We start from the raw sequence: 45,844 nt of genomic DNA, 5'->3' as shown, positions 1-45,844 counted from the left end.
CCCAAAATACGTCAAGAACGTGCCCGAAATGCGGACACACATCAAAAAACAACAGAAAGACTCAAGCGAACTTCGCTTGTGTTGAATGCGACTACACTGCGAATTCAGATTTTGTGGGCGCTTTGAATATTTTGACGGCTGGGCAAGCCGTGTCAGCCTGTGGAGTGGGAAAGGCTCAAGCGCCCACGTTGAAGCAGGAACCCGCCAAAAGAGCCGTTTAACGACTCTGTTTGGAATCCTCGGCCTTCAGGGCGGGGAGGATGTCAATCTAACAATATTTACTTCCTCGCCGTCCATTCTCCACCAGCTTGCTGAATTTCTTTGAGCGCAAAATCCATCATTGCGGGAAGACGGTCCTGGAGTTGTTCCGTGATCCCATGATGCATGGTCTGAAAGTCAACCGGTTCAATGCCGATAACGACACAATCTGGACGTTTTCCAATGAGTTCGCATGAGATGAGTGTATCGACGAGATCGCTTTGATGCATGGAATCTTTGAAGGCAAGGCTCTTGCGAAGGTCATCTCCGGTCAGTCTGTAAATTGTACCTGGTTCGTCATCGCACAATACCGCATCAAGAACGATGGCAACATCGCATTCAAGCAAATATTCCATCAGCCGCATGCCGAGCGTACCGCCATCAAGTAAGGTGATGTTGTCAGAAAATTCGTACGCTTCCTGTAAAGCATTGACGCAAGCGACACCGACGCCTTCGTCGGTATAAAGGATATTTCCGACACCCAGTACAAGAATTTTTTTTCCCATGATTTCTCTCTTTCGATATGGAGTGTTAACGCTTTATACGTTTATTCACGCAATTTAATAGTAAGAGTGGGACTTCTCAACTGAATTTCAATTGGAGACAAGACGCAAGAGAAGGAGCAACGAAGGTTTTGAGCTACTGTATAGCGTTTATCCTCTGACGATCTAGGGCATAGCTCTCAACCGTTGTCCTTAAGGCGTTCATGTGTTTTTTGATATGTGGTGTTCTGTGGAGCCAATTCAAGCGCTTTTTTTATGTGTATGATCGCTTTATCGAGCTGGTTGCATCGTTCATGGGCAAGTGCAAGCTGGGCATATGTTGTCGTTATGTTGGGATTGCGTTTTATTACTTGCCGATATGCTTCGATTGCTGCAGCCGGGTTGTCGGTATTGAGCAATGTATCACCAAGTTGTCCATAATAATATGGGTTGTCTTGTTTGAATTCGATTGCCTTTTTTATTGCCTTAAGAGCCTCGGCATAGCGTTTTTCGATCGTATGCAGTCTGCTGAGTTGATAGAGTGCGCCATGTGATTCCGGGTTCATCTCCACAGCACGCTCTTGATAAATGTAAGATTCTTTGTAACAACCCATCTTAAATAGTATATTCCCCAAGTGATGCAGGTATTCTGTTTTATTCTCTTGTAGAACAACAGATTTTTGTGCGTGAATTAATGATTCATAGAACATGCCTTGCCGGTCGTATTCGAGGCTCAATTGGTAAAAATAGTTATGGCCTTCCGGATAAAGTTCTGTCGCTTTTTTGAGAAAAAGTATTGCATCATTCGTGTCTTTCTTCTCTTTTAATTTCGTATATTTTTTGAAGCATTGAAACGACATCGTATATTTATCAATGCTGGAATCTGTGGGGATGTCTTCATGACTCATGTCCACAGAGTGTAGAGAAAAGAAGATCTTGGGGTTTTGATTTTTATCTTGGAGGCGTATGTGGTCAATGCAGAGCTCTTTCATTCTTGTGTAAATATAACGAGGGTATACACTGTTATATTTTGTATTTAGAAAGAAGCGAAAGGCATCTGAATCGTATTTTCCTGCTTCGACATAATCAAGAAACTCATAGAAAAAGACGCTCCTGCATGGTTGAGGAGGAGCCCAGAAAAAACGTTCGACATTGCAATTGATAACAACATCAGGTTGTAATTTTTGAATCTCTTCTTCAGAGAAAAGATTGGTATGGAAAAAATATAATTTTGAAAAGTATTCAGCAATTCTATGGAGATGCATGTTGGAGAAAGAATCACCAAAGAGGATGCATGTTTTAAGTTCTGTATTCGTATTGGTGAATATTCTGATGTTTCCTCGATTTTCAAATCCATTCTTCCACGTTTCCGTGACATGAGATGGGATGGCAAGACGTTCGGACGAGGAAATTCTGTGTGGAGAAAATTTATTTCCAAGGTCTCCGATAAATCCATTCTCTTTAATAATATTTGATGTGTCGAGTTGAAGATCGAGTTCTAGTAGAGATGAAAGGGCGTTCCAGCTGTGAGTAAGTCCAAGTTCTGTCCAATGGGAGTCGTTTTTATAGTATAAAAGATGGTTTTCTTTGAATCGAGAGATAATTTTATTAGGGTAGAATACGTGATTTGCTACATTCTGTATTCTCGTTGCAGTTCTGTCTTCTGAGAGAACAATGTTTTCAGGGAGGTACTCATTGTATACGCAATGTTTATTTGGTATTATAAACAGGATGTACTTGGCATTGTACTGTTTGCAATAATCAAATCTTCTGTCTTGTTCTCTTTTCCACTGTTCTTGAAGCGTCTGTGGAAGAGATGTTTTTCCTGTGATTTGTTCGATAACATTATTCGTGTCATTATATAAAAAAAGAAAATCGTCTTTTCCTTCAAGTACCTTTCTTGCTCCCGATGTCATAGCGGATATTTAACCTTAATTTATATGTTTAAATGTAAATTTTGATACGTAGAGCGACGTTGTGGCAAAGAAAAAAAAAATTATCAAGTCGATTCTTTTGGCGCTCGTATCCTAGGGGGGATTTCCCTCCTGTGTAGGAAATGTATATTGTTTATGTTATTGTTGAATTGTATGTTGTAATTTGAAAAAGAATAATTGTATGAATTTGTTGAGCTGTTTTATTCTCTTGATGCAGACTAAATGGTGTTCTAACGGTGTATTATACATATGCTTTGCATAAAATAATTTGGCTATCTATATTGGGGGTATTGATGGTTTTGGAGCGAATTGTTGAGAATTAAACCAGACTCGCCATATATGCGTGATCGATTGTAATCGACTTTATCGAATATTTTGTCAGTTGTAGAGATCTAGCGGACGAGGGCACTGGTGAAAAATCGAGGGTTCGGGAGTTTTGGGGGAAATATCTGAGAGCAAGGTAGGCAACATGGGAATGCCGGTGAAGGAGTTGGATTACTTTCCAGTTACTTTGATGTGATCAGACACGTTGTGATTTCAAATAGCGAGTTGAATGGTCTGGGTAAGATATGAGATGTGTCACATGAGCGGTTGGTCTTCGTAAAATAATGATTCAAAAATGAATATTGCCGGCATATAACGTTCAAGGATGTCGTCCCTGAGCTGCATGTTGAGCGTACCACCATCACCTTAAAGTGATTTTACCTGAACTTGCATATTCTTTCGTAATTTTTTGACGCAGGTGACGGCAGCATCGATAACGCAAATTGTGTTTGTCATAATTTTTCTCGTGTTTTTTGGTAACGTGACGTCCTGAAATTCTCTTCGCAATTTTATACACATTTAACTACATATGCTGTTTGCTTTAACCAGGTTTACGGATGGTGTTTGTTGTTCTGGTAATGTGTTAAGCTATACGGTGTCGTCAACACCGTTGAGTTTATCCTCTTCTATCAAGGAGATTCCATGCGCACACGATTCATTCTTTGGAGCTGTAGCCTCTGGGTGCTCTTGGGATTTTGCGTCGTAGCACAAGCCGCTTCCAACATGGCTTCGGTCTGTTCCTGGGGATATCAGCTTCAAAACGCTGACCCTGCCACGCTGGCAGCATCACCCTATGATCTGATCGTTATGGATTATTCACGCGATGGTACGGATGGCAGCGCTTATACTCCGGCTGAGATTGCACTCATCAAATCCAGTGGAAAGAAAGTGTTGTGTTATTTCAGTATTGGTGAAGCAGAAGATTATCGATTTTATTGGCAATCCACATGGAAGACGAATCCTCCGACATGGCTTGGTCCGGAAAATCCCGACTGGGGCGGCAACTACAAGGTACGCTATTGGGAGGATGATTGGTTTAACACGGTATTGCTTCCATATGTGCAACGTATTGTCGCGGCAGGGTTTGATGGGGTCTATCTCGATATCATCGACGCATACTGGTATTGGTCCGACGACCCGGATGGTCCCGGTGAGCTTGATCTGACGACGGCGGCAAATCGTATGATTACTCTTGTTGGTCAAATATCCCAGACGCTGAAAGCGAGCATTCCGAGCGCATTGATTTTTCCTCAAAATGGAGAGGCTATTATTGATGACGCCGACGAGGCACAGACAGCAATATATTTGACGACTATTGACGGACTCGGGATGGAAGATCTGTTTTATCATTCAACACAGGAAGATCGGACATATCGATTGTCGCTTCTGCCCCAGTACACATCAGCCGGTGTCGGGATTTTCAATATCGAATATATCGATTCGACTGCGTACACCACCTATCGTCAAACCATAGAGGACCAAGCCGTTAAGATTATTCCGTATGCAAGTCATCCGGATCGGTCTCTTGATAGCCTGTCAGGTTTCGTGCCTGATGGATGTCAGGATACAGATGCGCTTTGGGTTATCGGAAATCAATTTTGCATATTGATACAATAGGCATGCCCTGGCTGACAGTGTATTGCGTTTTCGGTGCAAATGGATTGCATTTGCGTTCAAAGACCAAGACTGCCATGTGTTTGCTTTAACGGCCTCGAATATTTCACTTGCTCAACGTTGGAAGTGTGTCTTGTTCTTCTTCGAGCCGGAGGCATTCGTCCACCATTTCGCTCATGCAGGATTGCAGGGTATTTTGGGGCGTAAAGCCAAGCTCCTCGTGTATGCGTGTGCTATCGTAGTCAGCATAGCCAAAGATTTTATCGGTGACGGGAACGCATTGAGCCAGGATGTTGGTGAGGAAGCGAGGGAGCGGGAGTATCTTGGGGGACGTTCCGATGGCATGACAAGCAGCGTTGAGGATGTCGGTGGTGGAGTAGGTTTGTCCATCCGTCACATTGTAGACTCGGCCGGCTGCTCTGGGATTTCGAGCCGCGAGCAGAATGGCCTGGGTGAGATCTTCGACGTGTATAAGTGAGCGCTGGTTGGTAATTCCGGGGAGAATGGCAGGCCGAACCCGGGCTATCTTTGTGATAAGAGCTTTGAGATTTCCTTTGACTCCACAGCCGTAGACGAGGGCAGGGCGAAGTACGGTTGCATGGATACCGGCCTGTGTTGCTGCGGCAAGCAGGTACTCTTCTGCCTGTCGTTTGGCCCGTCCATATTCGGTATCGGGAAATACCGGCCAGTCTTCATTGACTCGAGAACGCCGTGGAGGGCCGACTGCTTTTACCGTACTGAGGAGAATGAAATGGGAAACGCCTGCAGACAACGCTTCGTCGACAAGCGCTTTTGTTCCTTCAAAATTAATCAGTTGATGCAGGCTGTCGGTGTCTTTGCCTCTATCCGTATGCGCGAATCCAGCTGAATGGACAACGGTTCCGACTCCCGTGCAGGCTTCGGCAAGAGAAGCCGGAAAAGTGACATCTCCCCGAATTACCTCGACGTCAGCAGGCCACGTTTCAGGAAGATTCCGTGATAAGCGAACCAACGCTCGAACAGGTATGCCTGCTTCGAGCAATGCCGTCATAATATGGTGCCCAATAAAGCCCGTGGCCCCGGTGACCAACCACGGTTCGGAGTGTGTTGGTGTATACATGGCCTTATTCCCGATGTCGCTCGTATTTAACGTTTCATATTTTCAATGAATCGACCTGATTCGGGAAATCAATAGGGTTTCCACAATGGTCAGGTCACAAGAGCTTGAATCCGTGTTTGACGTAGAAACGGAATGCCGAGGCCGCAAAGTAGCGAATATGTCGCCATCCTTTGCGAGCGGCATAGCCGCCGTGGTGAATGATGCGCATGCTCGGTACATACGCAAGTCGACCACATTCTGTAAAACGAAGGCTTAAATCAAAGTCTTCGAAATAGAGAAAAAAACGTTCGTCAAAACCGTGACAATGCAACAGGTGGACGGTGCGGCAAAACATGCAACATCCACTGACGATGGGCGGATCGAACACAATATCACGCGGATTGATACAGTCGTGCATTTCATACCGGTCTAAACGGGCACGAAAAAACTGTTTGAGCCTGGTCGGGAAGAAACCTCGTGCAATAAGATCAAACACTGTGGGGTAGCGTTTGCAGAGATATTGCTGTTTCCCATCCGGTGCAAAAACAGCCGGTGATATCATACCGACATCAGGGTGGGCGGCCATGAAGTTGAGTGCCTGAACAAGTGCATCAGCTTCAAGCAAGGCATCGGGGTTGAGAATGAGATGAAAGTCGGTCGATGTTTGACCGATAGCCAAATTGTGTCCGGCTCCATAACCGGGGTTATCGGGCCGATGGATGAGCCTCATAGATAAAGGCCGATCAACGTGTGGGGCGGTGGTTATCACCGGGATCGGGCTGTTATCAATGAGGGTCACGTCAAGTCGGGCGCATCCAGCGCGAAGTGCGGCCGTGTGTAACCGGTTGAGCACATTACCGAGAAGACCTACATCGGGTTTGAACACAACAATGGAAGCGCTTATAGTTGGCATAATTCAGACTCGCAACATCAAAAAAACTTGAGAGAACAAGAGCTAGCTATTTTCACAAGACATCTTGGCCTGAAACGCTTCGACTTTCGCTCGCAATGTGTGTTCGCTTTTCGCAATAAGATCCAGATATTGGGTATTTTGAAATCCCCATAACGTCGACTGGACTTCTTCTCGGTGTCCGACGATAAATGGCAATGTCGTGACGACGCGCAAATCCTCCTGTCGTTCAAGATATTTATCTATTGTGTTGTTTTGAGCATCCCGATTGTTGGAGTCCCAATGTGACAACAAGGTCAAAATTTTCTCACTGTAGATATTACACACCATACTTGTCATTTTGTCTATGGTGACAAAAGTCATGCCTTGAAATGTTTCTACCTTGAGAACGCGGGTGTCTTCATGCAGCAGGGCTATGACTCCGGCAAAGACGTCCCATTGTCCTTCTCGTTCACGGAGATAGGTTTCGATGATGTGCATTTTTTCTTCGAAATCACTCGGCAAAAGCACATCATCCTCAATGATCGTGAGTTGTTTGACTCCCTGGTTGAGCGCATAGCGAGAGAGAGTCGAATACGACATTGCACAGCCAATCCATCCAGGACTTAAGCGAACACCATCGAAAATACGACAATTTTGAGGCTGGTTTTCAAGGTAAATCCGGCGACGGGAAATCGTTTCGGGCAAGGAAAGCGCAATTCGAGATCCTGTGCAAGGAAATTCCAATTCATCGTTAGCGAGTTTTTCGACTGGAACGAAATTCATAGCTGCCAGAAAACGGTCAAACATAAAGGCGAAACGTTTCGATCCACACTCTACGGACTTGCGTAATTCAGCGTGCCTTTCGGGGGTGTTTAAAACTGTACGTACGGCTTCGACCATGGCCTGCTCATCCCCTTCAGGGAAGAACGTCACGCCATGAGCCAGTTCTGGATAATCGGATTGGTCTTGCGCAGATTCGGAGACGACCGGTGTGCCCAACGACAAACACTCATGGAGGCGTGGTGTTTCCAGCAGGGCATGTTCATAATAATGAAGATTTACGACAACTTTGGCACGACGAATTTCGTCGATCATTTCTTGCCCAAAGGTATCGTTGCAGAACTTCACCTGAAAATGCTTCTGCAGAATTTGCAGGAGCTTTTGTCTCCGCGGAGAACTCAAGGAGTCTCCATAAAACAAGACGTCGTAACATTTTTCCGGTGTCGGTGCGTCAGATTGAATATAATCTGCGTTGCTTCCAATCGGAAGATAGAAAATATGTGGGTAGGTAATGCCCTTTTGCGCAAGGAATTCAATGTTGATGAGTGCGTAGTCCAGTACGCACAGCGAGTTCTCCAAACTTTTCAGATAGTCCTGGGTAAACCATCGAGAACTGACGGACTGTTCCAATTGAAAGGCGATACGGCGTTCACCCGGCGGAAGTGACTGAAACATCTGTGGACAAATGACAAAATAATAATCGAGATCAAACTGGTCCGGCTCATCAGTAAAGATTTCTGTGGACCATCCGTGCTTTTGCAATCGAGACGCAATGAGATGTGCGATAAACATTGTGTGCGGGGTCGCCATAATGCCCCAACACAATGCTTCTGGTGACGCACAATGTCGGATACTATATCGGGCTCGCTCTGCTTGTATCGTCTTGAGGCGCCGCCAAAATCCCTTGAAATCACCACGAAGAAGATAACGGAACCCGTTCCATACGCGAGGAATCAGGCGGCGTACTTTTCCCCATTGCGTCATCACAACGCGCAGAGGGTGCGTGATACGCCAGGATTTTGAACCTAATAGAGCGGCAATTTGACGATCTCGGGCGTTCAGCTCCCGGCTGAGTTCCCGAATGTGTCTGTCTCTGCTTGCGACGGTTTGCGCCAAGTCGTGTCCGGCTTGTTGCATCGCGCGTTGCATCTCTTCTTCGTGTTCTGCGATGACGCGTTCAAGCTCGGCTATTTGCTGTTCCTGTTTTTCGACAGTACGCGTAAAATGGTTCACGACCTCGTCGCGTTCGCTGATAGTCTGATGTAACCGGGTAAATTCTTCAGATAAAGTGGCACGAAGATCAGTTTCTTCTTGTTGCTGAGCATAATCGCCCCAATCAGCATCATCTACCTGTAATAGCGAGTCTTCTTCAGGTGTTGCCTGTTGGGTCTCATGCTCCAGGTGTTCAGTTGTGGCGCACGTCATGGCTCGCTCTTGCATTAATAGAGATTTGGTTCGTTCTTCTTCGGTCAGAAGACGTTTCGTAAGAACCACATGCATTGCATCCACTGCGCGGGGAGAATTCAGTATTTCGTCTTGGCTTTTCCCTGCTTTTTGAAGTTTGATACCGTATGGACTCAGCTTCATATTTAAGCTTGTCCTTTCAAAACGCGCTTGGGACCACCCTAAATACCAATACCAATCTGTATAGTAAAGCCAACTTCGCTCATTGAACGCATGGATATGCGTAGGGTCTTGCCACGATCCGTACGAGAGGTCATACGGAACCGTTATATGCATTACGCCATCAACATCCAATAAATTGAGGCAATTGTGCATAGCTGTCGTCAAGTCAGGAATATGTTCCAACACGTCATGCGCGATGATTTCTTTAAACGAACTGTGTTGCAGGATGACTTTACCGAATCGTTTTGTATGAAAAATAGAGTTATCCGGAATAGTGACTCCAAAATTCAAGACAATATCTGGTTGCCATCGCTCCTCAATGTCAACATTGAGGTAGTTCTCGAGAAATGTTTTACCGCTTCCAAGGTTTAAAGCGTCTGGACAAATTCCTATCATGCTACTTCTCTCATCCTGTAATTGCACGCGCAATATATGGTTTCATTGGATACTACTCAGCAAAAGCGACGGTACGAGCGACATAAATGCATTGTGATTATTATACTTATGCAACGTTGTGTGGCTTCGAGAAGGGTGTTGCTTCTCTGTCGCGTTGTCGTCAAAAGTCTTGTGATAAGCTCCTGCACGCGTCAGGGGCATCAGGCGTTTTGGAGAGGAAATCAATATTTGGGTAAGGACCAATCCGTATAGATGGACAAGGCAAATCGCAATACGTCCGCAGAGAATAATACGTGCGATATATATTGACGAAAAATTAAAAAAATACAGATTGTTTCTGTTTGTATTCAAGTATCCGATATTGAATGGGATGGCTTGAGTGACGAATAGTGACAAGCGGGCTTTTATCGATTCACGAAAAGTGCGTTGTCGAAGATGTATCACGAGTCCGTACCCGAAGGCGCTGAGGGAGATACGGAGGATTCCGTCTGCATATCAATATGCAACATCGGTATCCCCACCAGTCCTGCCGACGCGCTGGTCGCTTCTGATTTAAAGGCGACGGCATCATGTATCCAGTGGTGTTGAACGTGGTGCTCTTGTGTCCCATTCGCAAGGGCAACATTGATTGCATAGTCGCCAACCGGCAATATGGGCATAGTAAAGGTGAAGTCCGCCTGGAGTGTTTTACCCGCCTGTGTGGATACCGGCGCATCAATAAAACTCAGATAGGTATTTTCGCCAAACAAGGTTTGTCCCAAGCGATCTTTGACGACAAAACCGATAATGGGCGAGTCAAGTTCTTCATAAGCATGCGCTTTAATGCTGATCGTCACGACTTCGCCACCGATTGCCCAGGCAAGGGGATCCCCCTTGTCATTCAATATCTCAACGGAGATAATTTTTGCTCCATTGAGACCAAAAGACGTTGCTTCCGGATCAAATTCAAAAATTTGGAGATCGTTACGGAGATTGCTGCAATTGAGAAATTGTTGGCGTTGATCATAGCGCTTGGTCTGTGCCGGCTGTGAACGAGGAACCGGCGTGGCGTGTTGGGCAGAGCGTGACGTTCCCTGTTGCTCTTCATACATGACCTGAAGGTATGATTCGCATATATCTTTGGGGGCCCCGTACTGGATGGCGTTCCCCTTGTCTAACCAAAGCGCTGAATTACAAAGATTTTTAACGCTAGCGGTGTCGTGACTGACAAAGAGGACCGTCCCAGTCTCCATGAAGTCGCGAAGAAATCGCATACATTTTTGCGTGAAAAAGACATCGCCGACGGCCAATGCTTCGTCGATCACAAGAATATCGGCATCAACATGCGCAATGACGGCAAATGCCAAGCGGACAAACATGCCGCTGGAATATGTTTTTACAGGCTGATCGACGAAGTCGCCGATGTCGGCAAATGCAACGATGTCATCAAAGCGTTCATCGACTTCGTGTGTGTTCAGTCCCAGGAGGGTGGCGTTCATGTAAACATTTTCCCGGCCGGTGAATTCAAGATTGAATCCGGAACCGAGTTCCAACAGCGCGGCGATACGTCCTTGCGTATGCACCTGGCCGTGGGTTGGATTGAGCGTCCCGCAAATCATTTGCAGCAGAGTTGACTTTCCGCTTCCATTGCGGCCGACAACGCCAAGCGTCTCTCCCTTTTTGATCGTAAACGAAACATCGTGCAGTGCCCAAAATTCGCGGTAGTACTGTTTGACCGGCAACCGTAAGGCGTGCTGGATTCGCGGATAGATAAATTGCTTCAGGCGATCACGAGGTTGATCGTATATTTGGTAGCACTTGCTGAGATTTTCAACTGCAATAACGACATCAGAGGACATCGGGAAATCCTTTTCTTGTCTTCTGGAACCAGGCAAAGCCAATGATCGCGACCACGATAGTGCTGAGTGCATAGATCGAGAAGATTTGTAAATCGGGAATTTTCCCCCAATACAAGACATCTCGGACGTGTTGAATAACCGGCGTCAATGGGTTGAGATAAAGAAACTGACGATAATTCTCAGGTAATGCACTGGTTGGGTAGAATATTGGAGAGAGGAACATGAGGACTGTCGTCAATATGCCGACAAATTGCGATACGTCACGTAAATAGACGCCTAAAGAAGCCAGTAACCAACTTGATCCCAGGATGAGCAGGAGGAGTGGAACGAAAACGACTGGGAGCAGAAGGGCGGTCACAGGAGGGAGACCGTAAAACGCTATGTAAGCGGCCATCCATACAAGTAAGCTTACGAACGCATGAAATAAGGCAGAGCCTAGCGCGGCAATGGCCAACACTTCCAACGGAAAAACCACTTTTTTGACATAGTTCACATTTTCCAGAATGAGGCGTGGTGCCCGGTTGATACATTCGGCAAAGAGGTTGAAAACAATGAGAGCGGCAAACAGCACTAAGGCAAATTCCGTTTTTGAGTCACTTTCCGTATTCCAACGAGCCTTGAACACCACGCTGAACACAAACGTATAGACCAACAACATAAAAATAGGATTGAAAAACGACCACAAGATCCCCATGATAGAACCACGATATCGGCCGATAATATCACGTTTAATCAAATTATAAATCAAAGCGCGATGCACCTTCAGAGAACGAAAAAATGCAAGAGGGGAAGCGGAGCATGAATCATGAGGGGGCATGCAGAACTCTCAAGTTTGTACGTTGCCAAAGTCACAGGATTGCATTCATCAATCCAAGCCTGAGGACGGCATGTGTATTGAATTGTTTGCGTATTAGCAATGGGGAGTTTTGAAATGCACAGCCGTACGATGCTGTCTGCCTCAATATTTTAATGTACGGGTCCTGTTCATCTGTGCGTGCGATACAACCAGCGGTACTCAAAGGTGGTTTATTTAAATCTCATACGCCCATAAGGCCTGAGGCCGAAGATTCGCGGGAGAAAATGGAGGCACCCCAATTTCCCCGGATGATCGGAACGATAACTCCGTTGATGAGAGTGGCCTCTTTCCATTGCGGATTTGAGTCGAGATCTCATGTCAGGGGGGATGGCCCTCGGGTTATGCTTGTACTTCCGTTGCCCATTGTCGGCGCAAGGTCCTTCATTGTTTCATTCGCGTGGAGCGAAATTGATGCGAACCTTCTGTACTCCCTTGGTCTCAGAACGTCCAGCGCCTAATTTTCGGTGCTTTTTATGGGATTCCCATCGTGAGGATATATCGCATTTTTTAGGAGCATGATGGTACCACTGATGTGACATCACAATATTTACTTACGCCTGATCGCATGAATGAGAGGAGCATTGTTGTTCTCTCTTGTGGTAGAAACCAATCTTGTTCGCTATATATCTTTGAAGTACTTGTACTTCACCGATGAATGGGAGAGGCGACGAAGCCTCTGAAAGTCAAGGAAAGGGTTGAGAAGGCATCTTGTACAAGGTATAGTTCCGTCTGCTCTTGCTCTCGCGAATAAAGTCTCTTAGGGATGGGGTTGTGGAGAGTCACAGGAAAGCCGGTGCTCATGCAGCCTACATTTTTTCTGATGCCTGCTTGCTTAATCCCCCAACGAGGTTAGTTCGACATCCGGTCAAATTGGCACGTAATTGATGTCAGGGGATAGTTTTTACATCGTAAATATCTCCTCTTGGTAAAGAGTATCAAATATGACCTTTCGTTAGGGTTTCAAGGCTTAGTCACTATGGTCATGTCCTTCTAAAGCAAGGGCTGATGGATCATTAGGAAAAGACTTCGTAACCGTTTTGTCTGATTGCATGGTATCAATGACTTCTTTTAAGGTTTGCGCCTGAATAACAAGTTCATTGATGGCATGTGTAGATTGATTCATTGCATCACTTGTTGTTGACGCAATTTGGTGAACAGTTTCGATACTTCTGTTTATCTCTTCGCTCGTTGCAGATTGTTGTTCTGATGCTGTGGCGATAACGGTTATTTTATCAGCTGTTTGTTCAACGAGAGAAACAATTTGAACTAAAGTTTCACTTGATTTGTTCGCAAGTTGAGTGACCTCTCCTATTGCGACGACAGACTGCTCAACATTGTTGTAGTTGTTTTTGGCTGCAGACTGAATGCCTTGAATTGCTTCTCCTACTTCTTTTGTTGTGGCCATTGTTTTTTCGGCAAGTTTACGCACTTCATCTGCTACAACAGCAAACCCTCTTCCTGCCTCACCAGCTCTGGCAGCTTCGATGGCAGCATTGAGGGCGAGTAGGTTCGTTTGGTCGGCAATGTCGGAAATAACATTTAAAATATTTTCAGTTGCAGATGCTTTCTTGTCAAGACTTCCCATATCTTCAACAGATTGCTGGGCTGATTCGTGTATTTGTCTGATAAAACCTTCTACATTTTCAACAATCTTTGCACCTTCTTCCGCTTTGGTTCTAGCTTGATTTGCTGTTGAAGATGCATCGGAAGCATTTTTAGCTACTTCAATAACAGTCACAGTCATTTCTTCCATGGCTGTAGCTGTTTCATTGGCGCGATCACGTTGTTTTTCTGCACCATCATTGGCATCGTCGACTTGATTGGACAATTCTTCAGCTGCAGAAGAAACCGCATCTACAATAGAAGTGAGTTTATCTGCAGCAAGATGCATTCCATCTTTCAGTGCTTTCTCTGCTTCTCTTCTCATTCTGTTTTTTTCTGTAATGTCTTGGACAACTTCTATGTGGCCAATCTGCTTGCCATCCTTTGATGTGAGATACATAGCGTCGACCTGGAAATCCATATCAAGTCCAGGTTGTGAAAATATAGATGTTTTTTGTCCACGTCTTAAACAGGCAATTCCACACCGATCTGTTCCACAAATGTCGGCTCCCCAGTTACTACATTGCTTTCCAATGATATCTTCACGTTTTGCCCCTGTTACATCCATGGCGGCTTTGTTTATAAAAGTCCAATTCATGTCATTATCTGTTACGGATATTGGCCATGGGATAGAGTCCAGCATTCCCTGATACCAAAATATTGTGCTATCGGTTTTGTCGTAGGCTGTATTGATGTATCGCCCTAATGAGTCAAGGTGGTCTTGGTACTGTGAATTTACTCTGCTCTCGGTGTCTCCAGATGCTATTAATCTCATAATCTCAACAATATGTTCAAGAGGATGAAATATTGTTTTATTTAAGGTTATATAGAGCGCTATGATGAAAATCATGAAGGCTATTATGCATGTTGTTGCCTCAGTCGTAGTTTTAGGTGTTCCTAATTGCCAGAGCATAATAATTGAAAATGCTGTACAAAGACATACGGCTATAAATAGTACTTTTGATTTTACATTGATCTTCATCACTGATTTTCCCCTTTAGTGTTACAAGAAGGAGTCAGATCATTTAGAGGCACTAACAAGACCTCAAATTAATTACAGAACGAGCAGAGTCACAGAGCAAAAAACGAAGACGGATTAGGTTCTTTTAGTTGCTCTTAAACTACAATAAAGCATAAATAATAAATTGAGACAAGTTTTTTATATGTTGGAATGTGAAAAACATTTCATGTCGTTAAGTACAGTGGCATCCAATGTTATTGGATGCTGGTATAGAAAACAAATTGCCGGTGTAAAGTTGAATAAAAGTATGTACTTTGAAGGGATAAGGATGTTTTCTTATAGCAAGGAAAAGAAGACATAAACGTCAATCTCTCCTATCATGACAAGTCCATCGGACGGTTCTTGACCTTGATCGTTCGCCAGCTTAGAACGGCTCTCTTGCAATTCGGTGAAGTTGTATGGCGTTCGCATGGAAGACTTCCCATCCTCTACCAACTTGAGCACTCTGGTCGCGTATGTTTTTTCTTTCCGGGCCGTTCCGTATCGTATCGCGCATGGCTGTCGACGCAATTTTGTTCGTTGCGGCGTTGGGGTTAGCGCAGTCATTACGGTTTGATTTCAGACATTTTGTTTTTCATTTCGATGAAATTCTTCCTCTTGTGCCGATGTTCGTTACGGTGAAGCTCTGCTTATATTGGGCATTCAAGTCGTATCGAGGCATGTGGCGCTATACGGGGCTCCACGATATCTGGAACCTGCTGTGTGCCACGTGTATCGCTTCCATGATGCTCGTGGTGATGACTCTGTATTGGTGGGGATACGGGTATTCGCGAACCGTTTTTTTGCTCGATGCCCTTTTAGGTTTCTTGTTTACGGCAGGGTTGCGTGTGGGAGTGCGGACCTTTTTTGACTTGAAACGGCAATATCAGGAAGAAGGTCGATTGCAGCCGTTTTTCATTAAGCCGAAAAGGAACCGGAAAGAGGTCGTGATTCTCGGAACTGGAACGGCCGGAGAACATTTGGTGCGCGATATTCAGAAAAATCGCAAACACCGTATCCATATTGTTGGTATTCTCGATGATGACACTGTGAAGATGGGGCGGACCATCCACGGTGTTCCTGTTCTTGGTGGAATTGGGCTTTTATCACGCATTCATGAAAACTCACCGCTTGATGAAGTCTATGTTGCCATTCCGATGGCGTCCGGCACACAGATGCGTCGAATCGTCAATATTTGCGACGAAGCCGGTGTCACGCTGAAAACATTGCCAGGAGTGGCGGAGCACGTTGGGAATCGTGTGCACTTAGATAGTTTGCGCGATGTCAACTTTGAAGATTTGCTTGGACGTGAGCCCGTCAACCTGGAAGTGGAGCAGATTCGCGAATCTCTGGCAGGCAAGACTGTTCTTGTCACGGGATGCGGTGGGTCCATTGGTTCGGAGCTTGTACGAAAAGTCATTGCCTATCATCCGGCACGCGTCTTGTTGCTCGATATCAGTGAATTTAATCTCTATTCGATTCAAACCGAATTGCGCCTGACGCACAAGTTTAAAGCCTTTGTTCCTATTCTCGCCAATGTGCAGGATCGGGCGATATTAGATCGAGTCTTTTCGCGCCATCGTCCCGATATTGTTTTTCACGCAGCGGCATATAAGCATGTGCCTATGCTGGAGCAAAATCCGTGGGTGGCTGTCTCCAATAATATCATGGCAACAATGTCGCTGTTGCAAACCGCCACGACGTACGAAATAAAAACGTTTGTTCTTGTCTCCACGGATAAAGCCGTCAGGCCGTCCAGTGTCATGGGAGCCTCGAAGCGGATGACGGAGCTTCTGCTTCAGGCATGGAAACCTTCCGTTGGGTCCTATCTTGGCGTTCGCTTCGGCAATGTTCTTGGTTCAAGTGGTTCGGTGGTGCCGCTTTTTCTGGAGCAAATAGCTTCAGGTGGCCCCGTCACGGTGACGCATCCCGACGTCACACGGTACTTCATGAGCATTTCCGAAGCTGCACAGCTTATTCTTCAGGCCGGTTCCATGCAGGAAGAGGGGGATATTTTTGTGCTCAAAATGGGAAGTCCCGTCCGTATCGCCGACATGGCTGCAGACCTGATTCGTCTTGCAGGTAAAGAACCGGGAAGAGATATTGATATTACCTATGTGGGGCTCCGTGAAGGCGAGAAGCTTTACGAGGAGCTGATTACTCACGGGGAAGATGTGACAAGCACAACGCATGAAAAAATTATGAAGCTGAAAGTCGATAACGACTGGCTTGGTCATGGGAGTCAACAGGCAATGCGAGCCTGGCTTGAAGGGGAAGTTGCAGAACTCGAACGCTTGGCTGCGGCCTACGATGCTGACGGCATCCGCCGCAAGCTGATGTCTATGCTGCCGGGTGAGTATACTCCACTGAATACTCCGTCCTCATGCTCGTTGTAGAAGTGCTCGTGTGATCGGTCAGCGGCCCGTTACCTGTTTGGCAGGAGCCGAAATGGTCAGATCTCCGTCCATTCCTTCCGTCGAATTGGGCCGGAGGGTCATCGTTTTCACATAGACACCGTTGGAACTTTTTTCGACTCGGTACAGAAAGGTCACCAGTGTGTTAAGGGGGACTTTCGACAACCGTATATCCACACTTTCTTCATCAACGCCTTCGGATAAGGCTCCACGGCTTTGGCGCATAGACTCAATATGTTGACGTACTCCCGTTCGATCGGCGGCCTGTTCGAGAAAAGAGAACAAGGTGAAGTTTTCAGACGCGGCCTCGGTGGCTTCTTTTGAGAGAAGCCCTTTATTGTGGGTGTAGGTCTGTTCCAAACTCAGAATCTCTTTGAGCTGTTTTTCTGAGTGCGCAATACGTGAGACCAAGTCATCCTGGTAAGAGTGAATTGGCGCGACAACCCATTCAAAAAAGCCAAGAATAAGAACAACACCGGCGAGACCGTACAAAAGCGTTGTGCGATGGAGTTGCTTCACGGCGTATCTCCTCCCACACGCGCTGTCGGGGTTGATGGTACGAATGCATTGTCAGAGGGGCCCGACGGAGGAGGGAAATCATCCGGTGTATACGATCGCGTAGCCCCAGATGGTGACGATGTTTTTGGCTTCGTGGTACTGGGTGGGGGAAGGGTATCATCCAAAGGTGGAAAGGAAGCGCTTCCTTCAGTATCCAAATTTTGGGGAGACGCAGGAGCAGGTGAAGGCGGAGAGAGTGTGCGGAGTTTGGTCAGGTCCATCTCCATGACAAATTCAACCCCCTGACCACCGGCCCCGATTTTTGAATCCCGAATGTCGACGTCTTCAAAACCGCCACTGTCTATGAGATTTTTTTTGATCGCTTGCACGTCATTGAAGGTCGTTGTTAACGCGTTCAAACGTGCGGTTTGCTGTGAAATGTTGAGTGATTCGACGGTGACGTCCATGTTTTCGGGAAGGGCGCGACTGATGCGACCAAGCATATCTACAACCTTGATCGGACCGTCGGAATTGGATGCTCCTGAATTTTGTAATTCGGCAACATGATTTCGCAAAATACTCAACCGTTGTCTGTCGGTATAGCCAGTACCAAGGTCCGGCAATACCCGTTTGAACGACGCCGCAATTTCTGTGTTGTAGGTATTCAAACGCTGTCGTTTCAAGGAGATGTCTACGACAACCGAGGATATCCAGGCGAGGAGCACCACGACGAAGCAGGCTCCGATAATAATTGCTTCTTTTTCCCAGCTCAGAGATGTTCCTAAACGACCGAACTCAGCCACCCGAAAGTCAAATCCTTCTCCCTTGTGAGACCCTCGACACGCCAAGCCAAGCGCAAGTGCATTCTCTGCAACAGCAGGATCGATTCCGTCTATGCTGGCAGCAATGCCAGGAGGATACCCATCGACAACGACAATAGAATGTTCAATGAGGCTCGAGAGCGTCTGAAGGGCCGGTTTCGACAGGGCCGCACGGCCTGTCACGACAACCATATCCGGAGGAGGGGCGTCTTTCTCTTCGCGTGCGGAAAGCAATGATAATTGAATCCCCTGAGCAAGTGTCTCGCTTTCATGGAGTTGGCCTGCCTTGGAAATGTCAATCGCTGATGAACCGTCTTCCGAAATAAGACCGTCGATCCCTGCGGGGAGCGTCCGGAAAAGCACCGGAGTCATGTCTCGTTGAACATGGAGAAGAGTTTCTCCGTGTTGAATATGAAGAAAAAGCGGGGTGGGGGAAAGCACTCCGGTGAGCTGTTTGGCCAGTGCATTCAATCCCGAAGCGGAAATGTCAATAATGTCCGGATCGATTCCTTTGGCATTGAGCGCCCCAAGATAGGCAGCAAGAGTGGACTTGAGGACAATCGCACACAGGACGAGTTGTCCCTGTTCGGTGTGCGGACCTTTTTGAAAGGAATAGACGACATCTTCTAATGACCACGGCAACGTCGGTTCGAGCTCGAACGGAAGAACTTGGCGGATTTTGTTGGTTGAGGAGAATGGGAAGGTGAAGCGGCGCATAAAGACATCGCGGAGAGGCAAACCTGCCACGATGACATCGGGCGCGAAACCTGCGCTTTGAATGAGTGTTGCGGCCGTTTCTGCCAGAAACTCATGATCGTACTCCCTCGGGAGCGGGCGTGAATCGGCAAACGCAAGAGTTGTTTCGCGGAGCGTGCTTGACAGCGCCACGGCCCGGACATGCGTTGGTCCCAGTTCAAGACCGAGTGTAATGGTTGCCATGGATATCTCGTCGTAAAAAAAGTGTCTTCATGGGACAGCGCAGAGTTCATCCCCCGAAACATGCATCTTGTTTTCAAGATGTTTCGTCAGACGTTGCCGACGTCTGGAGCGATTTCGGAATAGGATCGACCCACCTCTCAAGAATGGTGAACACAACGTCTTTCTTGTCCTCGTCTGTAGAACTGGGTTTGGCCGTTCGTTGAACAACAACATTGATACCTGCTTTGGCTGTACCTGAGGTTCCGAAAACGCGTAGGCGGAATATGTCCGCCGTCGTGGTCAAAGACGCATCGGGAAGTTCCACATCGGCATAGCGTGTCAATTCCTCGCGAAACCAGCCGGTATCGTCAAGTTGATCTTTATTCAGCTTGCTGCGGCGAAACGCATCAATATCCTGTGCGAATTCTTCCGCCCTAAGCCCCTCCATATCCGAAGGAAGAGCGGCCAGGACCGGTAATGGAGCCGTATTGATATTGATCTTCCCTTTGGAATGAATGGTCAGGTATCGTTGTAAACCAGGGCGGCCGTTATGATCGAAATAGAGAGCGGCCGTCATTCCGCGAACAAGCAACAATTCGTCCAGCGCGTCGAATGTGCCGTTTTTGCAATGGTATGGCAATTCTCTGGATTGATAAAAATTATCTTCCGCCGGAGACGTTTCAGAACGAGGATCATCATTGCCGTCAACCCAATCACGAATGGCATCACAAAGGTTTTCAGCCTTCTCCTGTTGCAACGAGAAAGGCGTATTGGTCAAGAGACGAATAAAAACACCGGCTATCTCTTCACTTGTTGCGATGTCATTCAGAGGAATCAAGCCTCCTTCGTCGGTGATGGTTCCCCCAATATCTGCTGTATTGATATCAAATGATTGCAGCATGTCTGGATCGGGGAAGCTGTTCCAATCGTCACTTAAGGTGTCGTTTGCGGTCTCATATCGATCTTCGGCAAGCGTGCGGAGCGCGAGCACAAGGGCGGTTTCTGCATTCTCTCGTGCTTGTGCCCTGTTGACCCGGTTGGATGCAAGGACGCTATCTGCGGATAAACGATTCAATGTTTCCACCATTACGGCAGAGAGCATGGCGATAACCAGCAGAACAAAAACAAGAACGGCTCCCCTCGCCGTCTCAAACGATTTCAATTCCGCTCCCGAAATGTGTATTCGGATCGTGGAAATCCAATAACACGAGTCAATGTGTCCAACTGATTTTTTTCAACACGGTCGACCTCGATATGAAGTATCTGTGGCATGGCAGGCTTGTTTTTTTTCACTCGCTCCAGGCTGCTCCAGGTTGTTTCCTCAACTTCTTCACCTGATACAATTTCTTTGAATGACATACGTACATCACGGACCATGGGCAAAAGTTCCATTTCAATCCAAGGGCGTTTTTCTTTGGAGCGCCATTCGAGGTCGGCGTAAGGCGATTCGAGCCGAATGAGGCGATATGTTTTTTCAAAGTCAAATGTTGAGGTCTCGTCATCGCGTTCACGGAGAACATAGCGAACCCGGCTAATACGATGGCCCTCACGATGGAGACCAAGAGAAAATGAAGACAGACAGGCGAATTCGAGAATTGCCCGGTCTGTTGATTCTTCATCCTCACGGGCTTTCTCGATATTGGATTCCTCTTTCAGGTCATAGCCGAAAAAAGCAAAGACTTCGTTGGTGTTGGAAGAGGAAATATACAGGCTGTGAAGGTCGTTCTCCAAACGATCGAAAAAGGCTTGATCGATTTCCGTGGAAAGAGTTGTCAACTGAACGCGTTCGGCCATGTGGAGCACGGCCTGAACCATCGTGAAGATTCCGGTGACGGCAATGGCGCAAATGGCAACGGCCAGGAGTACTTCAATCAGGGTGAAGCCGGCATGCGCACAGGCCGTGTTCGATGGATTTTCGCGATTCATGCGGTCTCCTACCAAGCTTTTCTCTCGTTGAAAAATGCTCTTTTCCCAATAGGAGCAAAGAGAGGAGAATGACCACATGCTCAATGGAGCATCGTGAAGACGGATCTATAATGATGGTGTGGTGTTCAGCAACGTTTCAAGGAATGCTGAAGAGCGAACTTGATTTCGCGGAGCTGCTCAGCATCATGTATTTTTCGGCCTTCCATGTCGCGAACTGTAAAGACATCACGGACTCGGTCGCCATAGGTCGCGGCTTTGGCCGTATGAATATCCAGCCGGAGGCTGGTGAGCACTTGGGCGATATCGTAGAGCAGGCCAAGGCGGTCCGGTGCTTCAACTTCAATCAATGTGAAGAGTTCGGTTGCATCGTTGTCTACGCGGATCGTGATGGAATCATCGCCGAGGCGTGGAGGGGCGATACAAAGAGGAGAATTACGTTTTTGGGAAAGACGATAATCCAGCGACAGCTTTCCGGTGAGGGAATATTTTACGGATCGAGCAATATGCTCAGCGTCTTCTTCGACGGAGTGTGCATCAACAGGAGCAGAGGTGATGAAGCTGACAATGACGGTATCGTCGCGCCAGACATAGACATCGGCGGAACGGATATCGATATTGTGCAAAGCAAGGCAACCGCACAGTGCTGCAAACAAGCCGGGATCATTGCGTCCGGCAGCCTCCATTCTCCAGCCGCCATGGGCTTTGCGAAACGTCCAGACTGTGACACCAAGACCGCCCCGCCCCCCTGGAACCATACGCCGATCGTTTTCCACGGCTGAACGCAAACGGACGGCAAGAGCAATATGTTCGACCACACGTGAGGCTGGAACCTGCAGCAGATAGCGAGGGCCCATGACTTCTAGGAAGGGTTCGAGTGCTTTCCCTGTAGGCATGTTGTGATGGTTTTTCGCAAGTTGCCGGACTTTGTCGCGCGTTTCCAAAACTGTTCTGGCGGTGTCGTTGCCTGGAAAAATACCGAAACGCAGGCCATCAAGCACCTTGTTGAACAGTGTGGAAACCAGTGAAGATTTCCATTCTGTCCAAGCCATGGGCCCCGTTGCCTGGGCATCGGCAACCGTGAGGAGGTAAAGCATGGTCAATCGGTCTCGGAAGCCGATTTTGGTTGCTAACCGGGCAATGACGTCCGGGTCGGAGACATCGTGTTTTGCTGCCGTTTCCGATAAGAGAAGATGATTTTCCACTAAAAAGACAACGTCGGAAATGGTCGCATTGTCCAGGCCCAAAGCCGTCAGCATGTGATGTGTCAGGCCAGCCCCTTTGGTTTCATGGTCTCCACCAAGCCCTTTGCCTACATCATGAAGCAGGCCAGCCAAGAGAAGACGTAACGGATGACGCACCGATGCAAACAAGCGAGACAAAGCTGGGTCGGCTTTGGCGATATCATGGAGGTGACGTATGGTTTCGACGGTGTGACGTCCGACAGGGTGGACATGATACAAATCAAACTTTACGAGATCGCGTACCCGGTCAAGTTCGGGGAGAATAATACCGAGAACGCCTGTATCCCATAGAGCCGCAAGCACATCGGCGGAAGCGTCGTCGATGAGTGCTGCGCGTAAAGCGTTGAGTCCGTGGCCTGGATCGGGAGGGTCGCGCTTGAGCGTTTGGGCGGCATGCGTTGCACGAGCGCTGGCGTCAAAACTAGGGGCTCGTCCCCACCGGGCGCATTCTTCAAAAAAGTTAAAAACTTCTTGCGGGTGGTGTTCCACATCTATGCCGGGAGCGAAATCAGCTCCTTCGGCGGTCAAAGTGATGCGGTCCGAGGAAGGAATGGTTGCAGCATGCACCGCCCCATTTTCTGCAAGGAGTGCCATGCGGATGGATTCGCGAATAGCTTTGATGCGGGTCATGCGCCGTGTCAGATCGGAAAGAAAACGTTCCACGGCAAGAAGTCGTCCAGAGTCGGCATAACCCAGTGTTTCAGCCAGTTTTCGCTGGATTTCAAAAGGAAGTCGTGTCTTGGATCGAGGAAAACTGATTTCCAGAGCCTGACGCACACGAAAAAGAAATTCCGCATCAGCACGCATCCGTTCCAGCCGATCGGCAAAGGCATTGCCTGTGGCAAATAATGTAATCAGCCACAAACATTGATTGTAGTCGCGTAAACCTCCGAGACCTTCTTTGATGTCGGGTTCCAGCAACCCGGACGCATCACCATATTTTTGTTCTCGAATGGCGTTTCGTTCCCCAAGCCATGCAGCGAAGACCGTTTTTTCCGGAGTGAACACACGAGTTTGCATCGCCGTCACAAGCAAATCGAACACATTGCGTTGTCCACACAAGAAACGGGCATCAAGAAGTGAGGCAAAAACTTTGTGATCAGACAACGATAAAGAAACACAATCTTCCACGGAACGGACACCATGTCCTAACTCTCGACCAGCGTCCCAAAGCGGATAGAATAAGTCTTTGGCCAGTTTGTGTGCCATGTCTGGAACCGGCCCCGGAAAGACAAGGAGGACATCGATATCCGAGCGGGGGCAGAGTTCACACCGGCCATATCCACCGACGGCAACCACCGCAAACGCGGTGCGCTCTTCACCGTGTTCACAGCGCCGTTCTTCCAAACGTTCTTCAAAATATCGATCGAGGATGCGGGTATGGTCGCGACAGAAAGCCATCCCCCCCGGGTGGGGCCAAGCGGCAAACAGACCTTTGGTGTCGCGTTGGAGATGATCGAAAGCGGTATCGTGTGATGTTGCCATGGGTGTGGAGGAGCCTCCGACGGCTTAAAAAACTTCAAAAAAAGAGTTGTGTCGATTTCGTCGAGGTGTTGCGCTTGGGTACTCCTTTCACAAATAGATTTAACGGAAAGGAGTGATAAGGTGAGGAAGGAGGGCAAGGGAAGCGGAGGAAAAAATTCTGTTTTTTCCTCCGCTTCCCTTGCCACCAAGATGCTTACTTAAACAGCATCGTGCCCCGTCTCGCCGGTACGGATACGAACGACGTCTTCGATAGGCGAAATAAAAATTTTGCCATCGCCGACTTCACCGGTGCGCGCATTGTCCTGGATGGTCTTGACGACATGAGGGACCATGTCGCTGTCGACGACGAGTTCAATTTTGATTTTTGGCGTGAAATCAACTTGATATTCGGCACCACGGTAGACTTCCTTGTGACCGCGTTGCCGACCGAAGCCTTTGACTTCGACGACGGTCATGCCTTTGATGCCGAGTTCGGTGAGGGCTTCTTTGATTTCATCGAGCTTATAGGGTCGGGTAACAACCTCGATTTTTTTCATATCAAAACTCCTGTTCTTCGATGTGGACGCAACGCGGGAAGACGGAAACGTCTTCCCGCACGGTATCTCATGTCTGGAATTAGAACTGGTAGCCGGTTTCGCTGTGCTGGCTGACGTCCAAGCCCACAGATTCTTCTTCTGGGGTTACACGAATGCCGACGATGACGTCCACGATTTTCAGCAGGATCAAGGACATGACAAAGCAGAATGCCCAGGTGGCAATGACGGACACAAACTGAATCCAGAGCTGTCCGGGGTTTCCATAGAACAGGCCATCGGCACCGCCGACGTTGACTGCCGTCGTGGCGAACAGGCCGGTAGCCAGAGCGCCCCAGGTTCCACCCAGCCCATGAATGCCGACAACATCCAGTGAGTCATCGTAGCCAAGGATCGGTTTGAGGAGCACGCCGCCGTAGCAGATGAATCCGCCGAGCAGGCCGATGATGATGGAGCCCATGGGAGTCACAAAGCCGGCCGCAGGGGTAATGGCGACAAGTCCGGCAACTGCGCCCGAAGCCATACCCAGGGTGGTGGGTTTGCCGGCATGGAGCCATTCCGCGGCAAGCCATCCACAGGCGGCGGCAGCAGCGGCCATGTGGGTTGTGACAAACGCACTGGCAGCCAAGCCATTGGCGGCCAGCGCCGAACCGGCATTGAAGCCGAACCAACCGAACCAAAGAATGGCAGCGCCGAGAATGGTCAGTGGCAGGTTATGCGGAATGAAATGTTGTTTGCCGAACCCTTGGCGTTTGCCGATGTAAAGCGCAGCAGCCAGCGCCGATGCACCGGAAGACATGTGAACAACGGCACCACCAGCGAAGTCGAGTGCACCCATTTCGCCCATCCATCCGCCACCCCATACCCAGTGACACATGGGGGCGTAGACGACCACAACCCAAAGGATGCTGAACAGCAGGAAGCCGCTGAACTTGATACGTTCGGCAAATGCCCCGGTGATGAGTGCCGGGGTGATGACGGCGAACATGCACTGAAAGATCATAAATACGAGGTGTGGGAGATTGTCGGCCATAGGGGCGGCTTCCTGTCCGACTCCATTGAGCCAGAGGTAGTCAAGACCGCCGATGAATCCACCAATGTCGGAGCCAAAGGAAAGTGAGTATCCGATGATGGCCCAAACGATGGAAACGACGCCGAGCATGATCATGCTGTGCATAAGCGTGCCGAGGATGTTTTTTCCTCGAACCATGCCACCATAGAACAACGCGAGGCCGGGGGTCATGAACATGACCAGGGCCGCGCAAATAAGGATGAATGCCGTATCCGCCGAATTCATTCGCATGCCTCCATAAACGTCTTCCCCAGGGAATCTGAGGGCGGGATGATATCCCGGACAACAGGTTCTTGTCGTCGGCCCACCATAGGACGGTGGACCGGGCATCTCCAAAACGCAAAAAACGAGTTAATAACATTTCTGTAAATTGGCAAGCCAAATTGTCACATGAAAGAACGTTTTTTGGCCGTATTGTGTATCTGTTACATTATCGTGCACAATAATGGAGATATGTATGAAATGGATACAGAAGGTTAAAAAGATGACAAATTTGCGGGGAAAGCAGAGTCCCATGAAAACGGGTTCAGCATCTGATTGGACGTGATGCTCTTGGAGCGATCGAAGGTCTGTCGTGGTCGTGACCATATGAACGATGAGCTGCTGGAGAGCATAGTGACTGGTCCAATATCCACAATAAAAAACTTGTCATTTCATTGGTTCTTTGGTTTATGAATTGAGAATACCAATGCTATTGGAGCGTGTCTTTTTTGGATGCCCTTGGAAAAGGCACATACTGCAAGCAACGAGGAGGGTGAGATTGTGAGAAAATGGAACGTATCGGTCATACTGGCTGTATTATGCGTCTTGGGGCTCTTTGCGACTGTGGTGCCTGCCAATGCATCGCATGAAGTCCCTGAAGTGAATGGGAAAGTTTGGATGGACGCTAATCAACCGGAAAAACTCGGATATATTCTGGGTATTGCCACCATGGTTGAACTTGAGCAGGATGCCCAAGGCGAAAATCCGGCAACGAACAGTTTGATTAACGGCTGGGTGCGTCGTTTGAGCCCGTACACCATCAAAGAGATCGTCCAGAAATTAGACCAGTTTTATCAAACGAATCCCAATTTTATGGATCGCCAGGTGGTGGAAGTGCTGTGGTGTGACTTCAACCCCGATTACTTGAAGAAATAGGGTGGGCATTATGAAAAAACTTGCACATATAGGCATGGTTCTCGCATTGGTCGCAGCATTGTTCGGATGCACCAACATGAATAAAACCCAACAGGGCGCGCTTTCCGGTGGTGTCGTTGGCGCAGGTGCAGGCGCGGCCATTACGGCCATTGCCGGCGGAAATGCCGGTGTTGGTGCTGCCCTGGGCGGCGTCGTCGGCGGCTTGGCCGGTGGCCTCTACGGACACCAAGAAGATATGCGAAACCAAGGATACTAGTCCTTTCGTTTGGTCTGAAAGACCGAGAAGCGATACTTCAAGCCGGAAACGTGTTGAGCGTTTCCGGCTTTTTTCGTGAGGGCGGGGGGCATTGCTGAGAGAAGCTCTCTGTTTCGATCGTGGAATGGAACTCAAATGGTGCAGAATGTATCTGCAAAATTTTCTTTGTGCAAAATAATTTTTGTACTAAGAAAATTTTGCAGAGAGTGGCTGGGCCAAATGGGGCCAATTGGCGCTGTGCCGTAAGGCAAGGGAGAGGCGAATGAACAATGTTACTGGAACTCCAGTAGGCGGCTCCGACTTTTTTGGTCGTGACGCAGAGCTTTATAACTGCATGGAACTGATGAAGCACAATGACATCTTGCTTCTGGGCGCGCGTCGTATAGGCAAGACATCGTTTGCACGGGAAATCATGCGGCGTTTAAATGAAGAAGGATGGCGAGTAATCGAAATTAATGTGGCCTCGTGTGAAGACGAACAGCAATTTGCCAAACGAGTTCTTGAAGCCATTCGAGACTCTGCCCGGTCATGGCCTCAAAAAAAATGGGATAGCCTCTGTGAAAGCATCGGTGGAATTCTGCGTCGGATTGAGCACATCGAGGTGCCAATTCCGAACTACGGAAATGCAGGAGTCAAGCTGAACCACAGTAAGCCCGTGAAAGATTTGCTGGACAGCCTTACGGAAGCGTTGTGCGCGCTGAATACGACGGATGAGCCTTGCTTGCTCTATATCGATGAGCTTCCAATATTTCTGTATAATCTGATGCCATCCACAGACACAAAAGAAAAAGATTATGAAGACAAGAGAAAGCGAGTCGCCTTGTTTCTCAATTGGCTGCGCAACGATGTTCGAGGAGACGCACGTTGTACAGCGTTGCGTTGGCTTTTCACAGGTTCTGTCGGGCTGGACACGTTAGTTCACAATCATAAACTTGCAGATACGATTAATACGTTGACCCCCTTTAAACTTGATGCGTTCAGTTCTCGTGAAGCCGTCATTATGCTGCAAACCCTGGCAATTTCTTATGGTTGGTCTTTGGATGAAGGCGATGCCAACAAGGTTGTCGATGTCATTCAATGGCCACAGCCGTATTATCTGCAAATTGCGTTTCGATTTCTCCGGGAGTGGCACACGGAAGAGCGCTCTTTCGACCAATGTATCAAACACCTCATTGAAAAGATGACGGAACCCGGGGTGGATAACGATTATAATCATTGGTTTGATCGTCTCAAAACACAGCTCGGGAATGTTCAGGCCGGCCATGCGAAAGCCTTGTTAGGGATGGTATGCGCGACCCCTGAAGGGATGTCGAAACATGATGTCTTTATTGCACTCCAGGGCCGTATGCTGAATGCAACGGAAGATGAGCAACTGGAAATGTGGTCGGACCTTCGGGATATTTTAGAGCGTGACGCCTACTGGTGGAGCGTTGAGGTAGATGGCGTGAAATACTATCGGTTTTGCCTGGAGCCGTTACGCTGCTGGTGGAAAAGGAAATATGACGTATGATGAATACCCCTCCTTTTGCGAGCGCTCGGTTTTACAATCCGGATTGGTTGAGCGACGAGGACCTGAAAGCCGGCTTCGTGGCGAGAACGGGGCTGTTTCAGCTTCTGCTTGAAGACTTGAGACGGACGCCGGTTGTCGGCTCTGTGCAGCATCATGTTCTTGTGGGCGTGCGTGGTTCCGGGAAAACCACCATGCTGAAACGTTTGGCCGTGGCCATAGCTGAAGAAGAAGAGCTGAAGGAGCGACTCATTGCACTGTCGTATCCCGAAGAGTTGTACGATGTGAAGAGCGTGGGGGATTTCTGGTGGGCGTCATGTCGAGCGTTGGTCGATGCCCTGGACCACCTTGGCTTTCGTGATGCCGCCGACGACCTTGATGATCAGATAGAAGAACGGGATCGTCGTGATGTGAAGGACGATGCAACGGATGATGAAGGGTTTCGTCTACTGAAGAAGACCTGTGCAGCAATACAGCGGCGGCCGGTGTTGCTTGTTGATAATCTCGATATGATCTTTCAACGTATTGGAAAGAAAGGACGCAAAGCCGCTATCGATGCACCATCGTATTGGGAATTGCGCACAACGCTTTCAGAAACCGACGCGCCCATGGTGATTGGCGGTTCCTTGCGATTGAGCGGACCCTTCACGAGCCAGGATAATGCCTTTTACAGTTTTTTTCTTCCCCACCGCTTGGGCAAACTGTCTTTGGATGACGCCCACAATATCTTTGATCATTTGGCTCGGCAATGTGGCGATACAACCTTGCACGATCGTCTTCGCAAACAACCGGGACGCATCCGGGCGCTTTATGAACTTACCGGGGGCAACCCGCGGGCTATCCACCTTATTTTTGAACTTTTGCGCCAAGGACCGGGAAGCCAAGCGATTGATGACTTTGAACGCCTGCTCGACCTGACCACACCATACTATAAAGCGCGCTTTGAAGACCTGTCCGATCAAGCCCAGGTGGTTATGCATGCCCTGGCCGTCATGCAACGTAATTATCATGAACGCAGTTTCGGCCATACCGCCGCCGACATTTCCAAACGAGCGAAGTTGGAAACACGCACCGTCTCGGCGCAGCTCGATATCCTCATCAATGACGGCGTTGTCGAAAAAGAAACGCCAGACAACAGCAAAGTGCAATATCGTGTTTCCGAGGAGCTGTTTCGACTCTGGATTCAAATGCGCAGTGGATCACGTCGAATACGTCAACACGTCGTCGGCTTAACGGAATTCTTGGAAGCGCTGTATGAGCAAGAAGAAATTAAAGCCATACTGGAAGCCGAACTTGCCCTTGCCAAATCAGGGAGTCATCGAGGGCGGATGCTGTTTGCTCTGTCTGCCGGCTCTGGCCTCATGAATAGTGATGATCGTCGTTTTAGTGATGCCTGTGCCGTGTCCTCGTATTTTTCCGATCAAGCAAGAGCAACATGCCGTTTTGCTGATGCATTTGCGAAAGACGATATTGATGCCGACGTGCACGCATTATCCCAATGCAAAGACCAACTTCAGCACCATACAAAAATCTGGAAGAACGCCCACCCCAAAGCACAACAGATCGTTAACGCAATGCTTGGGGCCCTGGATTTTTCATTGGGAGAGAAGCAAGAAAGTACTTCACGACTTTGTGATGCCGACCAGGCTCAAGCGGAGTTGAATCGACTCTATCCTCTGATAAAAAGAGAAAAGGACGACCTCGTGCGCTGGGGGATGGCTGAAGATGAAGTTGATCAAATCTACGAAGCTCGTTCCCAAGGTCTCTTGGATGTATGCCGACTGAAACCGGATTATTTAGAACTAAAAACGCGGTCGGAATTGCACCCACTGGTCATGAAACTCGTGGGAGTGGGGCGAGTGCCACTGTCCACGAAAGAAGAGGCCGAATCTTGGTTTTTATGGGCGCAACACCATTGTCGTGAAGAAAACGCAGTGTCATGGGCGTGTTTCGCGAATGCATTTCGGAAAAAGAAATATTTTGATTTCGCACAGAAGGCTGTGAGCATATCGTTTTCTAAGAAGGAAACGGCGCGGGGGTGGTTTGAATGTGGGGTCATTCAGGAAGAGGTAAAAAGCAATTTTAGTCAAGCCGAATCGGCGTACCTCAAGGCAATTGAGCTTGATCCCACGTGGGCGTGGCCGTGTATCGGATTGGGGAATCTCTTGTGTGAGCATCTCGAACGCTACGAAGAGGCCAAATCGGCGTATCGCAAGGCTATTGACTTAGATCCTAGCTGGGCATGGCCGTGGAATAACTTGGGGAATCTCTTGTGCGACCATCTCGAACGCTATGAAGAGGCCGAATCGGCGTTCCGTAAAGCTATCGAGCTTGATCCTGACAATGTAATAGCATGGGGTAACTTGGGACTCTTTTTTCATAACAAACTCGAACGCTACGAAGAGGCCGAATTGGCGTACCGTAACGCCATTGCGCTTGATCCTAGCAATGCAATTGTGTTGTGTACTTTAGGTAATCTCTTGTCCGATTATCTGCACCGCTACGACGATGCTGAAGACGCTTTCAAAAAAGTGATCGAATTAGACCCGGAGAATACGTCTGCCCGCATTCGTCTTTCTGAACTTCGTCACCGCAATATCATCACCGCATGTGCTGAAGCGATGGATGCTGAAAATTGGGATGCTATTCGTACCATTTTAGCAGGGCGCACGGATTCGGGACGTGAGTTTGGGGAATGGCTGGTCGGTGAACGCTTTATTGAGGGCGTCGTCGGCAAGACACTTCAGCGCGGCCATGGGCCGACGTTACTGTCGATTTTTCAGGAATTGCGTTTCGAGCGTATTGCTGCACCGCTTGTGTTTGCGCTTGATGCCGCTATTGCGGGGGATCGTTCGAAGTTGGAGCGCATTGAACCTGAGGCGCGCGAGGCGTCTCTTGCTGTCTTTGATCGTTTGCAAAATAGGGACACCATCGATAACGGTTCCTCCTGAACATTTTTTTCAACAAAACGGGTTAGACTTCTTTTTCTCGCTTTAACCGTGAGAAGTTTTTGAAGATTTCCTGCACTCACTTTTCCGAAGAACTTTTCGGAAAAGTGAGTGCAGGACTGCCGGAGGTCTTCATTCTTGCTTCGGCGCGGAGACCCCTTTCTTCAGGTAGGGGAGGAAGCGCCGCCTCCTTTTTCTTCCGTTAGGTTGCTTTTTGAGCTACTCTTTCGACGCTATGGAACAGTTGAAAGGCTATATATTCCGGCTCAAGCCGACACCAGAACAAGCGCAACGCTTTCGACGCACAGCCGGATGCAATCGATTTGTCTGGAACCAAGCGCTTGGCCTTCAGAAAAGAGCCTCCAAAGAAGAGCAAAAGCCCATTTTTTACGTGGAAATGTCTTCGTTTCTGACGCACTGGAAACGCGATCCGTTTCCTTGGCTTTACGATGCCCCTGCCGATACGTTGCAACAAACACTTCGCGACCTTGATTCCGCCTGGAGGAAATGCATCAAAGAAGGAGCAGGTGCTCCTCGCTTTAAAAAGCGGGGCCGATGCCGGGAGTCTTTCCGTTTTCCCAAAGATTTTCGTTTCGACAATCGTCGTGTTTTCCTTCCCAAGTTTGGTTGGATCGGTTTTTTCAAATCTCGCGAAATAGAAGGCACTCCCCGTAATCTTACGGTTTTTGAACTCGCCGGACGCTGGTATATGTCTGTGTGCTGCAAGCAAGACGTTCCTGATCCGGTCCACTCGTCTGTTTCCGTGGTCGGTCTTGACCTTGGCGTTGCTCGATTTGCGACGCTTTCCGACGGTTCCTTTGTCCAGCCCTTGAACTCGTTGCGGTCTACGGAAAAGGCACTTACCCGAGCGCAACGAAAGTACGCACGCACGCAAAAAGACAGCCGACGACGTGAGAAGGCCCGGTTGCGTATCGCGAAAATTCAGACCCATATTGCAAACGCCAGAAAAGATTTTTTGCACAAGGTTTCCACTGTTCTCAGCAAAAGCCACGCTGAGATCGTGATGGAAGACCTTCGTGTGCGAAATATGTCTGCGAGTGCCAAAGGGACTATTGAAGAACCAGGGCGCAACGTTGCAGCCAAATCCGGCTTGAACAAAAGTATCTTGGACCAAGGCTGGTACGCTTTGCGTACGATGCTCGAATATAAACAGCGAGAGCGAGGGGGGACGGTCACCATTGTCCCCGCTGCGTACACATCGCAAACGTGTTCGTGCTGCGGGTGCGTTGATGCTTCGAATCGAAAGAGTCAAAGCAAGTTCCTTTGTTCTCGTTGTGGTTTTAAAACCAATGCGGACGTCAACGCCGCGTTGAATATTCTTCGAGCCGGGGGGCACTCGGTTGCTGCGCGTGGAGGCTTCGGCGCTAGCCAGCCTATGAAGCGCGAACCCCTGAACTTTTCAGGAATCCTCGGCCTTTAGGACGGGGAGGATGTCAATGATTTCCCAGTCAAAAAATGATTGATTTTGGCCGAAAACGTCGAGAAATGGCTTGCCTTTGATCATATTCGTACGGTAGTGGCCCCGTTTTGTTTCTTATACCAAATTTTTTGGAGGTGCGTGTATGAACCGCATAGGAACGATTCTTATCGCCGCGTTGTGTGTGTGCTTGTTCGCCGGTACGGCGCTGGCTGAAGACAATCCATGGAAAACCGTCAAGGATAAAGGCGTCCTGGTTATCGGCTTGGACGATGCGTTTCCGCCCATGGGCTTTCGTAAAGATGACGGAACGTTGGTCGGTTTCGATATCGATGCCGCCGAAGAAGCCGGAAAACGCATGGGCGTTGAAATTAAATGGCAGCCTACGGCATGGGACGGCGTTATTTTGTCGCTCGACGCCCACAAGTTCGATGCCATTTGGAACGGCATGACCATCACGGACGAACGCGCCGAGAAAGTGCTGTTCACCAAGCCCTACATCATGGATGGACAGATTGCCGTCGTGGCCATCGACAACAAAGACATCAAGAGCTTTGACGATCTCGCCGGAAAGCACATCGGTGTGCAGAAAGGCTCGTCCGCTGTCGAAGCGGCCAAGAAGCTGCCCAAGGCTCCTGCCGATGTTCGCGAATACGAAAGCAATCCAAAGGCCTTCCTTGATCTCGATTCGGGCCGTTTGGATGCTGTTGTCGTCGACAACATTTCGGGCCGCTACTACATGTCCACCGCTCCTGGAAAATACCGTGCACTGCCTGGTTTCATCACCAAAGAACCGTTTGGCGTTGCGTTCCGCAAGGGGGATAAAGCCCTGGAAAGCAAAGTCCAGGAAACCATTGATGCGATGGTTGCCGACGGCACCATGGGCAAGATTTCCCGGAAGTGGTTCGGCGAAGACATCACCAATCCTAAAAGCTGGTAATAGATCCGCATGTCGTATTCATTGCCTGAACGCGGGGCCTCAGCGGCCCCGCTTGTGCTTCTTTTCAGTCTGATTCTGGTGGCGGTATTGACCGGAAATGCGTTGGCCGCGCAAACCGATTCCGCAACCACAACACTGAAAGCGGCCAAAGAAGCATTGCTTCTTGGTGACTTGGAGAAGGCCAAGGAATTATTTCTCGCCGTGCCGGCTCCAGGACCGGACGGGGATGATGGCCAATTTGCCTACAGCCGCATTCAGGCGGCGAAGTTGGATTTGGCCGCCAAAGATATTGATGGTGGTCTGGCGATTTTGGACGGACTGCTCAAAATCTATCCGGACAACATAGAAGCGACCAATCTTCGTGCGTCACTGCTGCGTCAACGAACCCCGAAGTATCAGCAGATTTTGCGCGATATCCAGCGGTTTCTGCCGTCGCTTATAAAAGGCGCGGGCATGACGCTGCTACTCGTGGTCTTTACCATGATCATTTCTCCTCTGGGCGGTTTGTGTATTGCGCTGGGGCGTATCAGCAATTTCTTTCTTTTTTCCAAAATCTGTTGGTTTATCATCTGGTTGTTTCGTGGAACCCCGTTGTTGTTGCAGCTCTTTTTCATTTATTACGGCCTTCCCGCTCTGGGCATCACATTCTCGCCGGTTACGGCCGCATTGATTGGTTTGGGGTTGAATTATTCCGCCTATCTCGCGGAAATATTCCGCGCCGGTATCCAAAGTATCGACCAGGGGCAGACCGAAGCCGCCAAGGCATTAGGCATGACGTATAGTCAGACCATGCGCCGCGTCATTTTGCCACAGGCCGCCAAGCGCATCATTCCGCCTGTTGCCAATGAGTTTATTGCGCTTATTAAAGATACGGCGTTGGTCTCCACTATTGCCATGGTCGAACTCATGCGGGCCGCGGATCAGCTGTTCAACACGTATTTCAATGTCACCGTCCTTGTTATGGCGGCGGCTATTTATCTTCTTTTTACCTCGGTCTTCACCTTTGCCTTCGAGCGCGTGGAAGCCCGGCTCGGCGTCTACGAAAAACGGTGAGGAAAATCGTCATGCCTGCCCATCTTATTGAACTGCGTCAGATCGTTAAGTGTTTCGGAAACCTTCATGCCGTGGACCACATCGACTTGAAGGTCGATACCGGTGAAAAGGTCGTTATCATTGGGCCGAGTGGATCGGGAAAATCCACGTTGCTGCGGACCATGAATTTTCTTGAAGAAATCGACGAAGGGGAAATCCTCTTTGAAGGCGTGTCGTGCGGTTATATCGAGAAAAAAGGCCGCCGACAGCTCGACGCCCCGAAGAAGATTTGTGCCTTGCGGACTGAAATCGGCATGGTGTTTCAACAATTCAATCTGTTTCCACACATGACGGTTCTCGGCAATGCCATGGAAGGCCCCCGGACGGTCCTGGGGCGTCCGTTTGCCGAAGCACGGGACATTGCCACGGCCATGCTTGAAAAGGTCGGAATGATCGACCGCGCCAAGGCATATCCAGCGACACTGTCCGGTGGCCAGAAGCAACGGGTGGCGATTGCCCGCGCTTTGGCCATGCAACCCAAATTAATGTTATTCGACGAACCGACGTCGGCCCTGGATCCGGAACTTGTCGGGGAAGTGTTTGATACCATTCATTCTCTTGCCAGTGATGGGATGACGATGGTGATTGTGACGCACAATATGGGGTTTGCCCGTGAGCTGGCCGACACAACGATATTCATGGAAAACGGTAAGTTTCTCGCCAAGGGAACGCCGGATGAGTTTTTTGCCGAAGGGATGACCACACCGCGCATTCGTGAATTTATGGATAAAATTTTGTAATCGTCATTCCCTGAGAAGGTGATGTCCCTGGTGGGTGTTTATGACTCACAGGGATACATTTTTGTCTTGCGTTATTTGTTGTTGTCACGTATAAAGCCGCGCTCTCTAAAATCACGCACACTTCGCGTTCGGTCCTGGGTGCCGGACATCATGCCAAGCGGGCCGTGGCTCGGTCCGTGTTTGTGCTTGGCCGGTTGGGGGACATAACGAAGCGAAGTGGAGGAACAACCCAAAGGAGTTTAGACATGGCCTATGTTAGCATGAAGCAGCTTCTGGAAACTGGTGTCCACTTCGGTCACCAGACCCGCCGTTGGAACCCGAAAATGCGTCCGTACATCTTCGGTGCCAGAAACGGTATTCATATTATTGACCTTCAGCAGACCGTGAAGCTGTTTCAGAAAGCGCATGACCACATTGTTGATGTGGTGGCTAATGGTGGCAAGGTGATTTTTGTCGGTACGAAACGCCAGGCCCAGGAAGCGGTGAAGAAAGAAGCCGACCGTGCCGGTCAGTACTACGTCACCAACCGTTGGATGGGCGGTATGCTCACCAACTTCCAGACCATCAAAGGCAGCATCGATCGTCTGAAAAAATTGGAAACCATGTTTGAAGATGGCTCCATCAAGCGGTACACCAAAAAGGAATCCGTTATGATGGGCCGCGAAGTGAACAAGCTCAACCTGAACTTGGGCGGCATCAAAGACATGACCTCTCCTCCGGATGTGGCGTTTGTCATTGACCCCAAGCGTGAAGAAATTGCGGTCAAAGAATGCCGCAAGCTGGGACTGACCGTGATTGCCGTGGTTGATACCAACTGCGATCCTGATCTCATCGACTTCGTTATTCCGGGCAACGACGATGCTATTCGTGCCATTAAATTGTTTGTTTCCAGCGTGGCCGACGCCTGCCTTGAAGGTGAAGCCCGCATGAAAGAAAGCAAAGTTGCTGACAAAGACGCTGCATCCGAACCCAAAGCCGCTGAAAAGCCTGAAGCTGCTCCTGCCGAAGCGGAAAAAGCAGCCGAATAAGGCTCTTGGACGCCGGCCTTCGGGCCGGCGCTTTTTCTCAGGAATCCGGTTCCTTTTTTATACGACAATACGACGACCCAAGATCAAAGGAGAATGCCATGGCCGCCATCACCGCCCAAATGGTGAAAACCCTGCGCGATAAGACCGGCGCCGGGATGATGGACTGCAAAAAAGCCTTGAGCGAAACGCAGGGCGACGAAGAAAAGGCTGTCGCCTACCTGCGCGAAAAAGGCCTTGCCAAAGCCGCTAAAAAGGCTGGCCGCGCTACCAGCGAAGGCCTCATTGGTTCGTATATTCACTCCAATGGCAAAATTGCCGTTCTCGTTGAGATCAAATGCGAAACCGACTTTGTTGCCAAATCCGATAAGTTCCAGGAATTTGCCAAGAACGTGGCCATGCAGGTTGCTGCAACCAGCCCCGTGTGCTTGAGTTCCGACCAGGTTCCGGCCGACCTTCTTGAAAAGGAAAAAGAAATTTTCAAGAAGCAGGCAATGGAAGAAGGCAAGCCCGAGAAAATCGCTGAAAAGATTGTCGAAGGCCGCCTGAAAAAGTTGTACAAAGAAGTCTGCCTGCTTGACCAGCCGTTCATTAAGGACGATAAACAGAGCATTCAGGATCTTTTGAATGAAACCATTGCGGTTCTCGGCGAAAACATCCAGATAGGCCGGTTTACCCGGATGGCTCTGGGTGATGACGCCCAAGAGGGCGAATAGCTCGAATGCCACAGGACAACGGGCCGTAAGGCCCGTTTTTTTTGGCCAATTCCCAGACGGAAACCGAATAAAGGCAAGGATGTATGGACAAACTGCGCTATTCCCGGGTATTATTCAAACTCAGCGGCGAAGCCCTGGCTGGTCCGGCTGAATACGGCGTGGATCCGGCCACGATTACCGGCTTTTGTGAAGAAATCGCCAAGACCGTTGAGAAAGGTCTGCAGCTTTCGCTGGTCATCGGGGGCGGTAATATTTTTCGCGGCGTTTCATCATCAGCCGCAGGAATGGAACGTTCGTCTGCCGATTATATGGGCATGCTGGCTACCGTCATGAATGCGTTGGCTGTGCAAGACGCCTTGGAAAAGCAAGGGTTACAGACACGGGTCCTTTCGGCCATCTCAATGCGGGAAGTCTGTGAACCTTATATCCGACGTCGTGCCGTGCGCCATCTTGAAAAAGGCCGCGTCGTCATTTGCGCAGCAGGAACCGGTAATCCGTATTTTACTACGGACACCGCCGCCGCGCTTCGGGCCATGGAACTCAAATGCGAGGCGATTATCAAGGGGACCAAGGTCGACGGCGTATACGACAAAGACCCCATGAAGCACAAGGATGCCGTCAAATTTGACCGACTGACCTATATGGACGTATTGGAACGCCAGCTCCGGGTTATGGACTCCACGGCCATTTCTTTGGCCATGGACAATAATATGCCCATCGTCGTTTTCAATATGTTCACCCGAGGGAATTTGGACCGCGTGGTCATGGGTGAAGAAGTGGGAACCACTGTAGAAGGAGGAAAGTAATGGAAGAAATCCTCATGGATGCCGAAGATCGGATGGAAAAAGCGCTAAGCAGTCTGGATCGCGAATTTTCGCGACTGCGTACCGGGCGCGCTTCTACCGCACTCCTCGACGGGATCAAGGTCGATTACTATGGCACTCCGACACCCATCGACCAGTTGGCGTCATTGTCTACGCCCGATAGCCGTACGGTCACCATTCAGCCTTGGGATAAGTCGGCGTTTGCTGCTGTGGAAAAGGCGATTTTGAAGTCGGATCTCGGTTTGACTCCAGTCAATGATGGAAAAATTATTCGTATCGGTATCCCTCCGCTGACGGAAGACCGACGTCGTGAACTTGTGAAAGTCGCCAAAAAATATACGGAAGAGGCCAAAGTCGCTGTTCGTAACATTCGTCGCGACGCGAACGAATCGTTAAAGAAGAAAAAGAACGACAAGGAAATTTCCGAAGACGACATGCATAAGGGACAGGATGAAGTCCAAAAGCTCACCGATGCCTATGTAAAGAAATCGGATGATGCTCTTGCCACCAAAGAAAAAGAAATCATGGAGATTTGACACTGGCTGCGACAATCATGCCAAAGCACGTGGCCATCATCATGGACGGCAACGGCAGATGGGCCGCTAAACGCGGTCTCTCCCGGAGTGATGGACACAAACAGGGCACCGAAGCCGCCAAGGCCATCGTCACCCATTGCCGAGAACTCGGCATCGGTCATCTGACGCTGTACACCTTCTCCAAGGAAAATTGGGGACGGCCCAAGGATGAAGTGCGCTTTTTGTTCGACCTGTTGCGCATGTTTCTCAATAGCGAACTCAAAAGCTTGCTTGAGCAATCCATCCGTCTCAAGGTGCTGGGAGATATTTCAAGTCTCCCCGCTCCGGCTCGAATGACCCTTGAGCATGTTCAGAAAAAGACCGAAAATGGCGACGCCATGGTGCTGAACCTGGCACTCAATTATTCTGGACGCGATGAGATTCTTCGTGCGGCCAGACGGCTTATTGAACAGGGTGTTCGACCCGAAGACGTGACCGAAGAGACGTTTTCCAGTCAGCTCTACACCTGCGGCCAGCCTGATCCCGATCTTGTTATTCGGACAAGTGGCGAACAACGCTTATCCAATTATCTCCTGTTTCAGGCTGCCTATAGCGAATTGTATTTTACCACGGTCTACTGGCCTGATTTCACGCCTGAAGAGTTTGACAAGGCGTTGGCTGACTTTACCGGAAGACAACGCCGGTTCGGCCTTACAGGCAGCCAGGCGTCCGGTTGAATACTATGAAAATGAACTGAAAACCGGGGGATATCGTTTTGTAGTCGCTTCCCCCGGTTTTTTTTGCGATTTCGTTTTTGCTTGCCTCCTTCCCTTCCAAACGTAACATACTGTGCTTCCATGCAAATTCTGCAGTGTAGCAATGAGCGCGTTGTTCAAGCTCATCATCGTACATCATTAGAAAACGTAACGTTATCGCTGTATTCAAGATGCGTTTACCCGTCATAACGAGATACGTTACCCTGTTTCCTACTTCTGTAGACCTCTCGCAGAGATATCCAAGGCGCTCGTGTCGGATACGTCATTGTTTTCACTCTGATGCGGTAGGCTTTTAGGGATGCTTTGTGTTGAAAATGATAGAGAACAAAACTGAATTTGTATGTGCATTGGACGGTGTTGAGTTTGATGTCATTCGTATTGCATTAAATGCGTTGTTTGAGTAATAAAGAATTGTTTTTAGTATTGCGGTATTTGTGTTAAGTTCATAAGGTGATTTTATCATCTTCAATTTTTGTGGTAGGATATTTTCTGAAGAACAGCTCTTTCTACTTCAAAAAAACTTGACGTTACATACTGCTCTGTTACTTAATAGTATTATTTTGCAAGCTTGCATGCTGGGGGGCATGTGGAACGCAATGCTTGCAAAGTGCGTTGAACGACAAAAGTTGTTTCTGTTCCAGTGGTATTGGACTGGAAAATAGCGTTTGCGTACTGAACAGAGGTGAATAGAGCCTTCACGTTGCGAACTCACGTGTTTGCGTTTCCATGTAACGCGGGCGGAAACGTGAACAGAGAGAACGGAGCGTTGGCTGTATCTCAAAGTCGATGTGAAGCCGCATGAGTCGTGGCATCGCATCGACTTTTTCCTATTTTTGAAGAGGTTCTTTTTCTCGATCCAGGATACACATATTGACATCTTCACCGAAACACTTGTTGCATGAAACGCAACGGGGCAGCCCGGTATATCCATGGCGCCATTTGTGGGGGAGGTCTGGTTCGCTGAGGAGTGTTCGCGACATGCCGAACCCGGCTATCCGGGTTGTATGGAGGAGTGCATTGAGCACCTCGGGGGAGCGATGCCCTCCGGTGGAAATAACCGGGATAGACACAACTTCGGCTATTGCGGCGGCATCTTTTGCAAAATACGATTGCTTTTCCTGACGAATAATTTGTGGGCGCATAGGCGAGGTTGCCCAGTCGGCCGACATATATCCACCACTGATTTCCACTGCATCAAGTCCATGTGACTCCAGAGCTTGGGCTATGACAAGAGCGTCTTCGAGCGTGAACCCTTGGCTCGGACGATGATCACTCCCATGCATTTTGACGAATACTGGAAAGTCAGACCCGACTGTTGATCGAATAGCATCCAATATTTCGAGGAGGAAACGTCCGCGATTTTCGATGGAGCCGCCGTATGCATCGGTGCGCCGATTGAAGAAGGGAGTCAGGAAGCAACTCACAAGATAGCCATGTGCGCCATGGATTTGGACGGCATCGAATCCGGCTTCCTGAACTCGCCTGGCTGCTTGGCCAAAGGCATCGACAAACATGGCAATGTCGTCGTGCGTCATCTCTTTCGGTATCGTGCCGTAGAGAGGATGCGCTACGGCTGAAGGGCCATAGGCGATACGGCTATCCTGCTGGTAAATTGTTTGTGGGCCGCCGGCCATGATCTGGGCGCAAATTTTTCCTCCGGCTGCATGGACGCGTGTCGTGAAGCGCGTCAAATCGGGAATAAGATCGTCACGATCGACTGCAAGCATATTGGGGCTGGGTTGCTCCTCGGACATGACCGTTGCACACCCTGTCACGATGAGTCCGACGCCCCCTTGTGCCAATTTTTCATACAGGTGGATATACGCTTCATTGGGTCGTCCATCATCGTCGGCCATTTTCTCGTTCGTTGCCGAGCGCCACAGACGGTTGGACTGCGACAGCCCGGCAAGAGATATGGGGTCGAAAATTTTCATGTGCGCTCCTCGTCAATTCGGAATCGTTTATTTTACTCTGTTATATGCTGTCAGCGTGATTTGGGATTACCGATACATCAACAGCGTTGCCATGCAAGCAGAGTTATAGTCGCCTGCCAACCATTTCTCATTGCGTTTCTTCGTTGTTTCCCTTCATAATACACTCGAATACCATGTTGCGGTAATGTATCTCTTGTTATCTAATCAGCCAGGAGCCCTTCCATGTCCCGCACAGCCTCCCACACGCGTTTCTTCGGTCTGTTTGTTTTTGGTTTAGGGGCGTTCTTTTATTGTTACGAGTACTTTCTCCGCATCGGGCCAAGCGTCATGAGCGAACAACTCATGAAGGCTTTTGCTATCGATGCCACGAGTTTTGGTGGGCTGACCGCTTTTTATCTCTATGCCTACACTCCTTTACAGCTCGTTGTCGGTATGGTTGTCGACCGGTTTAAACTTCGTCATGTGTTGCCACTGGCGATTTTGTTCTGTGCTGGTGGATCATTGGTCATTGCTTCGGCCGACCAGCTTGAGCAAGCCGCAATTGGCCGTTTTTTGCAAGGTACGGGATCTGCATTCGCTTTTGTCGCCATGATTAAATTGGTCGCGTTGTGGTTGCCTAAAGAACGATTTGCATTTTTTATCGGTTTAGGTTCCACATTGGGATTTTTGGGCGCGGCATTTGGCGAAGCAGCTCTCGGTGAAGTCGTCAACAGCTTGGGGTGGCGGCATGTGCTTATTATTTTTTCCGGGATGGGGGGCGTTTTACTCCTTGCATTCATCGCGGCATTGTACTCGCCTGCCGGGAAAAAGCCTACCGGTGGAGAAGGGCATCATGTCGGCTGCGTGTCCGACTGTCTCAGGCAATTGCGAGACGTTGCCACGCATCCACGGGTATGGGGTGCCGGCGCCATCAGCTTTCTCATGTTCTTGCCCACCAGTGTGTTGGCCGAACTTTGGGGTGTACCGTTTTTTCAAAAGTTGAACAATTATCCCCTCTCAAAGGCTGCGATTCTCGACTCTATGATCTTTATCGGTTGGGCAATCGGTTCACCATTAGCCGGCCATATTTCCGACCGACTTCAACGTCGGGCCAGAGTCATTACTGTCGGGAGTGCCTTGGCATGTGGACTTATTCTCATTGCTTTGTATGTTCCCGGTATTTCATTTCCTGTTCTGAGTGCGATGCTTATCGCGTTCGGTATGTTTTCAGCCACGCAGAGTTTGACCTTTGTCATTGCAAGCGATGTTTCTGTCAAGAGTGCCGTAGGAACCGCTGTCGCATTCATTAATATGCTGGCTATGCTTGGCGGGATGATTTTTCAACGTGGTGTAGGCATGCTGCTTGATGCCGGATGGCAGGGAGAAACCGTGAACGGTGTGCGTGTGTATACGGTTCAGGATTACCAACGTGCCTTAGTCGTGATTCCCATCTGTTTGGCGTTAGCTTGTCTGATTTCCATACTTATCCGAGATACGACACATCACAGGAGGGAGTCTGCAACGAATCCCCAAGTACGTCCTGTGGTTTGACATCATGCATGACGGGATGTGTATTCGCTATGAACATTTTTGAACATCTTTTTATATTATCATGCAGACATGGAGTTGACTTGACACGGATATGTAAAAAATAGTGATATAAAGAGGATATCCCTTGATTGTGCGTTATTTATAACGATATTGTCTTTTGAATTCAGAAAAAGCATATCGTTTTGAACATCGCGCTTTGCTTTCTCCCGTTCTTGTTCTGCTTCGTTTGCTCGAGCATGGGTAAAGATCGGTCATACCGAAGTCGTATACCGTGGTGTTGCATCTGTATTTCTTCGATATAACGAAAAAATGGATGCATACCATGTGAGTATGCATTGTGTCGTGTGGTTGGAGAAAGCGCGTCAGAGTTTGATCAAGGAGATATTCAGGATGATCAGTCGCAGACGTTTTCTTGCCTTGAGTGCGGGGACCGCACTGTTGCCCTTGTTTCCCTCGTTTGTCGGGTGCTTACACGCGGCCGAAATGCCGTCGAAACTTGCTGTCGCCGGTCCTCCGGCACCGTTGACTATGCCCTTGGCACGTCTTGGGAAACAGCCCGGTGTGACGGAACTCGTCCCGACCATCGACGTCAAGCAATGGCGCAATCCCGATATCATGCGGACCTGGATTGTTTCCGGTGAAGTCAGCGTGGTCGCGACACCGGCGAATGCGGCTGCAATTTTGTACAATAAAAACGTACCGGTTCGGCTGCTCGACGTGAACAATGGCGGAATCTTGAGTGTGCTCAGTACTGATACCGCGGTAACATCGTTCAAGAGCCTCAAGGGAAAGACCATTGTCGTGTTTTACCGGGGAGATATTCCCGATGTGATTACCCGCTATCTGTTGCAGAAAGAAGGTTTGAACCCAGATACGGATGTGACGTTTTCTTATGTGGATTCGCCCTTTGAAGCCTTACAGATGTTTTTATCCAAACGGGCCGACACGGTGTTGCTTCCCGAACCGGCAGCCACCGCAGCGCTCATGAAAGGCAAATCGCAAGGCTTGGCGATCAATCAAATCGTGTTGCAGGAGATCTGGGAGCGCGTGACCGGTCGGTCCTCGTATATCCCTCTTGGGGCAACCATTTGCCAAGCAGCGCTCGCAAACGATCATCCCCAGTTGATCCAGGCGATCACGACAGCCATTGGAGCCAATGTATCGTGGATCAACGCACACCCGGCCGAAGCTGCCAAAGAATTTGCCGAGTTGTTTTCGCTCAAGGCACCAGTGCTGCAAAAATCCTTGGAACGCTTCCCCATTCGCCGCACTCCGGCTGTGGAAGCGAGAAAAGATCTTGAATTTTATTATTCGGCGCTGATGGAAATGTCTCCGAAACTGGTTGGCGGTAAATTGCCGGATAGCGCGTTCTATCTCGGCTAAGATATCGATCGACGCAAAGAATTCTGTAGGATGTACCATTCGCGAGAAGTTCTGTCCGCATGGTGGGCGCGGTATTGGCAACCCCTTGCCGGCATGTTCGTTTTTCTGTGCATGTGGCACGTGGGGAGTATTCTTTATGGTCCGTTGATTCTTCCGTCGCCGAGTGAAACCATGACCGCATTATGGCGGCTTGCCATGGAAGGTGTTGTCTTGCCGGCAGCCGCACGCACGGCAGGCCGCGCTCTTGGAGGGTTTCTTATTGCCGGTGTCGTTGGGAGCGGACTTGGTGTGTTGGCCGGTTTGTGCCCCTGGCTGGCTCGTGCGCTAGGGCCGGTGGTGACCATGCTGCTTGGTGTGCCGCCCATCGCATGGATTGTGCTGGCGTTATTGTGGTTTGGAACGGGTGCATTGACACCGGTTTTTACTGTTGTGGTGACAACCCTGCCGATTACATTTGCCGTTGCTGTCGAAGGTGCCCGGACGCGTGATACCGGCCTTGAAGCCATGGCACGCAGCTTCAACACGCCGTCGACCATGTTACTCTGGGATGTCCATTTGCCCCATATTCTCTCCTATTTGTTCCCCGGCTGGGTCACGGCATTGGGCTTAGCCTGGAAGGTGGCTGTCATGGCCGAATTGCTTGCATCCACGGATGGAATTGGTGCCAACATGGCTATGGCGCGTGTGAATCTCGACACGGCCGACGCGATGGCGTGGATTGTTGTCGTTGTCGGTATGCTCTTGTTTGTCGAATATGGAATGCTCGAACCGCTGCAACGCCGTATGGAACCGTGGCGGAATCGTTCCAGGCTTTCTGTCTGAGTCGACGGAGCAGCTATGTTGTCTTGGAATAATGTTTCGCATCGCTATGATAGCACAACGATTCTCGCCCATGTAGATTTATGCCTTGAGGCCGGAGAAATTTTGACACTCGCCGGCCGGTCCGGTTGTGGCAAAACCACGTTGCTTTCCATGGCCGCTGGTTTATTGCGTCCGGAGAGCGGCAACGTCGTCAGTGATTTTACACGGACAGCCTGTGTGTTCCAGGAACCACGGCTCTTACCTTGGCGTCGAGCCATAGACAATATTACATTTGGCCTCAAAGCGGCGGGTGTTACACGGAATAAGCGAAATGCCATCGCGCGGGAACTCGCCCGGACAATGGGCCTCGCTCCCTGCGATTTGACAAAGTATCCGCATGAATTGAGTGGCGGAATGCGGCAGCGTGTTTCTTTGGCTCGCGCCATTGCCGTGAAACCCGATTTGTTGCTTTTAGACGAACCGTTTTCCGCTTTGGATGTGGGATTGCGCCGGGAACTGCAGGATCTTGTCCTCGCTCACATTGCGGAGCGTGGCATGGGTGCCGTGTTTGTTACACACGATTTGGCAGAAGCGGTGCGTGTAAGCCATCATCTTGTTGTGCTTGCGCCGTCGCCGGGGCGTATTGTTTATTCTCGGCGGATTAAGCACGCGTTTCACGATCGTGACGGCACGT

General features: G+C 49.2%; 36 protein-coding genes (1 of these 36 only partly in view). 20 read left to right on the top strand and 16 right to left on the bottom strand.

Going from position 1 to position 45,844, the window contains the following annotated elements; genetic code table 11:
• On the top strand, positions 1-221 hold a 221-nt coding region (locus G451_RS35475), incomplete at its 5' end, for a zinc ribbon domain-containing protein (RefSeq protein ID WP_211236350.1).
• A 57-nt stretch (positions 222-278) separates the two neighbouring features.
• On the opposite strand, the gene G451_RS0125985 is transcribed toward G451_RS35475, so the two are convergent.
• Both G451_RS0125985 and G451_RS0125980 read right to left on the bottom strand, forming a co-directional pair.
• Positions 279-764, bottom strand: coding sequence for a HyaD/HybD family hydrogenase maturation endopeptidase (locus G451_RS0125985; protein ID WP_027186516.1), 486 nt, complete (start codon positions 762-764; stop codon positions 279-281).
• A 176-nt stretch (positions 765-940) separates the two neighbouring features.
• Complete coding sequence (locus G451_RS0125980) at positions 941-2,656, bottom strand: tetratricopeptide repeat protein (RefSeq protein ID WP_027186515.1); 1,716 nt, start codon at positions 2,654-2,656, stop codon at positions 941-943.
• A 984-nt stretch (positions 2,657-3,640) separates the two neighbouring features.
• Between G451_RS0125980 and G451_RS31885 the strand changes: the two genes are divergently transcribed.
• The gene (locus G451_RS31885; protein ID WP_051261933.1) at positions 3,641-4,615 is read left to right on the top strand and encodes an MJ1477/TM1410 family putative glycoside hydrolase; all 975 of its coding nucleotides are present in this window, start codon (positions 3,641-3,643) and stop codon (positions 4,613-4,615) included.
• 103 nt (positions 4,616-4,718) lie between these two features.
• Here G451_RS31885 and G451_RS0125970 read toward each other — a convergent pair whose 3' ends face one another.
• From G451_RS0125970 to G451_RS31880, 6 genes are all read right to left on the bottom strand, one after another.
• Complete coding sequence (locus tag G451_RS0125970) at positions 4,719-5,711, bottom strand: NAD-dependent epimerase/dehydratase family protein (RefSeq protein WP_027186514.1); 993 nt, start codon at positions 5,709-5,711, stop codon at positions 4,719-4,721.
• 94 nt (positions 5,712-5,805) lie between these two features.
• Entirely contained in the window at positions 5,806-6,603 is a 798-nt protein-coding gene (locus G451_RS0125965) for a glycosyltransferase family protein (protein WP_034644115.1), read from the bottom strand.
• 42 nt (positions 6,604-6,645) lie between these two features.
• A complete protein-coding gene (locus G451_RS33950) occupies positions 6,646-9,384 on the bottom strand; it encodes a glycosyltransferase family protein (RefSeq protein ID WP_084448805.1) in 2,739 nt (912 codons plus the stop codon).
• Between the two features lie 440 nt (positions 9,385-9,824).
• The gene (locus G451_RS0125955; protein WP_027186511.1) at positions 9,825-11,222 is read right to left on the bottom strand and encodes an ABC transporter ATP-binding protein; all 1,398 of its coding nucleotides are present in this window, start codon (positions 11,220-11,222) and stop codon (positions 9,825-9,827) included.
• Complete coding sequence (locus G451_RS0125950; protein ID WP_027186510.1) at positions 11,212-12,039, bottom strand: ABC transporter permease; 828 nt, start codon at positions 12,037-12,039, stop codon at positions 11,212-11,214. The genes G451_RS0125955 and G451_RS0125950 overlap by 11 nt, the downstream gene beginning before the upstream one ends.
• Before the next feature lie 1,006 nt (positions 12,040-13,045).
• Positions 13,046-14,323: a methyl-accepting chemotaxis protein gene (locus tag G451_RS31880; protein ID WP_156921832.1), complete on the bottom strand. Its 1,278-nt coding sequence runs from the start codon at positions 14,321-14,323 to the stop codon at positions 13,046-13,048.
• An 833-nt stretch (positions 14,324-15,156) separates the two neighbouring features.
• On the opposite strand from G451_RS31880, the gene G451_RS0125935 reads away from it, so the two are divergent.
• Positions 15,157-17,076: a polysaccharide biosynthesis protein gene (locus G451_RS0125935; RefSeq protein WP_027186509.1), complete on the top strand. Its 1,920-nt coding sequence runs from the start codon at positions 15,157-15,159 to the stop codon at positions 17,074-17,076.
• Positions 17,077-17,094: 18 nt separating this feature from the next.
• Here G451_RS0125935 and gspM read toward each other — a convergent pair whose 3' ends face one another.
• The 7 genes from gspM to G451_RS0125895 form a co-directional block, all read right to left on the bottom strand.
• Positions 17,095-17,613 carry a type II secretion system protein GspM gene (gene gspM, locus G451_RS0125930; protein ID WP_027186508.1) on the bottom strand — a complete coding sequence of 173 codons (519 nt, stop codon included), beginning with the start codon at positions 17,611-17,613 and terminating at the stop codon, positions 17,095-17,097.
• Entirely contained in the window at positions 17,610-19,352 is a 1,743-nt protein-coding gene (locus G451_RS0125925; protein ID WP_027186507.1) for a PilN domain-containing protein, read from the bottom strand. The genes gspM and G451_RS0125925 overlap by 4 nt, the downstream gene beginning before the upstream one ends.
• 73 nt (positions 19,353-19,425) lie before the next feature.
• Complete coding sequence (gene gspK / locus G451_RS0125920) at positions 19,426-20,493, bottom strand: type II secretion system minor pseudopilin GspK (RefSeq protein ID WP_027186506.1); 1,068 nt, start codon at positions 20,491-20,493, stop codon at positions 19,426-19,428.
• Positions 20,490-21,257 (bottom strand): PulJ/GspJ family protein, encoded by a 768-nt coding sequence (locus tag G451_RS0125915; RefSeq protein WP_027186505.1) that lies wholly within the window; start codon positions 21,255-21,257, stop codon positions 20,490-20,492. Before G451_RS0125915 ends, gspK begins: the two co-directional genes overlap by 4 nt.
• A 125-nt stretch (positions 21,258-21,382) precedes the next feature.
• Entirely contained in the window at positions 21,383-23,983 is a 2,601-nt protein-coding gene (locus G451_RS31875) for a [protein-PII] uridylyltransferase family protein (protein ID WP_051261931.1), read from the bottom strand.
• 197 nt (positions 23,984-24,180) lie between these two features.
• Positions 24,181-24,519, bottom strand: coding sequence for a P-II family nitrogen regulator (locus tag G451_RS0125900; protein WP_027186504.1), 339 nt, complete (start codon positions 24,517-24,519; stop codon positions 24,181-24,183).
• Between the two features lie 79 nt (positions 24,520-24,598).
• The gene (locus tag G451_RS0125895) at positions 24,599-25,813 is read right to left on the bottom strand and encodes an ammonium transporter (RefSeq protein ID WP_027186503.1); all 1,215 of its coding nucleotides are present in this window, start codon (positions 25,811-25,813) and stop codon (positions 24,599-24,601) included.
• A 537-nt stretch (positions 25,814-26,350) separates the two neighbouring features.
• On the opposite strand from G451_RS0125895, the gene G451_RS31870 reads away from it, so the two are divergent.
• From G451_RS31870 to uppS, 13 genes are all read left to right on the top strand, one after another.
• A complete protein-coding gene (locus tag G451_RS31870) occupies positions 26,351-26,725 on the top strand; it encodes a hypothetical protein (RefSeq protein WP_156921831.1) in 375 nt (124 codons plus the stop codon).
• Between the two features lie 10 nt (positions 26,726-26,735).
• Positions 26,736-26,981: a glycine zipper domain-containing protein gene (locus G451_RS0125880; RefSeq protein ID WP_027186501.1), complete on the top strand. Its 246-nt coding sequence runs from the start codon at positions 26,736-26,738 to the stop codon at positions 26,979-26,981.
• A 262-nt stretch (positions 26,982-27,243) separates the two neighbouring features.
• A complete protein-coding gene (locus G451_RS0125875) occupies positions 27,244-28,491 on the top strand; it encodes an ATP-binding protein (RefSeq protein ID WP_027186500.1) in 1,248 nt (415 codons plus the stop codon).
• The gene (locus tag G451_RS0125870) at positions 28,488-31,439 is read left to right on the top strand and encodes a tetratricopeptide repeat protein (protein WP_027186499.1); all 2,952 of its coding nucleotides are present in this window, start codon (positions 28,488-28,490) and stop codon (positions 31,437-31,439) included. Before G451_RS0125875 ends, G451_RS0125870 begins: the two co-directional genes overlap by 4 nt.
• Before the next feature lie 211 nt (positions 31,440-31,650).
• A complete protein-coding gene (locus G451_RS0125865; protein ID WP_211236395.1) occupies positions 31,651-32,877 on the top strand; it encodes an RNA-guided endonuclease InsQ/TnpB family protein in 1,227 nt (408 codons plus the stop codon).
• 142 nt (positions 32,878-33,019) lie between these two features.
• Entirely contained in the window at positions 33,020-33,814 is a 795-nt protein-coding gene (locus G451_RS0125860) for an amino acid ABC transporter substrate-binding protein (protein ID WP_027186497.1), read from the top strand.
• Between the two features lie 9 nt (positions 33,815-33,823).
• Positions 33,824-34,867, top strand: a complete 1,044-nt coding sequence (locus tag G451_RS0125855) for an amino acid ABC transporter permease (RefSeq protein ID WP_027186496.1) — start codon at positions 33,824-33,826, stop codon at positions 34,865-34,867.
• A gap of 11 nt (positions 34,868-34,878) precedes the next feature.
• Positions 34,879-35,646, top strand: a complete 768-nt coding sequence (locus G451_RS0125850; protein ID WP_034644111.1) for an amino acid ABC transporter ATP-binding protein — start codon at positions 34,879-34,881, stop codon at positions 35,644-35,646.
• Between the two features lie 245 nt (positions 35,647-35,891).
• Entirely contained in the window at positions 35,892-36,674 is a 783-nt protein-coding gene (gene rpsB / locus G451_RS0125845) for a 30S ribosomal protein S2 (RefSeq protein ID WP_027186494.1), read from the top strand.
• A 98-nt stretch (positions 36,675-36,772) separates the two neighbouring features.
• The gene (tsf, locus tag G451_RS0125840; protein WP_027186493.1) at positions 36,773-37,387 is read left to right on the top strand and encodes a translation elongation factor Ts; all 615 of its coding nucleotides are present in this window, start codon (positions 36,773-36,775) and stop codon (positions 37,385-37,387) included.
• 83 nt (positions 37,388-37,470) lie between these two features.
• On the top strand, positions 37,471-38,193 hold the full coding sequence (gene pyrH, locus G451_RS0125835; RefSeq protein ID WP_027186492.1) for a UMP kinase: 723 nt from the start codon (positions 37,471-37,473) through the stop codon (positions 38,191-38,193).
• Positions 38,193-38,747 carry a ribosome recycling factor gene (frr, locus tag G451_RS0125830; RefSeq protein WP_027186491.1) on the top strand — a complete coding sequence of 185 codons (555 nt, stop codon included), beginning with the start codon at positions 38,193-38,195 and terminating at the stop codon, positions 38,745-38,747. Before pyrH ends, frr begins: the two co-directional genes overlap by 1 nt.
• A 17-nt stretch (positions 38,748-38,764) precedes the next feature.
• Positions 38,765-39,463, top strand: a complete 699-nt coding sequence (uppS, locus tag G451_RS0125825) for a polyprenyl diphosphate synthase (protein WP_051261936.1) — start codon at positions 38,765-38,767, stop codon at positions 39,461-39,463.
• An 866-nt stretch (positions 39,464-40,329) separates the two neighbouring features.
• Here uppS and G451_RS0125810 read toward each other — a convergent pair.
• On the bottom strand, positions 40,330-41,436 hold the full coding sequence (locus G451_RS0125810) for an NADH:flavin oxidoreductase (protein ID WP_027186488.1): 1,107 nt from the start codon (positions 41,434-41,436) through the stop codon (positions 40,330-40,332).
• 222 nt (positions 41,437-41,658) lie between these two features.
• Between G451_RS0125810 and G451_RS0125805 the strand changes: the two genes are divergently transcribed.
• From G451_RS0125805 to G451_RS33945, 4 genes are all read left to right on the top strand, one after another.
• Entirely contained in the window at positions 41,659-42,966 is a 1,308-nt protein-coding gene (locus G451_RS0125805) for an MFS transporter (RefSeq protein ID WP_027186487.1), read from the top strand.
• A gap of 390 nt (positions 42,967-43,356) precedes the next feature.
• Positions 43,357-44,349, top strand: coding sequence for an ABC transporter substrate-binding protein (locus tag G451_RS0125800; RefSeq protein WP_027186486.1), 993 nt, complete (start codon positions 43,357-43,359; stop codon positions 44,347-44,349).
• Between the two features lie 171 nt (positions 44,350-44,520).
• Entirely contained in the window at positions 44,521-45,171 is a 651-nt protein-coding gene (locus G451_RS0125795; RefSeq protein WP_245587876.1) for an ABC transporter permease, read from the top strand.
• 15 nt (positions 45,172-45,186) lie between these two features.
• On the top strand, positions 45,187-45,844 hold the beginning of the coding sequence (locus tag G451_RS33945; protein ID WP_084448800.1) for an ATP-binding cassette domain-containing protein. The gene runs 1,184 nt beyond the window's last position; 658 of the gene's 1,842 nt are visible here — the first part of the coding sequence; it begins with the start codon at positions 45,187-45,189; its stop codon lies beyond the right edge, outside the window.

The organism is Desulfovibrio inopinatus DSM 10711 (assembly GCF_000429305.1).
GTDB lineage: Bacteria > Desulfobacterota > Desulfovibrionia > Desulfovibrionales > Desulfovibrionaceae > Alteridesulfovibrio > Alteridesulfovibrio inopinatus.
The sequence above is the reverse complement of the archived record's forward strand: the minus strand, read 5'-3'. Positions and strand labels throughout refer to the sequence as shown.

Coding starts and splice junctions, on each gene's coding strand:
- G451_RS0125880 (WP_027186501.1), top strand. CDS start 26,736: ATGAAAAAACTTGCACATATAGGCATGGTTCTCGCATTGGTCGCAGCA.
- G451_RS0125810 (WP_027186488.1), bottom strand. CDS start 41,436: ATGAAAATTTTCGACCCCATATCTCTTGCCGGGCTGTCGCAGTCCAAC.
- G451_RS0125800 (WP_027186486.1), top strand. CDS start 43,357: ATGATCAGTCGCAGACGTTTTCTTGCCTTGAGTGCGGGGACCGCACTG.
- G451_RS0125850 (WP_034644111.1), top strand. CDS start 34,879: ATGCCTGCCCATCTTATTGAACTGCGTCAGATCGTTAAGTGTTTCGGA.
- G451_RS0125795 (WP_245587876.1), top strand. CDS start 44,521: ATGACCGCATTATGGCGGCTTGCCATGGAAGGTGTTGTCTTGCCGGCA.
- G451_RS0125875 (WP_027186500.1), top strand. CDS start 27,244: ATGAACAATGTTACTGGAACTCCAGTAGGCGGCTCCGACTTTTTTGGT.
- G451_RS0125915 (WP_027186505.1), bottom strand. CDS start 21,257: ATGAATCGCGAAAATCCATCGAACACGGCCTGTGCGCATGCCGGCTTC.
- G451_RS0125980 (WP_027186515.1), bottom strand. CDS start 2,656: ATGACATCGGGAGCAAGAAAGGTACTTGAAGGAAAAGACGATTTTCTT.
- G451_RS0125900 (WP_027186504.1), bottom strand. CDS start 24,519: ATGAAAAAAATCGAGGTTGTTACCCGACCCTATAAGCTCGATGAAATC.
- G451_RS0125895 (WP_027186503.1), bottom strand. CDS start 25,813: ATGAATTCGGCGGATACGGCATTCATCCTTATTTGCGCGGCCCTGGTC.
- G451_RS0125860 (WP_027186497.1), top strand. CDS start 33,020: ATGAACCGCATAGGAACGATTCTTATCGCCGCGTTGTGTGTGTGCTTG.
- rpsB (WP_027186494.1), top strand. CDS start 35,892: ATGGCCTATGTTAGCATGAAGCAGCTTCTGGAAACTGGTGTCCACTTC.
- G451_RS31885 (WP_051261933.1), top strand. CDS start 3,641: ATGCGCACACGATTCATTCTTTGGAGCTGTAGCCTCTGGGTGCTCTTG.
- frr (WP_027186491.1), top strand. CDS start 38,193: ATGGAAGAAATCCTCATGGATGCCGAAGATCGGATGGAAAAAGCGCTA.
- G451_RS0125965 (WP_034644115.1), bottom strand. CDS start 6,603: ATGCCAACTATAAGCGCTTCCATTGTTGTGTTCAAACCCGATGTAGGT.
- G451_RS0125935 (WP_027186509.1), top strand. CDS start 15,157: ATGTTTTTTCTTTCCGGGCCGTTCCGTATCGTATCGCGCATGGCTGTC.
- G451_RS33950 (WP_084448805.1), bottom strand. CDS start 9,384: ATGATAGGAATTTGTCCAGACGCTTTAAACCTTGGAAGCGGTAAAACA.
- pyrH (WP_027186492.1), top strand. CDS start 37,471: ATGGACAAACTGCGCTATTCCCGGGTATTATTCAAACTCAGCGGCGAA.
- G451_RS0125870 (WP_027186499.1), top strand. CDS start 28,488: ATGATGAATACCCCTCCTTTTGCGAGCGCTCGGTTTTACAATCCGGAT.
- G451_RS0125925 (WP_027186507.1), bottom strand. CDS start 19,352: ATGGCAACCATTACACTCGGTCTTGAACTGGGACCAACGCATGTCCGG.
- tsf (WP_027186493.1), top strand. CDS start 36,773: ATGGCCGCCATCACCGCCCAAATGGTGAAAACCCTGCGCGATAAGACC.
- uppS (WP_051261936.1), top strand. CDS start 38,765: ATGCCAAAGCACGTGGCCATCATCATGGACGGCAACGGCAGATGGGCC.
- G451_RS0125855 (WP_027186496.1), top strand. CDS start 33,824: ATGTCGTATTCATTGCCTGAACGCGGGGCCTCAGCGGCCCCGCTTGTG.
- G451_RS0125950 (WP_027186510.1), bottom strand. CDS start 12,039: ATGCCCCCTCATGATTCATGCTCCGCTTCCCCTCTTGCATTTTTTCGT.
- G451_RS0125970 (WP_027186514.1), bottom strand. CDS start 5,711: ATGTATACACCAACACACTCCGAACCGTGGTTGGTCACCGGGGCCACG.
- G451_RS0125985 (WP_027186516.1), bottom strand. CDS start 764: ATGGGAAAAAAAATTCTTGTACTGGGTGTCGGAAATATCCTTTATACC.
- G451_RS31875 (WP_051261931.1), bottom strand. CDS start 23,983: ATGGCAACATCACACGATACCGCTTTCGATCATCTCCAACGCGACACC.
- G451_RS31880 (WP_156921832.1), bottom strand. CDS start 14,323: ATGCTGGACTCTATCCCATGGCCAATATCCGTAACAGATAATGACATG.
- G451_RS0125955 (WP_027186511.1), bottom strand. CDS start 11,222: ATGTCCTCTGATGTCGTTATTGCAGTTGAAAATCTCAGCAAGTGCTAC.
- G451_RS0125805 (WP_027186487.1), top strand. CDS start 41,659: ATGTCCCGCACAGCCTCCCACACGCGTTTCTTCGGTCTGTTTGTTTTT.